This window comes from Micromonospora sp. NBS 11-29, assembly GCF_002140155.1.
In the GTDB taxonomy this organism is placed as follows: Bacteria; Actinomycetota; Actinomycetes; order Mycobacteriales; family Micromonosporaceae; genus Micromonospora.
Genome location: NZ_NAPR01000006.1, coordinates 367,071 through 414,541 on the forward strand (window position 1 = coordinate 367,071; position 47,471 = coordinate 414,541).

Annotated in this window: 51 protein-coding genes, 3 tRNA genes and 5 pseudogenes; 1 reads left to right on the forward strand and 58 read right to left on the reverse strand. The window is 70.0% G+C overall.

Annotated elements, in window-relative coordinates:
• Positions 1-61 precede the first annotated feature (61 nt).
• The 4 genes from B1205_RS09365 to B1205_RS09380 form a co-directional block, all read right to left on the reverse strand.
• Positions 62-1,024: an aldo/keto reductase gene (locus B1205_RS09365; protein ID WP_176308504.1), complete on the reverse strand. Its 963-nt coding sequence runs from the start codon at positions 1,022-1,024 to the stop codon at positions 62-64.
• 87 nt (positions 1,025-1,111) lie between these two features.
• The gene (locus B1205_RS09370) at positions 1,112-1,909 is read right to left on the reverse strand and encodes a nucleotidyltransferase domain-containing protein (protein WP_089155242.1); all 798 of its coding nucleotides are present in this window, start codon (positions 1,907-1,909) and stop codon (positions 1,112-1,114) included.
• Positions 1,906-3,585 carry an ABC-F family ATP-binding cassette domain-containing protein gene (locus B1205_RS09375; protein ID WP_089155243.1) on the reverse strand — a complete coding sequence of 560 codons (1,680 nt, stop codon included), beginning with the start codon at positions 3,583-3,585 and terminating at the stop codon, positions 1,906-1,908. Before B1205_RS09375 ends, B1205_RS09370 begins: the two co-directional genes overlap by 4 nt.
• A 41-nt stretch (positions 3,586-3,626) precedes the next feature.
• Entirely contained in the window at positions 3,627-4,232 is a 606-nt protein-coding gene (locus tag B1205_RS09380; protein ID WP_089155244.1) for a class I SAM-dependent methyltransferase, read from the reverse strand.
• A gap of 114 nt (positions 4,233-4,346) precedes the next feature.
• On the opposite strand from B1205_RS09380, the gene B1205_RS09385 reads away from it, so the two are divergent.
• Complete coding sequence (locus B1205_RS09385; RefSeq protein ID WP_254909811.1) at positions 4,347-5,516, forward strand: hypothetical protein; 1,170 nt, start codon at positions 4,347-4,349, stop codon at positions 5,514-5,516.
• A gap of 30 nt (positions 5,517-5,546) precedes the next feature.
• On the opposite strand, the gene truA is transcribed toward B1205_RS09385, so the two are convergent.
• From truA to B1205_RS31145, 54 genes and pseudogenes are all read right to left on the reverse strand, one after another.
• Positions 5,547-6,380, reverse strand: coding sequence for a tRNA pseudouridine(38-40) synthase TruA (truA, locus tag B1205_RS09390; RefSeq protein ID WP_089155245.1), 834 nt, complete (start codon positions 6,378-6,380; stop codon positions 5,547-5,549).
• A 70-nt stretch (positions 6,381-6,450) separates the two neighbouring features.
• Positions 6,451-7,014, reverse strand: a complete 564-nt coding sequence (gene rplQ / locus B1205_RS09395; protein ID WP_089155246.1) for a 50S ribosomal protein L17 — start codon at positions 7,012-7,014, stop codon at positions 6,451-6,453.
• A gap of 34 nt (positions 7,015-7,048) precedes the next feature.
• Positions 7,049-8,071: a DNA-directed RNA polymerase subunit alpha gene (locus B1205_RS09400; protein ID WP_007073009.1), complete on the reverse strand. Its 1,023-nt coding sequence runs from the start codon at positions 8,069-8,071 to the stop codon at positions 7,049-7,051.
• Positions 8,072-8,165: 94 nt separating this feature from the next.
• Positions 8,166-8,792 carry a 30S ribosomal protein S4 gene (gene rpsD / locus B1205_RS09405; RefSeq protein WP_089155247.1) on the reverse strand — a complete coding sequence of 209 codons (627 nt, stop codon included), beginning with the start codon at positions 8,790-8,792 and terminating at the stop codon, positions 8,166-8,168.
• A 14-nt stretch (positions 8,793-8,806) separates the two neighbouring features.
• Positions 8,807-9,214: a 30S ribosomal protein S11 gene (rpsK, locus tag B1205_RS09410; RefSeq protein WP_014440747.1), complete on the reverse strand. Its 408-nt coding sequence runs from the start codon at positions 9,212-9,214 to the stop codon at positions 8,807-8,809.
• 18 nt (positions 9,215-9,232) lie between these two features.
• A complete protein-coding gene (rpsM, locus tag B1205_RS09415; RefSeq protein ID WP_013288614.1) occupies positions 9,233-9,613 on the reverse strand; it encodes a 30S ribosomal protein S13 in 381 nt (126 codons plus the stop codon).
• 208 nt (positions 9,614-9,821) lie between these two features.
• Positions 9,822-9,935 carry a 50S ribosomal protein L36 gene (gene rpmJ, locus B1205_RS09420; RefSeq protein ID WP_012184307.1) on the reverse strand — a complete coding sequence of 38 codons (114 nt, stop codon included), beginning with the start codon at positions 9,933-9,935 and terminating at the stop codon, positions 9,822-9,824.
• 93 nt (positions 9,936-10,028) lie between these two features.
• Positions 10,029-10,250 carry a translation initiation factor IF-1 gene (infA, locus tag B1205_RS09425; protein WP_007073013.1) on the reverse strand — a complete coding sequence of 74 codons (222 nt, stop codon included), beginning with the start codon at positions 10,248-10,250 and terminating at the stop codon, positions 10,029-10,031.
• 473 nt (positions 10,251-10,723) lie between these two features.
• Complete coding sequence (gene map / locus B1205_RS09430; RefSeq protein ID WP_089155248.1) at positions 10,724-11,575, reverse strand: type I methionyl aminopeptidase; 852 nt, start codon at positions 11,573-11,575, stop codon at positions 10,724-10,726.
• Between the two features lie 85 nt (positions 11,576-11,660).
• Positions 11,661-12,314, reverse strand: coding sequence for an adenylate kinase (locus tag B1205_RS09435; RefSeq protein WP_089155249.1), 654 nt, complete (start codon positions 12,312-12,314; stop codon positions 11,661-11,663).
• Complete coding sequence (gene secY, locus B1205_RS09440) at positions 12,315-13,643, reverse strand: preprotein translocase subunit SecY (RefSeq protein WP_089155250.1); 1,329 nt, start codon at positions 13,641-13,643, stop codon at positions 12,315-12,317. It abuts the gene before it with no gap.
• Positions 13,644-13,834: 191 nt separating this feature from the next.
• Positions 13,835-14,263, reverse strand: a pseudogene (gene rplO, locus B1205_RS09445) (50S ribosomal protein L15); the annotation flags it as partial.
• Entirely contained in the window at positions 14,263-14,445 is a 183-nt protein-coding gene (gene rpmD / locus B1205_RS09450; RefSeq protein WP_013473693.1) for a 50S ribosomal protein L30, read from the reverse strand. The gene rpmD and the pseudogene rplO, both read right to left, overlap by 1 nt.
• The gene (rpsE, locus tag B1205_RS09455) at positions 14,445-15,059 is read right to left on the reverse strand and encodes a 30S ribosomal protein S5 (protein ID WP_018784559.1); all 615 of its coding nucleotides are present in this window, start codon (positions 15,057-15,059) and stop codon (positions 14,445-14,447) included. The genes rpmD and rpsE overlap by 1 nt, the downstream gene beginning before the upstream one ends.
• A 33-nt stretch (positions 15,060-15,092) precedes the next feature.
• Positions 15,093-15,482 carry a 50S ribosomal protein L18 gene (gene rplR, locus B1205_RS09460; RefSeq protein ID WP_089155251.1) on the reverse strand — a complete coding sequence of 130 codons (390 nt, stop codon included), beginning with the start codon at positions 15,480-15,482 and terminating at the stop codon, positions 15,093-15,095.
• A complete protein-coding gene (gene rplF / locus B1205_RS09465) occupies positions 15,479-16,021 on the reverse strand; it encodes a 50S ribosomal protein L6 (protein WP_089155252.1) in 543 nt (180 codons plus the stop codon). Before rplF ends, rplR begins: the two co-directional genes overlap by 4 nt.
• 73 nt (positions 16,022-16,094) lie before the next feature.
• Entirely contained in the window at positions 16,095-16,502 is a 408-nt protein-coding gene (rpsH, locus tag B1205_RS09470; protein WP_018784557.1) for a 30S ribosomal protein S8, read from the reverse strand.
• Between the two features lie 98 nt (positions 16,503-16,600).
• Positions 16,601-17,224, reverse strand: a complete 624-nt coding sequence (gene rplE / locus B1205_RS31140; protein ID WP_089155253.1) for a 50S ribosomal protein L5 — start codon at positions 17,222-17,224, stop codon at positions 16,601-16,603.
• Positions 17,208-17,516: pseudogene (rplX, locus tag B1205_RS09480) on the reverse strand (50S ribosomal protein L24); the annotation flags it as partial. The gene rplE and the pseudogene rplX, both read right to left, overlap by 17 nt.
• Entirely contained in the window at positions 17,513-17,881 is a 369-nt protein-coding gene (gene rplN / locus B1205_RS09485; protein WP_007465279.1) for a 50S ribosomal protein L14, read from the reverse strand. The pseudogene rplX and the gene rplN, both read right to left, overlap by 4 nt.
• Positions 17,882-17,978: 97 nt before the next feature.
• Entirely contained in the window at positions 17,979-18,260 is a 282-nt protein-coding gene (gene rpsQ, locus B1205_RS09490; RefSeq protein ID WP_089155254.1) for a 30S ribosomal protein S17, read from the reverse strand.
• Positions 18,257-18,493: a 50S ribosomal protein L29 gene (gene rpmC / locus B1205_RS09495; RefSeq protein ID WP_089155255.1), complete on the reverse strand. Its 237-nt coding sequence runs from the start codon at positions 18,491-18,493 to the stop codon at positions 18,257-18,259. Before rpmC ends, rpsQ begins: the two co-directional genes overlap by 4 nt.
• A complete protein-coding gene (gene rplP / locus B1205_RS09500; RefSeq protein WP_073834927.1) occupies positions 18,493-18,918 on the reverse strand; it encodes a 50S ribosomal protein L16 in 426 nt (141 codons plus the stop codon). The genes rpmC and rplP overlap by 1 nt, the downstream gene beginning before the upstream one ends.
• Positions 18,919-18,922: 4 nt before the next feature.
• Positions 18,923-19,795 (reverse strand): 30S ribosomal protein S3, encoded by an 873-nt coding sequence (rpsC, locus tag B1205_RS09505; RefSeq protein ID WP_088973240.1) that lies wholly within the window; start codon positions 19,793-19,795, stop codon positions 18,923-18,925.
• Positions 19,795-20,250 carry a 50S ribosomal protein L22 gene (gene rplV / locus B1205_RS09510; protein WP_089155256.1) on the reverse strand — a complete coding sequence of 152 codons (456 nt, stop codon included), beginning with the start codon at positions 20,248-20,250 and terminating at the stop codon, positions 19,795-19,797. The genes rpsC and rplV overlap by 1 nt, the downstream gene beginning before the upstream one ends.
• Positions 20,251-20,290: 40 nt before the next feature.
• Positions 20,291-20,572: a 30S ribosomal protein S19 gene (gene rpsS / locus B1205_RS09515; protein ID WP_007073032.1), complete on the reverse strand. Its 282-nt coding sequence runs from the start codon at positions 20,570-20,572 to the stop codon at positions 20,291-20,293.
• 12 nt (positions 20,573-20,584) lie between these two features.
• A pseudogene (gene rplB, locus B1205_RS09520) lies at positions 20,585-21,369 on the reverse strand (50S ribosomal protein L2).
• A gap of 12 nt (positions 21,370-21,381) precedes the next feature.
• Entirely contained in the window at positions 21,382-21,684 is a 303-nt protein-coding gene (gene rplW / locus B1205_RS09525) for a 50S ribosomal protein L23 (protein ID WP_013288632.1), read from the reverse strand.
• On the reverse strand, positions 21,681-22,346 hold the full coding sequence (rplD, locus tag B1205_RS09530) for a 50S ribosomal protein L4 (protein WP_089155257.1): 666 nt from the start codon (positions 22,344-22,346) through the stop codon (positions 21,681-21,683). The genes rplW and rplD overlap by 4 nt, the downstream gene beginning before the upstream one ends.
• Positions 22,343-23,008, reverse strand: a complete 666-nt coding sequence (gene rplC / locus B1205_RS09535) for a 50S ribosomal protein L3 (RefSeq protein ID WP_089155258.1) — start codon at positions 23,006-23,008, stop codon at positions 22,343-22,345. The genes rplD and rplC overlap by 4 nt, the downstream gene beginning before the upstream one ends.
• A gap of 11 nt (positions 23,009-23,019) precedes the next feature.
• On the reverse strand, positions 23,020-23,328 hold the full coding sequence (rpsJ, locus tag B1205_RS09540; RefSeq protein ID WP_007073037.1) for a 30S ribosomal protein S10: 309 nt from the start codon (positions 23,326-23,328) through the stop codon (positions 23,020-23,022).
• A gap of 353 nt (positions 23,329-23,681) precedes the next feature.
• The gene (gene tuf / locus B1205_RS09545) at positions 23,682-24,875 is read right to left on the reverse strand and encodes an elongation factor Tu (protein WP_089155259.1); all 1,194 of its coding nucleotides are present in this window, start codon (positions 24,873-24,875) and stop codon (positions 23,682-23,684) included.
• 224 nt (positions 24,876-25,099) lie between these two features.
• Positions 25,100-27,141: pseudogene (gene fusA / locus B1205_RS09550) on the reverse strand (elongation factor G).
• 76 nt (positions 27,142-27,217) lie between these two features.
• Entirely contained in the window at positions 27,218-27,688 is a 471-nt protein-coding gene (rpsG, locus tag B1205_RS09555) for a 30S ribosomal protein S7 (RefSeq protein WP_077938296.1), read from the reverse strand.
• A 1-nt stretch (position 27,689) separates the two neighbouring features.
• Positions 27,690-28,064 (reverse strand): 30S ribosomal protein S12, encoded by a 375-nt coding sequence (rpsL, locus tag B1205_RS09560; RefSeq protein WP_007465318.1) that lies wholly within the window; start codon positions 28,062-28,064, stop codon positions 27,690-27,692.
• Positions 28,065-28,577: 513 nt separating this feature from the next.
• On the reverse strand, positions 28,578-28,949 hold the full coding sequence (locus B1205_RS09565) for a hypothetical protein (protein ID WP_089155260.1): 372 nt from the start codon (positions 28,947-28,949) through the stop codon (positions 28,578-28,580).
• Positions 28,950-29,952: 1,003 nt separating this feature from the next.
• Entirely contained in the window at positions 29,953-30,318 is a 366-nt protein-coding gene (locus tag B1205_RS09575) for a hypothetical protein (protein WP_441338463.1), read from the reverse strand.
• A gap of 250 nt (positions 30,319-30,568) precedes the next feature.
• On the reverse strand, positions 30,569-34,456 hold the full coding sequence (locus tag B1205_RS09580) for a DNA-directed RNA polymerase subunit beta' (RefSeq protein WP_089155262.1): 3,888 nt from the start codon (positions 34,454-34,456) through the stop codon (positions 30,569-30,571).
• Between the two features lie 80 nt (positions 34,457-34,536).
• Positions 34,537-37,913, reverse strand: a pseudogene (gene rpoB, locus B1205_RS09585) (DNA-directed RNA polymerase subunit beta).
• Positions 37,914-38,452: 539 nt separating this feature from the next.
• Entirely contained in the window at positions 38,453-38,842 is a 390-nt protein-coding gene (gene rplL / locus B1205_RS09590) for a 50S ribosomal protein L7/L12 (protein ID WP_089155263.1), read from the reverse strand.
• A gap of 53 nt (positions 38,843-38,895) precedes the next feature.
• Complete coding sequence (gene rplJ / locus B1205_RS09595; protein ID WP_089155264.1) at positions 38,896-39,444, reverse strand: 50S ribosomal protein L10; 549 nt, start codon at positions 39,442-39,444, stop codon at positions 38,896-38,898.
• 318 nt (positions 39,445-39,762) lie between these two features.
• A complete protein-coding gene (locus B1205_RS09600) occupies positions 39,763-40,455 on the reverse strand; it encodes a hypothetical protein (RefSeq protein WP_089155265.1) in 693 nt (230 codons plus the stop codon).
• Entirely contained in the window at positions 40,452-41,456 is a 1,005-nt protein-coding gene (locus tag B1205_RS09605) for an ATP-binding cassette domain-containing protein (RefSeq protein WP_089155266.1), read from the reverse strand. Before B1205_RS09605 ends, B1205_RS09600 begins: the two co-directional genes overlap by 4 nt.
• 70 nt (positions 41,457-41,526) lie before the next feature.
• Positions 41,527-42,243 (reverse strand): 50S ribosomal protein L1, encoded by a 717-nt coding sequence (rplA, locus tag B1205_RS09610; RefSeq protein WP_089155267.1) that lies wholly within the window; start codon positions 42,241-42,243, stop codon positions 41,527-41,529.
• An 86-nt stretch (positions 42,244-42,329) separates the two neighbouring features.
• Positions 42,330-42,761, reverse strand: coding sequence for a 50S ribosomal protein L11 (gene rplK / locus B1205_RS09615; protein WP_089155268.1), 432 nt, complete (start codon positions 42,759-42,761; stop codon positions 42,330-42,332).
• A gap of 189 nt (positions 42,762-42,950) precedes the next feature.
• Positions 42,951-43,673 carry a transcription termination/antitermination protein NusG gene (gene nusG, locus B1205_RS09620; protein WP_089155269.1) on the reverse strand — a complete coding sequence of 241 codons (723 nt, stop codon included), beginning with the start codon at positions 43,671-43,673 and terminating at the stop codon, positions 42,951-42,953.
• 35 nt (positions 43,674-43,708) lie between these two features.
• Positions 43,709-44,113 carry a preprotein translocase subunit SecE gene (gene secE, locus B1205_RS09625; RefSeq protein ID WP_089155398.1) on the reverse strand — a complete coding sequence of 135 codons (405 nt, stop codon included), beginning with the start codon at positions 44,111-44,113 and terminating at the stop codon, positions 43,709-43,711.
• 214 nt (positions 44,114-44,327) lie between these two features.
• Positions 44,328-44,400 (reverse strand) — tRNA-Trp (locus tag B1205_RS09630).
• Between the two features lie 127 nt (positions 44,401-44,527).
• A complete protein-coding gene (locus B1205_RS09635; protein WP_089155270.1) occupies positions 44,528-44,920 on the reverse strand; it encodes a MaoC family dehydratase in 393 nt (130 codons plus the stop codon).
• A 2-nt stretch (positions 44,921-44,922) separates the two neighbouring features.
• Positions 44,923-45,369 (reverse strand): MaoC family dehydratase N-terminal domain-containing protein, encoded by a 447-nt coding sequence (locus tag B1205_RS09640; protein WP_089155271.1) that lies wholly within the window; start codon positions 45,367-45,369, stop codon positions 44,923-44,925.
• Between the two features lie 120 nt (positions 45,370-45,489).
• Complete coding sequence (gene rpmG / locus B1205_RS09645) at positions 45,490-45,657, reverse strand: 50S ribosomal protein L33 (RefSeq protein ID WP_013288652.1); 168 nt, start codon at positions 45,655-45,657, stop codon at positions 45,490-45,492.
• A gap of 131 nt (positions 45,658-45,788) precedes the next feature.
• A tRNA-Met gene (locus tag B1205_RS09650) sits at positions 45,789-45,861 on the reverse strand.
• 25 nt (positions 45,862-45,886) lie between these two features.
• Positions 45,887-45,959 (reverse strand) — tRNA-Thr (locus B1205_RS09655).
• A gap of 97 nt (positions 45,960-46,056) precedes the next feature.
• Positions 46,057-47,471: putative bifunctional diguanylate cyclase/phosphodiesterase (locus tag B1205_RS31145; protein ID WP_254909812.1), on the reverse strand; the 1,415-nt coding region annotated here is incomplete at its 5' end.

Consider the following 47,471-nt stretch of genomic DNA (forward strand, 5'->3'; position numbering starts at 1 on the left):
CGCCGGTCTACAGTCCAACGAGGACAGCCGCCCGGGGAAGCGCCGGCGCCGCGGTGGGCTGTCAGAGGAGGGCGTCGAGGGCGTCGAGGTCCTCCTCGGTGGGCTGCCAGGTACCCGCCTCGGCGTTGGCGCGTACCTGCTCGGGCGTGGTCGCGCCGGCGATCACCGAGGTCACCGCCGGCCGGGCGGCCAGCCCGCCGATGGCCACCTGGAGCATGCTCACTCCGCGCTCGGTCGCGTACGCCTCGATCGCCTCGATGGTGTCCCAGCGTGCCGCGGCGAGCCGCTCGGCGTACCGGCCGCCCCCGGCCAGCCGGCTGCCCGCCGGGGGCGCCTCGTCCCGCTTGTACTTTCCGGTGAGCAGCCCGTTGGCGAGCGGGAAGAACGGCAGCATGCCGAGGCCGAACCGCTCGCAGGCCGGGATCACCTCGTCCTCCACGCCCCGTTCCAGCAGCGAATAGTGGTTCTGCGCGGAGATGAACCGGGTGCGCCCCTGAGAGGAGGCGGTCCAATCGGCGTCGGCGATCTGCCAGCCGGCGAAGTTGGAGTTGCCCAGGTAGCGCACCTTGCCGGCGGTCACCAGGTCGTCCAGCGCGGCGAGCGTCTCGTCGATCGGCGTGCCGGGGTCGGGCTCGTGCATCTGGTAGAGGTCGATGTGGTCGGTGCCGAGCCGGCGCAGCGACGCCTCGACCGCGCGGGCGATGTAGCGGCGGGCACCCCGGGCGCCGTGGTCCGGCCCGTTCGCGCCGTGCATGTCCATGCCGAACTTCGTGGCGAGGACGACGTCGTCGCGGCGGCCCTTGAGCGCCTGCCCGAGCAGTTCCTCGGAGCCGCCCTGCGGTTCGCCGTAGATGTCGGCGGTGTCGAAGAAGTTGATCCCGGCGTCGAGTGCGGCGTCCACGACCGCCCGGGTGCCGTCGAGGTCGAGCTTGCGGCCGAAGTTGTTGCAGCCGATCCCGACCACGGACACCACGAGCCCGGAGTCGCCCAGCCGGCGATAGGTCATCTCACTCACGAGTTCCACCCTATGCCCGCCGCCAGGCCCCCACCCGGCGAGCGCCGTCGCGGGCCAGCGCCGCGAGGTGGGATCGCCAACCCCCGCGTCCGCCCGTCAGCCGAGCACGTCGCGCGCCAACGCGCGGGCGTCACCGACCGTCGCCGCCAGCTCCCCCGGGGTACGCCCCGCCGCGCCGAGCAACGCCTGCGCCCGGTCGGTGAACCCGGCCGGCGCGCCCGGCAGCCGCCCCGCCGACGCGATCATGCCCTTCTCGTTGACCAGCCACCGCCCGGCCCGCCCGTGCAGCGCCTGCGTCAGCACCCCGACCACCCGGAACAGGCAACCGGCGACGTACCCGGCGTCGCCTCCGGTCGCGCCCTTCGCCGCGGCGTCGAGCAGCAGGCCCGCTTCCCAGCCGCCGGCCACCAGCGCCGCGCCGAGCGCCGGTGGGTAGTCGACGGTCTCGGCCCGCAGCGCGGTCAGCTCGCCGGTCGGGTCGCCGAGCACCCAGCCCAGCGCGACCTCACCGGCGTAGGCGTGCGAGTAGAACCCGAGCGGGTGCCCGGCCTGCACCGCGACCGTGTAGCGGCCGGCCCGGCAGTCGGCCCAGACCCCGCGTACCCGGTCCAGGTCGCGGTAGATCCAGTCCACCGCGACCCCGCCGACGCGCAGCCAGCCACCGCCGTCGACCCACGGTCCCCAGCCACCCGGCGCGGTGAGGTCCACCGGACCGTCGGCGACCGACGCGGCCACCGCGCGCAGCCCGGCCACGTCCGGCGTACCCCGGTAGTAGAGGCCGACGTCCCAGTCGGAGTCGGGGCGGTGGTCGCCGCGGGCCCGGCTGCCGCCGAGCGCCACCGCGACCACGCCGTCGACCGCGCAGAGCCGGGCGGCGAGTTGCGCGTCGATCATCCGACGTCCCAGACCGGTTCCGGCGTCTCCACCACGTCGCCGTCGCCGCGGAACAGCACGAACCGGTCGAAGGTACGGGTGAACCACCGGTCGTGCGTCACCGCGACGACCGTGCCCTCGAACGCGGTCAACCCGGCTTCGAGCGCCTCGGCGGAGGCCAGGTCGAGGTTGTCGGTCGGCTCGTCGAGCAGCAGCAGCGTGGCCCCGGACAGCTCCAGCAGCAGCACCAGGAAGCGGGCCTGCTGGCCGCCGGAGAGCGTGCCGAACCGCTGGTCGCCCTGGGCGGCCAGCTCGTAGCGGGACAGCGCCGCCATGGCGCCGTGCCGGTCCATGCCGGCCCGGTGCTCGTCGCCCCGCCACAGGATCTCGACGAGCGTCCGTTCCATCAGCTCCGGCCGGTCGTGGGTCTGCGAGAAGTGCCCGGGTCGGACCCGCGCGCCGAGCCGGACCGTGCCGCCGTGCGCGACCGGCGCGAGCGCGCCGGCGCCGTCGACCGGCGTGTTGCCCGGCTCCGGGTCGGTGCCGCCGCGGGCCAGCAGCCGCAGGAAGTGCGACTTGCCGGTCCCGTTCGCGCCGAGCACCGCGACCCGGTCGCCGTACCAGAGTTCCAGGTCGAACGGGTAGGTCAGGCCGTCGAGCTCAAGCTGGTCGGCGATCACCGCGCGCTTGCCGGTCCGCCCGCCGGTCAGCCGCATCCGGATGTCCTGGTCCTTCGGGGGTACGGGCGGCGGCCCGGCCTCCTCGAACTTGCGCAGCCGGGTCTGCGCGGCCTGGTAGCGGGAGGCCAACCCGTCGTTGTACGCGGCCTTCTGCTTGTACATCAGCATCAGCTCGCGCAGCTTCTGGTGTTCCTCGTCCCAGCGGCGGCGCAGTTCGTCGAGGCGGGCGTGCCGGGCCACTCGCGCGGAGTGCCAGCTCGCGAAGCCACCGGGGTGCACCCAGGCGCTGCCGCCCTCCACGGCCACCACCCGGTCGGCGGTCTGCGCCAGCAGTTCCCGGTCGTGCGAGACGTAGAGCACCGACTTGCCGGACTCACGCAGTCGCGACTCCAGCCAGCGTTTGCCGGGCACGTCGAGGAAGTTGTCCGGCTCGTCGAGCAGCAGCACCTCGTCCGGGCCGCGCAGCAGCAGTTCCAACGCGAAGCGCTTCTGCTGGCCGCCGGAGAGCGTGCGCACCGGCCGTTCCCGGGCGGTGTCCCATGGCAGGTCCAGCACGATGGTCGCGACGGTGTCGAAGAGCACCTCGGCGTCGTACCCGCCGGTCTCGCCCCAGGCGGCCAGCGCGTCGGCGTACGCGAGCTGGGCCTTGCCGGCGGCGGAGCTGAACTTGCCGCGGACCTCGGCCGTCCGCATGGCCGCCTCGGTCTCGGCGAGCCGGTGCCCGGCGTCGCGCAGCGCCGGTGGGGCGAGCGACAGGGCCAGGTCGGCGAGCGTCGAGTCGTCGCCGATCATGCCGATGAACTGCCGCATCACGCCCAGTCCACCGGAGCGGGCGATCGCACCGGCGCGGACCGGGAGGTCACCGGCGACCATCCGGAGCAGGGTCGTCTTGCCGGCCCCGTTGGGGCCGACGAGCGCCACCTTGGCGCCCTCACCGACCCGGAACGACACCTCGCGGAAGAGTTCCCGCCCGTCCGGGAGGGTGTGCCCGACCGCTGCCACGTCCACGTATCCCACGCGGGCATCCTGCCCGAGACCGCCGCCCGGACGACACCGGATTACCGGGTGACCCGGAGCACCCGGTAGCCCTTCTGGCTGGCGTGCCGCTGCGCCTGCCAGCCCTGCCCGACCAGCCAGCGGTGCAGCGAGTCGCCGCCGAGGTGCCGGGCGACGACCAGCCAGGCCACGCCGTCCGGGGTGAGCCGGGGCAGCCAGCGCAGCAGCAGCTCGTGCAGTTCGTTCTTGCCGATGTGGATCGGCGGGTTGGACCAGATCTGGGCGAAGGTGACGTCCGCCGGCATCTCGTCCGGGGCGACCGCGCGGACCCGGTCGGCGGCGCCGATCCGGTCGGCGTTGGCGGTGGTGAGCGCGCGGGCCCGCTCGTTGACGTCGACCGCCCAGACGGTGGCGGCCGGGGCGACGGTGGCCAGCACGCAGGTGATCGGCCCGAACCCGCAACCGACGTCGAGCAGCGGACCGGTGACGTCGGCGGCCGGCAGTTCGGCCTTGCGCAGCAGCACGGCGGTGCCGGGGTCGAGCCGGTCGGCGGAGAAGACGCCGCCGGCCGAGGTGAGGGCGTAGTCGCGCCCGGCGACGGAGAACTCGACCTCACGGGTGCGGGCCGGGCTCGTGGGTTCTGCGGTGAAGTAGTGGTCGCCGGTCACGCCGGCATTCTCGCATCGGCGGGCGGGCGGTACGCCGTCCAGGGGTCGACGCCACCTCGCCAGAATTTCCCGATATTCCCCCTGAAAGGGATAATAGGCCCTACTCTATGCCACATGGTGTATCGGTACGAGTCCGATGAGGACGCCTTCCTGGAATACCCGCAGCCCGGGTCGGCCCCGACCGAGCTCGGAGCCCCGACGCCGCCACCGGCGGGTCCCTCGCCCTCCCGCTTCCCCACCCCGTCGCTGACGCCGGCCGAGTTCACCACCCCGGGCGTCGACGAGGCCCGGGCGCCGGCTCCGGCACCCCCGGCTCCGGCGCCTCCGGCACCGACACCCGGCGGACCCGTGCCGCCCCGCGAGCCCATCCCGGTGCCGCAGCCCGCGCCGCCGGCACCGGCGCCCGTACCGGCCGCGACGGCGCAGCCGACCGTGCCGATCCCGGCCCGGCCGGCCGCCCGGTCGGGCGACCGGCTCGAACCGGCCCGGAATCGCCGCGCCGACCGCCGCGGCGGCCGGGTCTGGCAGACGCTGATCGGCGGCGCCGCCGTGCTGCTCCTGCTCTCACTCACCGGGCTGGCCGTCGCGGCGCTGCTCGACGAGCGCGCCACCACCGGACCGACGAGCCAGCCGACACCACAGCCGACGGAGACGGAGACGAGCGACGACGGCCGGTCCGACCTCGACTCCCGCGACACCGACCAGGCGGCGCTCACCGTCAAGGAGGTCTTCCCCGGCAAGCAACTGGTGGTCGCCTCCGGCAAGCCGGCCTACCGGGTGCTCAAGACCCAGGCGAACGCGAACTGCGCGGTCGCAGCCACCGGCGAGATCGCCGACCTGCTGGTCCGGCTCGGCTGCAACCAGGTCGTCCGGGGCACGCTCCGCTCCCCCGACGGCGACCACCTGCTCACCGCCGGCCTGCTGAACCTGACCGACGTGGCCAGCGCCCAACGGGTACGCGACCGGATCCGGCCGCTGCTGGACGGCCGGCAGGGACGGTTCCGCGGCATGGCCGCGAACGAGGACTCCCAGGCGGTGGAGAAGGCCGCCGCCCGCGTCGGCTGGCAGGTACGCGGCCACTACGTCGCCTACTGCGTGGTCACCCGGGCGGACGGGGAGCGGATCCCCGCCGACGACGCCACCGCCCGCGAGATCATGTACGACCTGATCGAGCTGCACCTGAACCGGGGGGTGCTGGACCGCCGGGCTTCCGCCGGAACCGCCGGCCAACCCGTCGACACACCCACCGAGAACAGCGCCGGCCAGCGCGGTTCGGGCGACTGAACCGACCTCGCCCGCGCCGGTCGTGCGCGCTCAGCCCTCGACGACCGGCACCCGCAGCCGGCGGGTGAGGTCGGCGCGGCGGGCGTAGTCGGCGGGGTCGGCCGGGTAGCCGACCTCGACCAGGGCCAGGCCGTGCGCCGGCGCCACGGTCACCTCGCTGGCGCGTTCCCGGCGGCTCAGCAGACCGGCCGGCCACTGGACCGGCCGCCGGCCGTCCCCGGCGACCAGCATCGCGCCGACCAGGCTGCGCACCATGTTCTGGCAGAACGCGTCGGCCCGCACGGTGGCGACCAGGATCCCGTCCGGGTCACGCCGCCAGTCCAGCCGGGTCACCTCGCGCAGCGTGGTCGCGTTCTCCTTGCGCCGGCAGTACGCGGCGAAGTCGTGCTCGCCGACCAGGCCGGCCGCGGCGGCGTTCAGCGCCGCCAGGTCGAGCGGCTTCGGCCAGGCCAGCGTGTCCCGCCGACGTAGCGGCTCGGCGCCCCAGGGCGCGTCGGTGACCCGGTACTCGTAGCGACGGAAGGTGGCCGAGAAGCGGGCGTCGAAGTCGGCCGGCACCTCGGTCATGGCGCGTACCCGGGCGTCCGGCGGCAGGAGCCGGGCCAGCCGGCGCAGCAGCCGCCCCTCGTGCTCCCGCCACACCTCGGTCGGCAGGTCGAGATGGCAGACCTGCCCGGTGGCGTGCACCCCGGCGTCGGTGCGGCCGGCCACGGTCAGGCCGGTCACCGTGCCCGCGCCGAGGACCAGGTCCAGCGTCGCCGTCAGGACCCCGGCGACCGTGCGCCGGGTGGGCTGGGGGGCCCAGCCGGAGAAGTCCGTGCCGTCGTACGAGACGTCCAGCCGCAGCCGGGTCCGCTCGTCCACCTCGTACCTCCTGTCGACGGCGACGGGCCCGGCACCCCCGTGGGGATGCCGGGCCCGGTCGAGCCTGATCTCAGGCCTTGTCGTTCTCGGTGGTCTCGTCGCTGTCCTCGCGGGCGGCGGCGGTGTCACCGGAGGCGGAGACCGGAGCCTCGGCGTCCTGGTCGGCGACCTCGCTGGAGCGCGGGGTCTCCTCGGCCGGGGCCAGGGCCTCGACCTTGTCCTGCTGCGCGGCCTTGCGGGCGGCGGTCTTCTTGTTCGCCTTCGGCTCGGCGACCTGAAGCTCCTCCACCAGCTCGATGATCGCCATCGGAGCGGCGTCACCCTTGCGCGGACCGGTCTTCACGATCCGGGTGTAGCCACCGTTGCGGTTGGCGTACCGGGGCGCGATCTGGTCGAACAGGGAGTAGACCACGTCCTTGTCCTTGACGACGCCCGCCACCCGCCGACGCGAGGCGAGGTCGCCGCGCTTGGCCTTGGTGATGAGCTGCTCGGCCAGCGGGCGGAGCCGCCGGGCCTTCGTCTCGGTGGTCTGGATCTTGCCGTGCTGGAACAGCGCGGTGGCCAGGTTGGCCAGCATCAGCCGCTCGTGCGCGGGGCTGCCGCCGAGGCGGGGGCCCTTGGTGGGCGTGGGCATGCTTGGTGCTCCTCAGGTGTGGCGGCAGCGCGGACTAGAGCTGCTCGGTCTCGCGGTAGTCGTCGGTGTCGTAGTCGGCCTCGCCGAAGGCGTCCACGACGTGCGCCGGGTCGAAGTTCGGAGCCGAGTCCTTCAGCCCCAGGCCCATCCCGGCGAGCTTCATCTTGACCTCGTCGATCGACTTCTGACCGAAGTTGCGGATGTCGAGGAGGTCGGCCTCGGTACGCCCGATCAGCTCACCAACGGAGTTGATGCCCTCGCGCTTGAGGCAGTTGTAGGAGCGGACGGTCAGGTCCAGCTCCTCGATCGGCAGAGCCAGGTCCGCCGCGAGCTGGGCGTCCTGCGGGGACGGCCCGATGTCGATGCCCTCGGCGGTCTCGTCCAGCTCACGGGCGAGGCCGAACAGCTCCACCAGCGTCGAGCCGGCGGAGGCCAGCGCGGTACGCGGACCCATCGACGGCTTGGTCTCGACGTCGATGATCAGCCGGTCGAAGTCGGTCCGCTGCTCGACGCGGGTCGCCTCGACGCGGTACGTCACCTTGAGCACCGGCGAGTAGATCGAGTCGACCGGGATCCGGCCGATCTCGGCGCCCGCCTGCTTGTTCTGCGCCGCCGTGACGTAGCCCCGACCCCGCTCGACGGTCAGCTCCATGTCGAGCCGGCCCTTGCCGTTGAGGGTGGCGAGCTTCAGGTCCGGGTTGTGCACCGAGACACCGGCCGGGGGCTGGATGTCACCGGCGGTCACGTCGCCCGGGCCCTGCTTGCGCAGGTACATGCTGACCGGCTCGTCGTGCTCGGAGCTGACGCACAGCTCCTTGATGTTCATGACGAGCTCGACCACGTCCTCCTTGACCCCGGGGATCGTGGTGAACTCGTGCAGCACACCGTCGATCTTGATCGAGGTGACCGCCGCACCGGGGATGGACGACAGCAGGGTACGCCGCAGCGAGTTGCCGAGCGTGTAGCCGAAGCCGGGCTCCAGCGGCTCGATGGTGAACCGGGAGCGGGTCTCGTTGATCGACTCTTCGGAGAGAGACGGTCGCTGGCTGATGAGCATCTTTTCTCTTCTCTTCCGGGGCGCCCGCTATTTGACGCCCACGACACAACTGTTCCGGTGGCCCGCCCCGGGGGACGGGCCACCGCAACGGGCCCTACTTGGAGTAGAGCTCGACGATCAGCTGCTCCTGGACCTGGGTGTCGATCACCTGACGGGCCGGGAGCGAGTGCACGAGGACCTTCATCTGGCTGGGGATGGCCTCGAGCCACGCCGGGACGGTCTTGGAGCCGGCCTCGGCCTGCGCGACGATGAACGGGGTGAGCTCCTTGCTCTTGCCCCGGACCTCGATGATGTCGTGCTCCTTGACGCGGAACGACGGGATGTCGACCTTCTTGCCGTTCACCGTGAAGTGACCGTGCTTGACCAGCTGACGGGCCATGTCCCGGGACTTGGCGTAGCCGGCCCGGTAGACCACGTTGTCCAGCCGCGACTCGAGGATCTGGAGCAGAACCTCACCGGTCTTGGCCTTCTTGCCCACGGCCTCTTCGTAGTAGCCGCGGAACTGCTTCTCCAGCACGCCGTAGACACGACGGGCCTTCTGCTTCTCACGGAGCTGGAGCAGGTACTCCGTCTCCTTCGTGCGGCCGCGGCCGTGCTGCCCGGGCGGGAACGGCCGGGACTCGAACGGGCACTTCGGGCCATCGCACTTGCTGCCCTTGAGGAACAGCTTCATCTTCTCCCGCCGGCAACGGCGGCAGTCAGCACCGGTGTAACGAGCCATCTCTCTCTAACCTCTCAGACCCGGCGACGCTTCGGCGGACGGCACCCGTTGTGCGGCTGCGGCGTGACGTCGGAGATCTGCCCGACCTCGAGGCCGGCGGCCTGCAGCGAACGGATGGCGGTCTCCCGGCCGGAGCCGGGGCCCTTGACGAACACGTCGACCTTGCGCATGCCGTGTTCCATGGCCCGACGCGCGGCGGCCTCGGCGGCGAGCTGCGCGGCGAACGGGGTCGACTTGCGGGAGCCCTTGAAGCCCACCTGGCCGGAGGAGGCCCAGGAGATGACCGCACCGGTCGGGTCCGTGATGGACACGATGGTGTTGTTGAAGGTGCTCTTGATGTGCGCCTGCCCGTGGGCGACGTTCTTGCGTTCCTTGCGCCGGACCTTCTTGACGGCGGCTCCGGCACGAGCCTTCGGTGGCATAAGTCTTCTGCGCTCCTATTACTTCTTGCCGGGCTTCTTCTTGCCGGCCACGGTCCGCTTCGGGCCCTTCCGGGTCCGCGCGTTGGTCTTGGTGCGCTGACCACGCACGGGCAGACCGCGGCGGTGCCGGATACCGGCGTAGCAGCCGATCTCGACCTTGCGGCGGATGTCAGCGGCGACCTCGCGGCGCAGGTCGCCCTCAACCTTGTAGTTGCCCTCGATGTGGTTCCGGAGCTCGACCAGCTCCTCGTCCGTGAGGTCCCGAACGCGCTTGTCCGGCGAGATGCCGGTCGCGGCGAGCGTCTCCAGGGCGCGGGTGCGACCGACCCCGAAGATGTAGGTGAGCGCGATCTCCATCCGCTTCTCGCGGGGGAGATCCACGCCGACTAGACGTGCCATGTGCGGGCGTACTCCTCGTGATGTTGTGGCGGAGGTGTGGACCCGTCCCACCCCGCTGACCGACCGTCCCTGTCCTTCCGGCGTTCGCACGCCGGCGACCGGGATCGGTCGCTGCCCGAGCGGGCCCCGGCCTCCGACCGGGGGTCAACCACGAGGGGTACGCGCTGCGTACCGTCCGCGGCTGGGACGAGCTTGGTGATGTGGGGCGTCAGCCCTGGCGCTGCTTGTGGCGCGGGTCGGTGCAGATGACCATGACCCGGCCGTGCCGGCGGATCACCCGGCACTTGTTGCAGATCCTCTTGACGCTCGGCTTGACCTTCACGGTTGCCTTACTTCCCATCTGGCCCGGAGCCGCGACGCAGCGCGACCCGGACGTCGAAGACGGACACGGGAACGGTCCCGGCCGCCGTCAGGCTTACTTGTAGCGGTAGACGATGCGCCCGCGGGTCAGGTCGTACGGCGAGAGTTCGACGACGACCCGGTCTTCCGGCAGGATGCGGATGTAGTGCTGCCGCATCTTGCCACTGATGTGAGCCAACACCTTGTGGCCGTTCGCGAGCTCCACCCGGAACATGGCGTTCGGCAGGGGCTCGATGACCCGACCCTCGATCTCGATGGCTCCGTCTTTTTTCGGCATGTCCTCCGCTGTCCTGACGTCGGTTACTCCGGACGGCCCACAACGTCTTACACGGGCGACCCGACCAAGATCAGGAAACCCGCGCCAGCCGCGGCTCCGACTCCCACCGAAGCGCAGGGTGGGCATGGCGGAGTGGACGCTGTGCGCCGATCTGAAAGTGTACGCCGACACGAGCAGTGCCGCCAAACCGGCCGGCCGTCCGGCCCCCTGCGCGGTGAATTTCCGGCCCGACTGTGACCAGCGGCACGGCGAGGGGCGTACTCGCCGCGCCCCGACCGCCCTGCTCATGTGATCCACACCAGCCCGCCGAAGCGGCGGTATCAGCCGCACTCCGTCCCCACCACTTCGCCGAACCGGCGGCGATCCGGGGACGCCCCCGACCCCACCACCTCACCGACCTGAAATCGATCAAGCGGCGGCTGCGGGCGGAGCACCGCCGGCCGGGATCGCGCGGTGACGGCTCACCGGCGCGGTCAGATGGCTGGGGAATCCGCGGGCTGGCGGGACGTGACCAGGTCACCGAGCCGGGATCGACCGCCGTCCTCGGCGGTCAGCACCCAGACACCGTCGGCCAGGAGCGCCATCGAGTGCTCGACGTGCACCGCCATCGAGCCGTCCCGCGTCACCACGGTCCAGCCGTCGGCCAACTCGGTCGTACGCGGGGAGCCCATCGTGATCATCGGCTCGATGGCGAGCGCCAGGCCGGGCACCAGGCGCGGTCCCTTGCCGGGGCGCCCGTGGTTGAGCACATGCGGATCCTGGTGCATCTCGGTGCCGATGCCGTGGCCGCCGTAGCCCTCGACGATGCCGTACCGGCCCCCCTTGCGGACCGCGGTCTCCACCGCGTGCGAGATGTCGGTGAGCCGGCCCCTCCCGGAGGCCGCTCCCCGGGCCGCGGCGGCGATCCCGGCCCACATGGCGTCCTCGGCCACCTCGGCCATCCGCAGCAGGGCCGGGTCGACCTCCCCCACCGGCACCGTCACCGCCGCGTCGCCGTGCCAGCCGTTCAGCACCGCGCCGCAGTCGATCGAGATCAGGTCGCCCTCGCGCAGCGTCTGCGCCGGCGACGGGATCGCGTGCACCACCTGCTCGTTGACCGAGGAGCAGATCGACGCCGGGAAACCGTGGTAGCCCTTGAACGACGGAACGGCGCCGGCCTCCCGGATGGTGGCCTCGGCGATCGCGTCGAGGTCGGCCGTCGTCACACCGGGCGCGACCGCCTCCCGCATCCGGCGGAGCGCTCGGGCGACCACCAGACCGGCGGCCCGCATCAGCTCGATCTGCTCGGGGGTCTTCAGCTGGATGTCCAGCTGGGGACGGCGCATGACGGCGACACCTTTCGTTTACGCGGAACAGCGGGGCACGTCGCGCGTACCCCGCTGTTCGAACTCTATCCGCCTGGTGGCGACGTCAGCCGCCGTACGATCGCAGCGCGTCGATGGCGCGGACGGTGACGTCCTCCACCGGCCCGGTCGCGTCGATGCCGACCAGCTTGCCCTGGGCGCCGTAGTAGTCGACCAGCGGCGCGGTCTTCTCGGCGTACTCCCGCAGCCGGGCCGCGATGGTCTCCGGCTTGTCGTCGTCGCGCTGGAACAGCTCCGCGCCGCAGCGGTCGCAGATGCCGTCCCGGGTGGTCGCGTCGAACTCGACGTGCCAGATCTTGCCGCAGCCGCGGCAGGTGCGCCGGCCGGAGAGCCGCCGGATCACCTCGTCGTCGTCGACGACGAGCTCCAGCACCAGATCCAGCGCGCCGCCCAGGTCGGCGAGGAGCTTGTCCAGCTCGGCCGCCTGCGGCGTGGTCCGCGGGAAGCCGTCGAGCAGGAACCCCTCGCCGGCGTCCGGCTCGGCGAGCCGGTCCCGGACCATGTTGATGGTGACGTCGTCCGGGACCAGCTTGCCGGCATCCATGTACCGCTTGGCCTCGACTCCCAGCGGCGTGCCTTGGGTGACGTTGGCCCGGAAGATGTCACCGGTCGAGATCTTCGGCACCGCCAGGTGTGCGGCGATGAACTCCGCCTGTGTGCCCTTGCCCGCGCCCGGCGGGCCAACCAGAACGAGTCGCATCTACCGCAGGAACCCTTCGTAGTTCCGCTGCATGAGTTGGCTCTCGATCTGCTTCACGGTCTCCAGACCGACGCCGACCATGATGAGCACAGCGGTGCCGCCGAACGGGAAGTTCTGGAACTGCTGGTTGTCCAGCCAGATGAAGAAGAAGTTCGGCAGGATGGCGACGATGCCCAGGTACAGCGCGCCCGGCAGGGTGATCCGGCTGAGGATGAAGTCGAGGTACTCGGCGGTCGGCTTGCCCGGACGGATGCCCGGCACGAACCCGCCGTACTTCTTCATGTTGTCCGCGACCTCGGTCGGGTTGAACGTGATCGACACGTAGAAGTACGTGAAGAAGATGATCAGCAGGAAGTAGATCGCGATGTGCTCCGGCGCGCTCGCCTTCACGATGTGGTTCTGGATCCACGCCTGGACCTTGCCCGGGTCGTTCGGATCGAAGAACTGGAGCGCGAGCTGCGGCAGGTAGAGCAGCGACGAGGCGAAGATGACCGGGATGACGCCGGCCTGGTTCACCTTGAGCGGGATGTAGGTCGACGTGCCGCCGTACATCCGCCGGCCGATCATGCGCTTGGCGTACTGCACCGGGATCCGACGCTGGGCCTGCTCGATGAACGTGACCGCGGTGATGACCAGCAGCACCAGGACGATGACGAGGAGGAACCAGCCCCAGCCCTTCTGGGTCTTGATCTTCCAGCCCTCGCTGGGGAGCCGAGCCGCGATCGAGGTGAAGATCAGCACCGACATGCCGTTTCCGACGCCCCGGTCGGTGATCAGCTCACCGAGCCACATCACCACGCCGGTGCCGGCGGTCATCGTCATGACCAGGATCGTCAGCGTCATCCAGTCCGGGATGCCGGTGCCCTTGGGCACGATCGGGAACTGGTCGCACTGGTTGTTGAACAGCTGCCCGGAGCGGGCCAGCGCCACGAACGCCGAGGACTGGAGGATGCCCAGGCCCAGCGTCAGGTAGCGGGTGTACTGGGTGATCTTCGCCTGGCCGGCCTGGCCCTCCTTGCGGAGCTGCTCCAGGCGCGGGATCACCACCGTCAGCAGCTGCAGGATGATCGACGCGGTGATGTAGGGCATGATGCCCAGCGCGAAGACCGAGAGCTGGAGCAGCGCCCCGCCGGAGAAGAGATCCAGCAGGTTGAGCACCCCGGTGCTGTTGCCCTGGATGGTGTCGAGGCACTTCTGGACGTTGCCGTACGAGACGCCCGGGCTGGGCAGCGTGGCGCCCAGACGGTAGACCGCGATGATGCCTACTGTGAACAGCAGCTTCTTGCGCAGGTCAGGCGTACGGAACGCACTGAGAAAGGCGGACAGCAACTTCTTCCTCCTGCGCGACGCGGGCCGCCGGTGATCCTGGCGGGGCGGGGTGGGTGCCGGACGGAGTGCCCGGTATCCATGGCTGGGATCGGACTCTAACAGCCCGAACCCCGTCCGGGCAGATGTGCCCGGCTACATAAAACGAATCCGATGTTACCCGCCGCACACGCGACCGGTACACCATGACGNACCGAGCCGCCGGCCGCGGTGATCTTCTCCTTGGCCGACGCGCTGAACGCGTGCGCCGACACCTGGAGAGACACGCCACCGAGGTCGCCGGTGCCGAGCACCTTGACCGGGTGGCCCTTGCGGACCGCGCCGGCCTCGACCAGCTCGACGGGGCCGACCTGGCCGCCGTTCGGGAACAGCTCGGCGAGCCGGTCCAGGTTCACCACCTGGAACACGACCTTGAACTTGTTCTTGAAGCCCTTCATCTTCGGCAGGCGCATGTGGATGGGCATCTGCCCACCCTCGAACGCCGCCGAGATGTTCTTCCGGGCCTTCGAACCCTTGGTACCGCGACCGGCGGTCTTGCCCTTCGACCCCTCACCGCGACCCACCCGGGTCTTCGCGGTCTTGGCGCCGGGCGCCGGGCGCAGGTGGTGCACCTTGATCGTCATTACTCGACCTCCTCGACCTTCACGAGGTGGTTGACCGTGAAGATCATGCCGCGGATCTCCGGCCGGTCCTCCTTGACCACCACGTCGTTGATCCGCTTGAGACCGAGCGAACGCAGCGAGTCACGCTGGTTCTTCTTGGTCCCGATCTCGGACCGGACCTGGGTGACCTTCAGACGTGCCATCAGGACGCCACCCCCGCACGCGACGCCAGCATGGCGGCCGGCGCGACGTCCTCCACCGGCAGGCCACGACGCGCCGCGACCTGCTCGGGGGACTCCAGCCCCTTCAGGGCCGCCACGGTGGCGTGCACGATGTTGATCGGGTTGGACGAGCCGAGGCTCTTGGAGAGCACGTCGTGGATGCCCGCGCACTCCAGCACGGCACGCACCGGACCACCGGCGATGACACCCGTACCGGCGGAGGCCGGCTTGAGCAGCACCACACCGGCGGCGTCCTCGCCCGTGACCGGGTGCGGGATCGAGGCACCGATCCGCGGCACCTTGAAGAAGTGCTTCTTGGCCTCCTCGACACCCTTGGCGATCGCCGCGGGCACCTCCTTGGCCTTTCCGTAGCCCACACCGACGGTGCCGTCGCCGTCGCCCACGATCACCAGGGCGGTGAAGCTGAAGCGACGACCACCCTTCACGACCTTGGCGACGCGGTTGATCGCGACGACCCGCTCGAGGTGCGGGGTCTTCTCGACGGGCGCGTTTCCGCGGCCGCCCTCACGGCGGTTGTCGCGGCGACCACCCTCGTTGCCACCGGACCCGCCGCCACGGCGCTGTTGACCTGGCATCAGCAGCCTTCCTTCTCTCTCGTGACGGGGTTTCTAGAACTCGAGCCCGGCTTCGCGGGCGGCGTCGGCAAGCGCGGCGACCCGCCCCGCGTACCGGTTACCGCCGCGGTCGAAGACGACCTTCGAGACGCCGGCGGCCTTGGCACGCTCGGCGAGCAGGGCGCCGACCTTGCCGGCCAGGGCGCTCTTGTCGCCCTCGGCGCCACGCAGCGAGGCGTCCATGGTCGAGGCCGACGCCAGGGTGTGACCCTTGGCGTCGTCCACGACCTGGGCGACCATGTGCCGCAGGGAGCGGGTGACGACCAGGCGGGGACGCTCGGCGGTGCCGTTGACGTTCTTGCGGACCCGGAAGTGCCGACGCGCACGCCCGACGGCACGCTTGGCGGCGACGCCGCGGCGGCGCTTGAGCAGCGTGGCGCTCACTTCTTACCTGCCTTTCCAGCCTTACGGCGGATGACCTCGCCCTGGTACTTCACGCCCTTGCCCTTGTAGGGCTCCGGCGGGCGGATCTTCCGGATGTTGGCGGCGACCTCGCCGACCTGCTGCTTGTCGATGCCGGCGACGTGGAACAGCGTCGGCCGCTCGACCGTGAAGGTGATGCCGTCCGGCGCCTGCACCAGGACCGGGTGCGAGAACCCGAGCGCGAACTCCAGGTCCTTGCCCTTGGCGGTCACCCGGTAACCGGTGCCGGCGATCTCCAGGCTCTTGCGGTAGCCCTCGGTCACCCCGACGATCATGTTGGCCACCAGCGTACGGCTCAGGCCGTGCAGCTCCTTGGCCTTACGCTCGTCGTTGGGCCGGTTGACGTGCAGCTCGCCGTCCTCGCTGCGCTCCGCCGTGATCGGCTCGGCCAGCACATGGCTCAGCTCGCCCTTGGGGCCCTTGACCTTGACGGTCTGGCCGTCGATCGTGATGTCGACGCCGGCTGGCACCGGGATCGACTTGCGTCCAATACGCGACATTATCGATCAATTCCTTCGTTCGCGACTGCGGGGCTCCGCTGCGCTTCGCTCCTCGCGCTCACGCCGGCTCCCGTTACCAGACGAAGGCGAGGACTTCCCCGCCAACGCTCCGCTTGCGGGCCTGCCGGTCGGTGAGCAGCCCCTGGGACGTCGAAATGATCGCCACGCCCAGCCCGCCGAGCACCCGCGGGAGCCCGTCCGACTTGGCGTACACCCGGAGACCGGGCTTGGACACGCGCTTGATGCCGGCCAGGCTCCGCTCGCGGTTCTGGCCGTACTTCAGCTCGACGACCAGTCGCTTGCCGACGGCGCCCTCCTCGGGCTCCTCGACCGACCAGGTGGCGATGTAGCCCTCGGACTTGAGGACCTCGGCGATGTTCGCCTTGATCTTCGAGTACGGCATCGTCACCCGGTCGTGGTACGCCTGGTTGGCGTTACGCAGACGCGTGAGCATGTCTGCGATCGGGTCGGTCATCGTCATGAAAACTCGTCAACCTTTCTCGCCGGGGTTCCCCGGGCCAGGCCCGGGGCCTACGGCGAAGAGACAGTTCAGCTGACGCGCCGGAGCGCGCCGGGCTATTACCAGGAAGCCTTGGACACGCCGGGCAGCTCACCGCGGTGGGCCATCTCCCGGATGCACACCCGGCAGAGACCGAACTTGCGGTAGACCGCCTTCGGACGCCCGCACCGCTGGCAGCGGGTGTACGCGCGAACCGAGAACTTCGGCTTCGCGGCCGCCTTGAGGATCAGCGCCTTCTTGNGATCGATCTTGTCCTGGTCGATCTCGTGGAACACCGACTGCTCGGTCAGACCGAACGTGTAGTTGCCGTGCCCGTCGAGCTTGCGCCCGTCCAGACCGCGGAAGTCACGGATACGCGGCAGCGCGATGGACAGCAGCCGGTCCAGGAACTCCCACATGCGGTCGCCCCGCAGGGTGACCTTCGCGCCGATCGGCATGCCCTCACGGAGCTTGAACTGCGCGATGGACTTGGTCGCGCGCCGCACCAGCGGCTTCTGGCCGGTGATGGTGGCCAGGTCGCGGACCGCGCCGTCGATCAGCTTGGCGTCGCGAGCGGCCTCGCCGACACCCATGTTGACGACGATCTTGACCAGCCCCGGCACCTGCATGGGGTTGCCGTAGGTGTACTGCTTCTGCAGCTCGGCCACGATCTCGTTGCGGTACCGCTCCTTGAGGCGCGGCAGGGNGGACCTTCTGGCCGTTGTCGTCGATCCGGTAGCCGACGCGGGTCGGCTTGCCGTCGGAGTCCAGGACCATCACGTTCGAAACGTGGATCGGGGCCTCCTGGGTGACGATGCCACCGGTCTTGGCGCCACGCTGGGTGGTGCTGATACGGGTGTGCTTCTTGACCCGGTTCACGCCCTCGACCAGGACCTTGTCCTGCCGCGGGTAGGCCGCGATGACCTTGCCCTTGGCACCCTTGTCCTTGCCGGCGATGACGACGACCGTGTCGCCCTTCTTGACCTTCACGGTCACAACACCTCCGGCGCGAGAGAGATGATCTTCATGAACCGCTTGTCCCGCAGCTCACGGCCGACCGGGCCGAAGATACGGGTGCCGCGCGGGTCCCCACCGTCCTTGATGATGACGGCGGCGTTCTCGTCGAAGCGGATGTACGACCCGTCCGGCCGCCGCCTCTCCTTGGCGGTCCGAACGACGACGGCCTTGACGACGTCGCCCTTCTTCACACCGGCACCGGGGATCGCGTCCTTGACCGTGGCCACGATGACGTCGCCGATGCTCGCGTAGCGCCGACCGGAGCCACCGAGAACCCGGATGCACAGGATCTCCCGGGCACCCGTGTTGTCGGCGACACGCAGTCGCGACTCCTGCTGAATCACGTCTATCTCCTATGTCTGCCGGTTCTCCGGCCGCCGGGGGCGGCCGGAGCCTGGCGGAACCTGCGCCCGACCGATACCGGCCGAGCTCGAGCCTTCGCTACTTGGCCTTCTCGAGGATCTCCACGAGCCGCCACCGCTTGGTGGCGGAGAGCGGCCGGGTCTCCATGATCAGGACCCGGTCGCCGATGCCGGCCGAGTTCTGCTCGTCGTGCACCTTGAGCTTGCGGGTACGGCGCATGATCTTGCCGTACAGCGCGTGCTTGACCCGGTCCTCGACCTCGACCACGACGGTCTTGTCCATCTTGTCGCTCACCACGAGGCCCTCACGGACCTTACGGCGGGCCCGCACGTCGGCGGTGGTGGTGGTGTTCTCACTCATGATGCAGTCACCTCAGTCGGCGCGGCCGAGAGACCCAGCTCACGCTCACGCATGATCGTGTAGATCCGGGCGATCTCCCGACGGATGACCTGCAACCGCCGGTTGTTGTCCAGCTGCCCGGTCGCGCCCTGCACGCGGAGGTTGAACAGCTCCGCCTTCGCCTCACGCAGCTTCGTGACCAGCTCCTCGTCGGAGGCTTCACGCAGCTCGGAGGCCTTGACGCCCGCTGCCATCAGGATTCACCCACTTCGCGCGTAACAATGCGGCACTTCATCGGGAGCTTGTGGATCGCGCGACGCATCGCCTCTCGCGCGATCTGCTCGTTGGGGAAGGACATCTCGAAGAGGACCCGCCCCGGCTTGACGTTGGCGACCCACCACTCGGGCGAACCCTTACCGGAACCCATCCGGGTCTCGGCCGGCTTCTTGGTGAGGGCCTGGTCCGGGAAGATCGTGATCCAGACCTTGCCGCCACGCTTGATGTGGCGGGTCATCGCGATACGCGCCGACTCGATCTGGCGGTTGGTCACGTACGCCGGCTCCAGAGCCTGGATCCCGAACTCGCCGAACACCACCCGGTTACCGCCCTTGGACGCGCCGTGGCGGTCCGGGTGGTGCGGCTTGCGGAAGCCCTTCGGGGGCTTGCGCGGCATCAGCATCTTCTCAGCCCTCCTGCTGCGTTTCTGCCGGCTGAGTCGCGGCCGCAGCCACGGCTCCAGCGTCGACCGGGTCACCGGCCGGCGTCTCCGCCTGCTGCGCGATGGTGGTCGCGGCAGCCCGGCCGGCCTCGGTGCCACCGGCGGTCGTACCCGACGAGCCCGACCGGCCACGGCGCGGCCGCTCCGGCCGGTCGCCACGGTCACGGCGCGGGCCGCGCGACGGGGCGGCCTCGGCCGGGGCCTCGCGGCCCGGGACGGCGTCGCCCTTGTAGATCCAGACCTTCACGCCGATCCGGCCGAAGGTGGTACGGGCCTCGAAGAAGCCGTACTCGATGTTGGCCCGCAGCGTGTGCAGCGGAACCCGACCCTCGCGGTAGAACTCGGTCCGGCTCATCTCGGCGCCGCCGAGACGGCCCGAAACCTGCACCCGGATGCCCTTGCAGGCCGGGTTCTTCATCGCGGACTGCATCGACTTGCGCATGGCCCGACGGAAGCTGACCCGGCTGGACAGCTGCTCGGCGACGCCCTGGGCGACCAGCTGCGCGTCCGACTCGGGGTTCTTCACCTCGATGATGTTCAGCTGGACCTGCTTGCCGGTGAGCTTCTCCAGCTCACCGCGGATCCGGTCGGCCTCCGCACCCTTACGGCCGATGACGATGCCCGGCCGGGCGGTGTGGATGTCCACGCGGACCCGGTCCCGGGTGCGCTCGATGTCGACCTTGGAGATGCCGGCACGCTCGAGGCCCTTGGACATCATCCGGCGGATCTTGACATCCTCGCCGATGTAGTCCTTGTAGAGCTTGTCCGCGAACCAGCGGGACTTCCAGTCGGTCGAGATGCCGAGCCGGAACCCAGTGGGGTGAACCTTCTGACCCATTACTCGGCACCCTCCGTCGTGCTCTCCGCCTGCGCCGGCTCGGCCTGCTTGGCCGGAGCGGCCTTCTTGGCCGACTTCTTCGGCGCGGCCGGCGCCACCGCCTCGACCGCCACGGTGATGTGGCACGTGCGCTTGCGGATCCGGTACGCCCGGCCCTGCGCCCGCGGCCGGAACCGCTTCATCGTCGGGCCCTCGTCGACGAACGCCTCGCTGACGAGCAGCGCGTCGGGGTCCAGCCGCTCGTTGTTCTCCGCGTTGGCGATCGCGCTCGCGAGCACCTTGTACACCTGCTCGCTCGCAGCCTGCGGCGCGAACTGCAGCACCGTGAGCGCCTCCTTCGCGGGCAGGCCGCGGACGAGGTTGACCACCCGGCGCGCCTTCATCGGCGAGATGCGCACGTGCCGCGCAACCGCCCGCGCGCCCGGAAGCACCGGAGCGTCGCCCTTTCCTGGCATCGCTGTAACCCCTTGTTCCTCTATCCGTATGCCCGCGGCGTCAGCGCCGGCGGCTCTTCCGGTCGTCCTTCTCGTGACCCTTGAACGTACGGGTCAGCGCGAACTCGCCGAGCTTGTGCCCGACCATGGCCTCGGTCACGAAGACCGGGACGTGCTTGCGTCCGTCGTGCACGGCGATCGTGTGACCCAGCATCTCCGGGATGATCGTCGAGCGCCGCGACCAGGTCTTGATCACGTTCTTCGAGCCCTTGTCGTTCTGCGTCTCCACCTTCTTGAGCAGGTGGTCGTCGACGAACGGGCCCTTCTTCAGGCTGCGAGGCATGTCTTATCTCCCTCAGCCGCGCTTACGCGTGGCGTAGCGGCGGCGGACGATCAGCCGGTCGCTCGGCTGGCCCTTACGACGGGTGCGGCCCTCGGGCTTACCCTGCGGGTTGACCGGGTGGCGACCACCGGAGGTCTTACCCTCACCACCACCGTGCGGGTGGTCGACCGGGTTCATCGCGACACCACGGACGGTCGGGCGCTTGCCCTTCCACCGCATCCGGCCGGCCTTGCCCCAGTTGATGTTCGACTGGTCGGCGTTGCCGATCTCACCGATGCTGGCGCGGCAACGGACGTCCACCCGCCGGATCTCGCCGGACGGCATACGCAGGGTCGCGTACGCGCCCTCGCGGCCGAGCAGCTGGATGCCGACGCCGGCCGAACGGGCCAGCTTGGCGCCGCCGCCCGGACGCAGCTCCACGTTGTGGATGGTGGTACCGACCGGGATGTTGCGCAGCGGCAGGTTGTTGCCGGGCTTGATGTCGGCGCCCGGACCGGACTCGACGCGGTCGCCCTGCTTCAGGTCCTTCGGCGCGAGGATGTAGCGCTTCTCGCCGTCGGCGTAGTGCAGCAGNCGCCGTCCTTGTCGACCCGCTTGAAGTCGATCAGACGGTACTGGCGCTTGTGGCCGCCACCGTGATGCCGCGTGGTGATCCGGCCGTGGGCGTTGCGTCCGCCCTTCTTCGGCAGCGGAGCCAGCAGCGACTTCTCCGGCGTGGACCGGGTGATCTCGGCGAAGTCGGCAACGCTCGAGCCACGCCGGCCCGGCGTCGTCGGCTTGTACTTACGGATAGCCATTGTCTACACCCCTCAGCTGACCGGGCCGCCGAAGGCCTCGATACGGTCACCGTCAGCCAGCTTCACCATCGCGCGCTTGGTGTCCTTGCGCTTGCCGAACCCGGTCCGGGTCCGCTTGCGCTTGCCCTCGCGGTTGAGCGTGTTGACCGTCAGGACGCGGACGTTGAAGATCTGCTGGATAGCGATCTTGATCTCGGTCTTGTTCGCGTCCGGGTGCACCAGGAAGGTGTACCAGTTCCGGTTCAGCTCGCTGTAGCTCTTCTCCGAGACGACCGGTGCGACGATGACGTCGCGCGGATCGGCGATCGTGCTCACTTGCCACCCTCCTCGGTGGTCTCGGCCGGAACGCCCAGGAACTCGTCCAGGGCCTCCTTGGTGAAGACCACGTCGTCGGCCACCAGCACGTCGTACGTGTTGAGCTGGCCGGCCTCGATCAGGTGCACCCGGCTGTCCCGCGCGTTGCGCAGGTTCCGCAGCGACACCCAGTTCAGCTCGTCGGTGCTGCTCAGCACGACCAGCACCCGCCGGGCCTCGGTCAGCTGCGTCAACGTGGCCAGCGCGGCCTTGGTCGACGGCTTCTCGCCCGAGACGAACGCCTCGACGACGTGCACCTGGCCGGCGCGGGCCCGGTCGGAGAGGGCGCCACGCAGGGCGGCGGCCTTCATCTTCTTCGGGGTGCGCTGGCTGTAGTCGCGCGGCACCGGGCCGTGGACCACGCCACCGCCGGCGAACTGCGGCGCGCGGGTCGAGCCCTGGCGGGCACGACCGGTGCCCTTCTGCTTGTACGGCTTCTTGCCTCCACCGGAGACCTCGCCGCGGGTCTTGGTCTTGTGCGTGCCCTGCCGGGCCGCCGCGAGCTGAGCCACCACGACCTGGTGCATCAGCGCGATGTTCGCCTGCGCGTCGAAGATGTCGGCCGGCAGCTCGACGGAGCCGCTCGTGCCGCCTTCGACGTTGCGGACGTCAACGGTGGTCACTTGGCCGCACCGCCCTTCTTCACCTTCGTCTTGGCCGCGGTACGGACCAGGACCAGCGCGCCCTTCGGGCCGGGGATGGCGCCGCGGACGAGCAGGAGGTTGTTCTCGGTGTCGACCGCCTGGACGGTCAGGTTCTGGACGGTGTAGCGCACGCCACCCATCCGGCCCGCCATCCGGGTGCCCTTGAAGACGCGACCCGGGGTCGCGCAGGCGCCGATCGAGCCGGGCGAGCGGTGCTTGCGCTCGACACCGTGGCTGGCGCGCAGACCGTGGAAGCCGTGCCGCTTCATCGGGCCGGCGTAGCCCTTGCCCTTGGTCTTGCCGGTCACGTCGATCACGATGCCGGCCGGGAACTCGTCGACCGTGACCTCCTGGCCCGGCGAGTAGTCCGCGGCGTCGGCGGTACGCAGCTCGACGATGTGCCGGCGCGGCGCGACGTCGGCCTTGGCGTAGTGCCCGGCGACCGGCTTCTTGACCTTGCGCGGGTCGATGGCGCCGTACGCCAGCTGGACCGCGGAGTAGCCGTCCTTGTCGGCGCTACGAACCTGGCTCACGACGCACGGGCCGGCCTCGACCACGGTCACGGGAACAACCTTGTTGTTGTCCCAGACCTGGGTCATGCCGAGCTTGGCGCCCAGGATCCCCTTGACTTGCCTGTCCATTTGATCGATCCCTACAGCTTGATCTCGATGTCGACGCCAGCCGGCAGGTCGAGGCGCATGAGCGAGTCGACCGTCTTCGGGGTCGGGTCGATGATGTCGATCAGACGCTTGTGCGTACGCATCTCGAAGTGCTCGCGCGAGTCCTTGTACTTGTGCGGCGAGCGGATAACGCAGAAACGGTTGATCTCCGTGGGCAGCGGCACCGGGCCAGCGACCTGCGCCCCGGTACGCGTCACCGTCTCGACGATCTTCCGCGCCGAGGAGTCGACGACCTCGTGGTCATAGGCCTTGAGCCGGATGCGGATCTTCTGTCCCGCCATGGTGGCTTCTGTTCCTTCTCTCGATGCCGCTGTGTTGCGGGCGCCTGTACCGGCTGGCACAGGCCCACTTCGCCGACCCCCGCGGTCGGGCGTGTCGCGCCCGTGGACCAGGCTCCGCCCCGAGGCTCGGAGCGGTTCTCTGACCACGCGGTGGGTCATGGCGCCGATCGCGGTGAGCGCGACCTGGACGCCGCGCGAGGGTGGTTGACCGCCGATGGCGATCAACCACCCCACGCGAGACGATCTGACTCCCGGAGGTCCAGCCTCAACCGGACGCGTGTGACCGACCGTCGTTACGCAACCTGACTAGTATGCCGCACGACCGGCGGCGACGCTAATCGGGGTTACCCAGCTCACTTGACGATCTTGGTGACGCGACCCGCGCCGACCGTACGACCGCCCTCGCGGATCGCGAACTTCAGGTTGTCCTCCATGGCGATGGGCTGGATCAGCTTCACCGACATGGTGGTGTTGTCGCCCGGCATGACCATCTCGGTGCCCTCGGGCAGCGTGACGACGCCGGTGACATCCGTGGTCCGGAAGTAGAACTGCGGGCGGTAGTTCTGGAAGAACGGGGTGTGGCGGCCACCCTCCTCCTTGGAGAGGATGTAGACCGTCGCCTCGAACTCCGTGTGCGGGGTGTTGCTGCCCGGCTTGATGACGACCATGCCGCGCTCGACGTCCTCGCGCTTGGTGCCACGCAGCAGCAGACCGACGTTCTCGCCTGCGCGCGCGTCGTCCAGGGTCTTCCGGAACATCTCGATCGCGGTGACCTTGGTCTTGAAGCCCTTCTCGCGGATGCCGACGACCTCGACGTCCTCGTTCGGGAGCAGCACGCCACGCTCGACACGACCGGTGACGACGGTGCCACGACCGGTGATCGTGAACACGTCCTCGACGGGCATGAGGAACGGCTTCTCGGTCTCGCGCTCCGGCTGCGGGATCGCGGTGTCGACCGCGCTCATCAGCTCGAGCAGCTTCTCGGTCCAGACCGGGTCGCCCTCGAGCGCCTTCAGCGCGGAGACCTGGACGACCGGCAGGTCGTCACCCGGGTACTCCTGCGCCGACAGCAGCTCGCGGACCTCGAGCTCGACGAGCTCCAGGAGCTCCTCGTCGTCGACCATGTCGCTCTTGTTGAGCGCCACGACGATGTACGGCACACCGACCTGACGGGCCAGCAGCACGTGCTCGCGGGTCTGCGGCATCGGGCCGTCGGTCGCCGCCACCACCAGGATCGCGCCGTCCATCTGCGCGGCACCGGTGATCATGTTCTTGATGTAGTCGGCGTGACCGGGGCAGTCGACGTGCGCGTAGTGACGCGCCTCGGTCTGGTACTCGACGTGCGCGATGGAGATCGTGATGCCGCGGGCCTTCTCCTCCGGCGCCTTGTCGATCTCGTCGAACGGCGTGTACGGGTTCAGGTCCGGGTACTGGTCGTGCAGGACCTTCGTGATGGCCGCCGTCAGCGTCGTCTTACCGTGGTCGATGTGACCAATGGTGCCGATGTTGACGTGCGGCTTAGTCCGCTCGAACTTCGCCTTCGCCACTGGTGTCCTCCTGGTGGACTTTCTTGGTTCGTTCGCCCCGGTGCGCCGGTCGGCGCGTAGGACTCTGTCGACAGCCTTTCCGGCCTGGCGGCCGGATAGCCTTTGTGGGTTCTGCGGCGATGAAGCCTACAGGCCCGGATTCACACAACCCGACCGAGGTGGCCGCGGGCGGGAGAACCCTCCCGCGACCGACCCCGGATCACCGGGTCAGCTCGAGGTGAGCGTCACTCACCCGTCGCCTTGGCGATGATCTCCTTCGCCACGCTCTGCGGAACTTCGGCGTAGGAGTCGAACTGCATGCTGTAGCTAGCCCGGCCCTGGGTCTTCGACCGCAGGTCGCCGACGTAGCCGAACATCTCCGACAGCGGCACCAGGGCCCGGACGACGCGAGCGCCGCTGCGCTCCTCCATCGCCTGGATGATGCCACGCCGGGAGTTGAGGTCGCCGATGACGTCACCCATGTTCTCCTCCGGAGTGGTGACCTCAACGGCCATCATCGGCTCGAGCAGTGCGGGGTCGGCCTTGCGGGCCGCCTCCTTCATCACCATCGAACCGGCGATCTTGAACGCCATCTCGGACGAGTCGACCTCGTGGTACTGGCCGTCCAGCAGCGTCAGCTTGAGACCCACCAGCGGGAAGCCGGCGAGGATGCCGTACTGCATGGCGTCCTGGGCGCCCGCGTCCACCGACGGGATGAACTCCCGGGGGATGCGGCCACCGGTGACGGCGTTCGCGAACTCGTAGGTCGGCGCGTCGTTGCCCAGGGGCAGCGGCTCGAGACTCACGATCACGCGGGCGTACTGGCCGGAGCCACCGGTCTGCTTCTTGTGGGTGTACTCGATCTTGTCCACCTTGCGGCGGATCGTCTCGCGGTACGCCACCTGCGGCTTACCGATGTTCGCCTCGACGTTGAACTCGCGGCGCATCCGGTCGACCAGGATGTCCAGGTGCAGCTCGCCCATGCCGGAGATGACCGTCTGACCGGTCTGGTCGTCCAGCTTGACGCGGAAGGTCGGGTCCTCCTCGGCCAGCCGCTGGATGGCGGTGCTGAGCTTCTCCTGGTCGGCCTTGGTCTTCGGCTCGATGGCCACCTCGATGACCGGCTCCGGGAAGGTCATCGACTCCAGGATGACCGGGTTCGCCGGGTCACACAGGGTGTCACCGGTGGTGGTCTGCTTCAGACCCTGGACCGCGATGATGTCGCCGGCGCGGGCGGTGCTGCGCTCTTCCCGCTTGTTGGCGTGCATCTGGTAGACCTTGCCGATGCGCTCCTTGCGGTCCTTGGTGGAGTTGACCACCTGGGACCCGGACTCGACCACGCCGGAGTAGACCCGGACGTAGGTGAGCTTGCCGAGGTGCTTGTCGGTCTGGATCTTGAACGCCAGCGCGGAGAACGGCTCCGAGGTGGACGGCTTGCGCTGCAGCGGCGTCTCGCCGTCGGTCGCCGTACCCTCGATCGCCGGAACGTCCAGCGGCGACGGCAGGAAGTCGATGACGGCGTCGAGCATGGGCTGCACGCCCTTGTTCTTGAACGCCGAACCGCACAGCACCGGGTTGGCCTTGTTGGCGATGGTGGCCCGACGGATGGCGGCCTTGATCTCCTCGACGGAGATCTCCTCGCCCTCCAGGTACTTCTCCATCACCGCGTCGTCGACGTCGGCCAGGGTCTCCATCAGCTTCTCGCGCCACTCGGCNGGGTCTCCCCGCGCCAGGTGAGGGCGCGCATGCCGAGCAGGTCCACGACGCCGATGTGGTCGCCCTCGAGGCCGATCGGGATCTGGAGCACCAGCGGGGTGGCGTTGAGCCGGTCGATCATCATCTGCACGCAGCGGAAGAAGTCGGCGCCGGTCCGGTCGAGCTTGTTGACGAAGCACATCCGGGGGACGTTGTACTTGTCCGCCTGCCGCCACACGTTCTCGGTCTGCGGCTCCACACCGGCCACGCCGTCGTACACCGCGACCGCACCGTCCAGGACACGCAGCGACCGCTCGACCTCGACCGTGAAGTCGACGTGTCCGGGCGTGTCGATGATCTGAATCGTGTGGCCCTTCCACTCGCAGTTCGTAGCGGCGGAAGTGATGGTGATACCGCGCTCCTGCTCCTGCTCCATCCAGTCCATGACGGCAGCGCCCTCGTGGACCTCACCGATCTTGTACGTGATGCCGGTGTAGAACAGGATTCGCTCGGTGGTAGTGGTCTTACCGGCATCGATGTGCGCCATGATGCCGATGTTGCGTACGTTGGCGAGCGCGTCTGCGGCGGCCACTTCAATCCCTACTTATCGTCGTCTCGACACAACTGGTGGTGGTTCCGGCGCCTCGTGGGCGCCGGAACCTGCGGTGTTACCAGCGGTAGTGCGCGAAGGCCTTGTTGGACTCGGCCATCTTGTGCGTGTCCTCGCGCCGCTTGACGGCGGCACCGAGGCCGTTGCTCGCGTCGAGCAGCTCGTTCATCAGCCGCTCGATCATGGTCTTCTCGCGCCGGGCCCGGGAGTAGGTCACCAGCCAGCGCAGACCGAGGGTGGTCGCGCGGGCCGGCCGGACCTCGACCGGAACCTGGTAGGTGGCGCCACCGACACGGCGGCTGCGCACCTCGAGGGTCGGCTTCACGTTGTCCATCGCGCGTTTCAGCGTGACGACGGGGTCGGTGCCGGACTTCTCGCGGCAGCCCTCCAGGGCGGCGTACACGATGCGCTCGGCGAGCTGACGCTTGCCGCGCAGCAGGATCTTGTTCACCAGCTGGGTGACCAGCGGCGAGTTGTACACCGGGTCAGCGACCAGCGGCTTCCGCGGAGCGGGTCCCTTACGCGGCATGTCAGCTCTTCTCCTTCTTCGCGCCGTAACGGCTGCGAGCCTGCTTGCGGTTGCGGACACCCTGGGTGTCCAGCGAGCCGCGAACGATCTTGTACCGCACGCCGGGGAGGTCCTTCACACGGCCGCCGCGCACGAGCACGATCGAGTGCTCCTGAAGGTTGTGGCCGACGCCCGGGATGTAGGCGGTCACCTCGATCTGGCTGCTGAGCTTGACACGAGCGACCTTGCGCAGCGCCGAGTTCGGCTTCTTGGGGGTGGTGGTGTACACGCGGGTGCACACGCCGCGCCGCTGGGGAGACCCCTTGAGCGCCGGGGTCTTGGTCTTGGTCGTCTTGGCCTGTCGGCCCTTTCGGACCAGCTGCTGAATGGTGGGCACCGGGTTTCTCCGCTCCCTTCGGCCGCTGCGAGGCGACCGCGCCGTCTGCTCTAGCCGACCTGCTGGGCGGCTCTCCTACATTCCAGCCAGGGCCACCTCTCGGCGATCCCAGCACCCGCGGTCGGGCGTGTCGCCCGAATCACGGTCTCTACCCCGGCGCAGAAAACTCCCCACGCCGGATCTTGGGTCTTGGTGGTGCTCGGTGGTGCGACCACGGGATCACCGGCTGACCGGCTCCAGCGCACGCACGCATTGCCCGGGCTGGCCCGGGCACAAGGGGAAAGAGTACCTACCACAACCGCGCCGGTCAAAACGGATCGGCTCGGGAGGACTGCTGCGCAGCCCCGCCGGCCGGCTTCCGGATCACCGACACGCCCCTGATGGGCACCTACGGTGACAAGTGTACCGGCTCGCCCGCCGCACGACCCGGCGGCCCCGTCAGCGCCCGTCGACCGGACACCCGGACAAACCGGCCGCAGCAGGTCACCGAACCCGGACGACGCGCCGGCGCGGTCATGTGATCTGCACCACCAGGGCCAGACCGAGCCCGACCAGACTCAGCACCAGCCCGACCGCGCCGCAACTGAGCCCCGCCACGGCCAGCCCGCCCCCGGTGAACCGGACCGCCGGCGGCGCCGCCGGACGCCGGATCTGCCGCCGGGCGAGCAGCCAGGCCACGATCGCGCCCACGCCGGCCAGCGCCCCGAGCACGGTGAAGGCCCCGGCCGCCCAGGCGCCGCCGTAGTCCGGACCCGCGACGCCGAAGCAGAAGACCAGCAGCGACACCAGGATCGAGGCGATCCCGGTGACCAGCGAGCCGATGGCCAGCCCCGAGGTGACCGGCGGCACGTCGAGGTGGACCACCCCGAACGGCGTACCCGCCACGGCGTCGACCCGCTTCGGAGGCCGAGGCGCGTCGCGCGGAGGCGGCGGCAACGCCGGCCCGCCACCCGGACCCCAGCCGCCGCCGGGCGCGCTCCCCGGCGCCGCCCACCCACCGCCGTGGCCGGGCGGACTCCCCGGGTACGCCCGGAAGGCCGGCCCGGGACCGCCGTGCCCCGGCTGCCCCGGGGGGTACGCCGGCCCGCCGAACCCCGGCGCGGACACCGGTCCCGGCGCACCCGGCCCGTAACCACTCGGCCCGGACCCGGGGCCCGGCCCACCCGATCCCTGCCCACCCGGCCCGAACCCCGGTGCCTGCACACCCGGCCCGAACCCCGGTCCCTGCACACCTGGCCCGAACCCCGGTCCGTGACCACCGGGCCCGGGCCCGCTGCCGTGCCCACCCGGCCCGGACGACCGGGCCTCTTCACCCGACGCTGACATCGGGGCGTGTGCACCCGGCGCTGACATCGAGCCCTGCCCACCCGGCGCGGACGCCAAGCCCTCTCCACGCGGGGTTGGCGTCGGCCCCGGACCGCCCGGGGTTGGCGTCGGCCCCGGCGCATCCGACCGGAACGTGATCGGCCCAGAGGGCGGGTAGGGCCCGGCAGGCGGCCAAGCACCAGGCTGACCGGGCGAATCAGCCGGGCCAGGCGAACCGGGCATGTCGGGCGGGCCGGTCGGCTTGTGCGACTCGGACTGGCCAGCCGGGTCGGACTGGCCGGCCGCGTCGGACGGGTCGGTTGGGCTGGGCGAGTCGGACTGGCCGGGCCGGGGCGAGACCGGTGGGCTGGACCAGTCGGACTGGTCCGGCCGGGGCGGGGCCGGTGGGGTGGCGGGATCCGGGCCGGCACCAGGGCGGGTCGGGTCGCCTCCCGGCGGCACAGCCGGATCCGTCACAGCGGCCTCCTGTCCACGTACTCGCCCACCCCGCGGCGGACACCGGCCAGGCTACCGCCGCCGGCCACCGCCGGGTGGGCCGGCGCAGGGCCGCGCACCTACCGGGTCAGTCGAAGTTCGGCGCGTAGTCGTGCCCGAACGAGGCGTCGGCGTGCCGGAGCACCCCGATCACCACCGCGGCCACCACCACGAGGGCCGTCAGCACCAGGCCCACCTGGGCCAGCCGTTCACCGCGGCGCAGCCAGTCGGCGCCGGTGAGGTAACCCCCCGATGTGTACGCCTCCCGGCGGGCCTGCCGGGCCAGGGCGAGCGCGATGGTCGACGGCACCACCCCACCGACGAAGAGGCCGGTCAGCGCGCCGATCAGACCGAGGGCGAACACGGCGCGGGCCTTGGTGGCACGCACCGGCTCCGGGTCATGCGGATGGCGCTGCCCCTGAAACGCGACGGACACGAACGACATACCCCCCATCATCCCCCGGCCAGCGCGACGGGTTCGCGGTGATCCACACCGATTCAGCGAACTGGCGAGGTCCGGGACACCTCGAACCGACCGTTTCGGCGTACTGGCGTAGGCCCATCCCCTGGCCGGAGCCCGGTCCGGCGAAAGGGCGGGGTCGGGGACGAGCCGATCCGACCGCTTCGGCGTACCGGTGTGTGGATCAAGGCCGGGACGCGACGAGGCCCCCGGCGGGTGCCGGGGGCCTCGTCGTGCGTGCGGTTTAGCGGTACGACCCGAAGTCGAAGTCGTCCAGCGGCACCGCCTGGCCGCTGGCCGGCCCGAAGCCGTAGTCGGTCTCCGGGTAGCCGGTCATCGAGTAGACCTTGGCCTTCGCCTCCTCGGTCGGCTCGACCCGGACGTTGCGGTACTTGCTGATGCCCGTACCGGCCGGGATGAGCTTACCGATGATCACGTTCTCCTTGAGGCCGATCAGCGAGTCGCTGCGGGCGTGGATCGCCGCGTCCGTCAGCACCCGGGTGGTCTCCTGGAAGGAGGCCGCCGACAGCCAGGAATCCGTGGCCAGCGAGGCCTTGGTGATACCCATCAGCACCGGACGACCGGCGGCGGGCTCGCCACCCTCACCGACGAGCCGGCGGTTCTCCGACTCGAACAGCGCCCGGTCGACCAGCACGCCCGGCAGGAACTCGGTCGAGCCGGAGTCGATGACCGTCACCCGCTTGAGCATCTGGCGGATGATGATCTCGATGTGCTTGTCGTGGATGAGCACACCCTGCGAGCGGTAGACCTCCTGGACCTCCTGGGTCAGGTGGACCTGGACCGCGCGCGGGCCGAGGATGCGCAGCAGCTCGTGCGGGTCGATGGTGCCCTCGGTGAGCTTCTCGCCGACCTCGACGTGGTCGCCGTCGTGCGCCCGGAGCCGGACCCGCTTCGAGATCTTGTCGTAGACGATCTCGTCGCTGCCGTCGTCCGGAATGACCACGATCTTGCGGGACCGCTCGCCGTCCTCGATCCGGATGCGACCCGGGGTGTCGGCGATGGGCGCCTTGCCCTTCGGCACCCGGGCCTCGAAGATCTCCTGGACACGGGGCAGACCCTGGGTGATGTCCTCACCCGCGACACCACCGGTGTGGAAGGTACGCATCGTCAGCTGCGTACCCGGCTCACCGATCGACTGGGCGGCGATGATGCCGACCGCCTCGCCGACGTCCACGGTCTTGCCGGTCGGCAGCGAGCGGCCGTAGCACGCACCGCAGACGCCCAGCTTCGACTCGCAGGTGAGCACGCTGCGCACCCGTACCGTCTCCACGCCGGCGGCGACGATCGCGTCGACGCCGATGGAGTTGATGTCCTGGCCGCGGTGGGCCACCACGGTGCCGTCCGGCCCCTTGATGTCGTCGGCCAGAGTCCGGGCGTGCACGCTGGTCTCGGCGTGCTCGTGCACGACCAGCTTGCCGTCCAGCTGCTCACCGATCTGCATCGGAATGGCCCGGTCGGTGCCGCAGTCCTCCTCGCGGATGATGACGTCCTGCGAGACGTCCACCAGACGCCGGGTCAGGTAACCCGAGTCGGCGGTACGCAGGGCGGTGTCCGCGAGACCCTTACGGGCGCCGTGGGTGGAGATGAAGTACTCCAGCACGGACAGACCTTCCCGGTACGAGGCCTTGATCGGCCGCGGGATGATCTCGCCCTTCGGGTTGGCCACCAGACCACGGATCGCCGCGATCTGCCGGAGCTGGAGCAGGTTACCGCGAGCACCCGAGTTGATCATCTTCCACAGCGGGTTCTCCTGCGGCAGCGCGGTGTCCATCTCCTTGGCGACCTCGTTGGTTGCCTTGGTCCAGATCTCGATCAGCTCGCCGCGACGCTCCTCGGCGGTCATCAGACCACGCTGGTACTGCTTGTCGATCCGGTCGGCTTCCTTCTCGTACCGCTCCAGGATCTCCCGCTTGCGCGGCGGAGCGATGACGTCCTCCATGCCGATGGTGACGCCGGACCAGGTGGCCCAGTGGAAACCGGCCTCCTTGAGCCCGTCCAGGGTGGCCGCCAGGGCAACCTTCGGGAAGCGCTCGGCGAGGTCGTTGACGATCGCGGAGAGCTGGCCCTTGCGGATCTCGTAGTTCACGAAGCGGTAGCCCGGGGGCAGCGTCTCGTTGAACAGGACCCGACCCAGCGTGGTCTCCACCGTCACCGGCTCGCCCTCGACCCAGCCCTCGGGCGCCGTCCACGGCTCGGCGCCGGCGCCGTTGTCGACACCGACCACGTCCCGCAGCCGGATCTTGACCGGGGTCTGGAGGTGCAGCTCGCCGTTGTCGAACGCCATCCGCGCCTCGGCGTCCGAACTGAACGCCCGGCCCTCGCCCGCGCCACCCGGGGTGAGGTGGGTGAGGTGGTAGAGACCGATGACCATGTCCTGGGTGGGCATGGTGACCGGCTTGCCGTCGGCCGGCTTGAGGATGTTGTTCGACGACAGCATCAGGATCCGCGCCTCGGCCTGGGCCTCGGCGGACAGCGGCACGTGGACCGCCATCTGGTCACCGTCGAAGTCGGCGTTGAACGCGGTGCAGACCAGCGGGTGGATCTGGATGGCCTTGCCCTCGACCAGCTGCGGCTCGAAGGCCTGGATGCCCAGCCGGTGCAGGGTCGGCGCGCGGTTCAGCAGCACCGGGTGCTCGCCGATGACCTCTTCCAGCACGTCCCACACGACCGGCCGCTGCCGCTCGACCATCCGCTTGGCGGACTTGATGTTCTGCGCGTGGTTCAGGTCGACCAGCCGCTTCATCACGAACGGCTTGAACAGCTCCAGCGCCATCTGCTTGGGCAGGCCGCACTGGTGCAGCTTGAGCTTCGGGCCGACCACGATGACCGAACGGCCGGAGTAGTCGACGCGCTTGCCCAGCAGGTTCTGGCGGAACCGGCCCTGCTTGCCCTTGAGCATGTCGGAGAGCGACTTCAGCGGCCGGTTGCCCGGACCGGTGACCGGACGACCGCGACGGCCGTTGTCGAACAACGCGTCGACGGCCTCCTGGAGCATCCGCTTCTCGTTGTTGACGATGATCTCGGGCGCGCCGAGGTCGATCAGCCGCTTGAGCCGGTTGTTCCGGTTGATCACCCGGCGGTACAGGTCGTTCAGGTCGGAGGTCGCGAAGCGGCCACCGTCGAGCTGCACCATCGGGCGCAGGTCCGGCGGGATGACCGGGACGCAGTCCAGCACCATGCCGAGCGGCGAGTTCCGGGTGTTCTGGAACGCCGCGACGACCTTCAGCCGCTTGAGCGCGCGGATCTTCCGCTGCCCCTTGCCGGAGCGGATGGTCTCGCGGAGGTTCTCCGCCTCGGCCTCCAGGTCCATGTTCTGGACCAGGGCCTTGATGGCCTCGGCGCCCATGCTGCCGGTGAAGTACTCACCGAAGCGGTCGCGCAGCTCGCGGTAGAGCAGCTCGTCGGTGACCAGCTGCTTCGGCTCCAGCTTGCGGAACGTGTCGAGGACCTCGTCGAGGCGGTCGATCTCGCGCTGGGCCCGGTCGCGGATTTGGCGCATCTCGCGCTCTCCGCCCTCCTTGACCTTGCGCCGGACGTCCGCCTTCGCGCCCTCGGCCTCCAGCTCGGCCAGGTCGGCCTCCAGCTTGGCGGCCCGCTTCTCAATCTCCGAGTCGCGGCTGTTCTCGGACTGCCGCTTCTCGGCCAGGATCTCGTTCTCGATCGTCGAGAGGTCGCGGTGACGCGCCTCGGCGTCCACGCTCGTCACGACGTACGAGGCGAAGTAGATGATCTTTTCGAGGTCCTTCGGGGCGAGGTCCAGCAGGTAGCCCAGCCGGCTCGGCACGCCCTTGAAGTACCAGATGTGGGTCACCGGAGCCGCCAGCTCGATGTGGCCCATCCGCTCCCGGCGAACCTTGGAGCGGGTCACCTCGACGCCGCAGCGCTCGCAGATGATGCCCTTGAAGCGGACCCGCTTGTACTTACCGCAGTAGCACTCCCAGTCCCGCTGCGGACCGAAGATCTTCTCGCAGAAGAGCCCGTCCTTCTCCGGCTTGAGGGTGCGGTAGTTGATGGTCTCGGGCTTCTTGACCTCGCCGTGGGACCACTGACGGATGTCGTCGGCGGTGGCGAGACCGATGCGCAGCTCGTCGAAGAAGTTGACGTCGAGCACTGTGTCCCCTATGTCGTCGTCTGTACTGCTAGCTAACGGGCGGGATCGGGGGCCGGTGACCCGGCCCCCGAATCACCGCCTCAGACCTCTTCGACCGAGCTCGGCTCGCGCCGGGACAGGTCGATGCCCAGCTCCTCCGCGGCCCGGAACACCTCGTCGTCGGTCTCGCGCATCTCCAGGGCCACACCGTCGCTGGAGAGCACCTCGACGTTGAGGCACAGCGACTGCAGCTCCTTGAGCAACACCTTGAACGACTCCGGGATGCCCGGCTCCGGGATGTTCTCGCCCTTGACGATCGCCTCGTAGACCTTGACCCGGCCGAGGACGTCGTCGGACTTGATGGTCAGCAGCTCCTGCAGGGCGTAGGCGGCGCCGTACGCCTGCATGGCCCAGCACTCCATCTCACCGAAGCGCTGGCCACCGAACTGCGCCTTACCACCCAGCGGCTGCTGCGTGATCATCGAGTACGGGCCGGTCGACCGGGCGTGGATCTTGTCGTCGACCAGGTGGTTGAGCTTCAGGATGTAGACGTAGCCGACCGCGATCGGGTCGGGCAGCGGCTCGCCGGAACGACCGTCGAACAGCTGCGCCTTGCCGGTGCGCCCGATCAGCTGGTTGCCGTCCCGGTTGGGCAGGGTCGACGCCAGCAGGCCGGAGATCTCCTCCTCGCGGGCACCGTCGAAGACCGGGGTGGCCACGTTGGTGTCCGGCTCGGACTCGTGCGCGTTGATCGACTTGAGCTGGCGCTTCCACTCCTCGTCGTCGCCGTCGACGCTCCAGCCGGTCTTGGCCACCCACCCGAGGTGGGTCTCCAGGACCTGGCCGATGTTCATCCGGGACGGCACACCGAGCGGGTTCAGCACGATGTCGACCGGGGTGCCGTCCTCCAGGAACGGCATGTCCTCGATCGGCAGGATCTTGGAGATGACGCCCTTGTTGCCGTGGCGGCCCGCGAGCTTGTCACCGTCCTGGATCTTGCGCTTCTGGGCCACGTAGACCCGCACCAGCTCGTTCACGCCCGGGGGCAGCTCGTCGCCGTCCTCGCGGGAGAACGTGCGTACGCCGATGACCGTGCCGGTCTCGCCGTGCGGCACCTTCAGCGAGGTGTCGCGGACCTCGCGCGCCTTCTCGCCGAAGATCGCGCGGAGCAGCCGCTCCTCGGGGGTCAGCTCGGTCTCGCCCTTCGGCGTGACCTTGCCGACCAGGATGTCGCCGGGGACGACCTCGGCGCCGATCCGGATGATGCCGCGCTCGTCGAGGTCGGCGAGCATCTCCTCGCTGACGTTCGGGATGTCGCGGGTGATCTCCTCCGGGCCGAGCTTGGTGTCCCGGGCGTCGACCTCGTGCTCCTCGATGTGGATCGAGGTGAGCACGTCCTGCTGCACGAGACGCTGCGACAGGATGATCGCGTCCTCGTAGTTGTGGCCCTCCCAGCACATGAACGCCACGAGCAGGTTGCGCCCGAGCGCCATCTCGCCCTCGTCGGTGCACGGACCGTCGGCGATGACCTGGCCGGCCTCGACGCGGTCGCCCTCGAAGACGACCGGCTTCTGGTTGACGCAGGAGCCGGCGTTGGAGCGGCGGAACTTGTGCAGCAGGTACGTCCGGCGGTGGCCGTCGTCCTGGTGGACCGTGATGTAGTCCGCGCACAGGTCCTCGACCACACCGCCGACCTCGGCGACGACCACGTCGCCGGCGTCCACGGCCGCACGGTATTCCATGCCGGTGCCGACCAGCGGCGACTCGGCCTTGACCAGCGGCACCGCCTGACGCTGCATGTTCGCGCCCATGAGCGCGCGGTTGGCGTCGTCGTGCTCCAGGAACGGGATCATCGCGGTGGCGACCGAGGTCATCTGTCGCGGCGACACGTCCATGTAGTCGACGGCGCTGGGAACCACGTCCTCGGTCTCGCCACCCTTACGACGGCAGAGCACCCGGTCCTCGGCGAAGGTGCCGTCCGACTTCAGCGGGGCGTTGGCCTGCGCCTTGACGAACCGGTCCTCCTCGTCCGCGGTCAGGTAGTCGATCTGGTCGGTGACCCGACCGTCGATGACCTTCCGGTACGGCGTCTCGATGAAGCCGAACGGGTTGACCCGGGCGAAGGTGGAGAGCGCGCCGATCAGGCCGATGTTCGGGCCTTCCGGCGTCTCGATCGGGCACATCCGGCCGTAGTGGGACGGGTGCACGTCGCGGACCTCGAAGCCGGCCCGCTCACGCGACAGACCACCCGGGCCGAGCGCGCTCAGCCGGCGCCGGTGGGTCAGACCCGCCAGCGGGTTGGTCTGGTCCATGAACTGGGACAGCTGCGACGTGCCGAAGAACTCCTTGATCGCCGCCACCACCGGGCGGATGTTGATCAGGGTCTGCGGCGTGATCGCCTCGACGTCCTGGGTGGTCATCCGCTCGCGGACGACCCGCTCCATCCGGGAGAGACCCACCCGGACCTGGTTCTGGATCAGCTCGCCCACGGTACGCAGGCGACGGTTGCCGAAGTGGTCGATGTCGTCGGCCTCGTAGCCCTCCTCACCGGCGTGCAGCCGGCAGAGGTATTCCACGGTGGCGACGATGTCGTCCTCGGTCAGCGTGCCGNGGCGACGTCGTACCGCTTCGGGTTGAAGAAGAGGTTGTCGAGCAGGGTCTGGGCGTTCTCGCGGGTCGGCGGCTCGCCAGGGCGGAGCTTCCGGTAGATGTCGAGCAGCGCCTCGTCCTGCCCGGCGATGTGGTCCTTCTCCAGGGTGGTCATCATCAGCTCGGACCAGCCGAACTTCTCGCGGATGCGCTCCGCGGACCACCCGATGGCCTTGAGCAGGACGGTGACGGCCTGCCGGCGCTTGCGGTCGATGCGAACGCCGACCGTGTCGCGCTTGTCGATGTCGAACTCCAGCCAGGCACCCCGGCTCGGGATCACCTTGACGCTGGAGAGGTCGCGGTCGGAGGTCTTGTCCGGCTGCTTGTCGAAGTAGACGCCCGGCGAGCGGACGAGCTGGCTGACCACGACGCGCTCGGTGCCGTTGATGATGAAGGTGCCCTTCGGCGTCATCATCGGGAAGTCACCCATGAACACCGTCTGGCTCTTGATCTCGCCGGTGGTGTTGTTGGTGAACTCCGCGGTCACGAACAGTGGCGCGCAGTAGGTCAGGTCCTTCTCCTTGCACTCCTCGATCGAGGCCTTGACCTCGTCGAAGCGCGGAGCGGAGAAGGACAGCGACATGGTGCCGGAGAAGTCCTCAATGGGACTGATCTCGTCGAGGATCTCCGCGAGACCCGAGCGTGCGTGCGGGTCGTCCGCCGACCGGCCCTGCCAAGCCTCGTTGCCGACGAGCCAGTCGAAGGACTCGTTCTGAATGGCGAGGAGGTTGGGGACCTCGAGGTGTTCGGTGATCCGACCGAAAGAAACTCGGCGGGGCGCGAAAGCGCTCGACGTACGACTGGTCTTCGCAGGGCGGGAAGCTGCCAAGATGCGTCCTTCCGAGGACCGGTGCTGCAGAACGGCTGGTACGCGTGCACTCCAATGACCCCACCAGAAATATCCGCAATCGGACATTTCCGAGCAGGGGTCAAGTCGGAAGGCAGCGCAAACTAGCAGTGTAGCCGAGAGGCTAACCGCTGTCCAGCCCACCCCGCAGGTCGTTGCGGAACAAGCCCTGGACCTCGGGAAAACCGGGTCCACCGGGCCGCTCGGAACGCAACGCTCCTGCCGGTCCGCTCGGTTGGCGCGGCGGTGGTGCTGCCGATGCCTTACCCGAGAGGCGGCCGTTGCAAGCGCGGAAGGTCTTGCTGATGCCAGCGTGCCTGGCGGGCCGTGTCGCGTCAAGGGCCGGTTACCCCTCGGGGTGTGTTTCCCACCGACGGAACACCGACGCGGAACGCTGGGAAACCGGTGCGAGAAACCTGTACGCCCTGCTCACCTCGCTGCTTTCGGTGACACCAACACGACGGGCGGTGATCTGTTCCCAGATCACCGCCNACGTGAGCCGGACGGACATCAGGTCAAGGTCACTTGAGGGTGACCTTGGCGCCCTCGCCCTCGAGCTTGGCCTTGGCCTTCTCGGCGGTCTCCTTGTTGGCCTTCTCCAGGACGGCCTTCGGCGCGGCCTCGACCAGGTCCTTGGCCTCCTTGAGGCCCAGGCCGGTCAGCTCACGCACGACCTTGATGACCTGGATCTTCTTGCCACCGTCGGCGTCGAGGATGACGTCGAACTCGTCCTTCTCCTCCTCGGCCGGGGCCGCAGCGGCGCCACCGGCACCGCCGGCCGCGGCGACCGCGACCGGAGCGGCGGCGGTGACCTCGAAGGTCTCCTCGAACTGCTTCACGAACTCGGAGAGCTCGATCAGCGTCATCTCCTTGAACGCGTCGAGCAGCTCGTCGGTGCTGAGCTTCGCCATGTCTGGCGTCCTTTCTGCAAGTGGAAACTAAGAATGTGGTGCGCCGTGCGGCCTCAGGCCGCCTCGGCGCCCTCCTGCTCGCGCTTCTTGTCCGCCAGGGCGGCCGCCGCACGGGCGGCCTTGGAGAGCGGAGCCTGGAACAGGGCCGCGGCCTTGCTCAGGTTGCCCTTCATGGCGCCGGCCAGCTTGGCCAGCAGCACCTCGCGGGACTCCAGGTCGGCGAGCTTCGTGACCTCGGCCGCGGAAATGGCCTTGCCCTCGAAGACACCGCCCTTGATGACGAGCTTCGGGTTGGCCTTCGCGAAGTCGCGAAGCCCCTTCGCCGCCTCGACGACGTCGCCCGAAACGAAAGTCAGCGCGGTAGGACCGGTGAACAGCTCGTCGAGGCCGGAGATGCCCGCGTCGGCCGCGGCACGCTTGGCCAGCGTGTTCTTCGCAACCGTGTAGCTGGTCTCCTTGCCGAGCGAGCGCCGCAGCTGGGTGAGCTGCGAAACCGTGAGCCCGCGGTACTCGGTGAGCACGGTGGCTCCCGACGAGCGGAAGCTCTCGGTCAGCTCGGCGACGGCCGTGGCCTTGTCGGCCCGGATCGGCTTGTCCGCCATGTCCCTCCTCTCTCGTTGCTCGGAGCTGGTACGCCGGCGACGAGCGGGGCTCGCGACGGCGGCGGAGGCATCACGACAACGAAAAAGCCCCGGCGCGGGGCGCACGGGGCGAGGGCCGGCATCGTGGGCACAGTCGGCGGACCGTGCGTGACACCGAGTTTCGCTTGCCGCCCTGCGCGGGTCGCCCGTCGTCGCGGAACCTTCGACCGTGCCCGGGGCACGGTGACCAGCGGTCTTTGGGTGGAACTACCGCACCAGGTTACGCGACGTGCGGCGGAGCGCCAAATCGCCCCCGGGTGCTCCCGGTCACCCCGCCGATCAGGCGCGGTTGCGGCGACCCCGGGCGTAGCCCGCTAGCGCCAGCGCCACCCAGAGCACCGCCCAACCGGTGAACAGCAGGCCGGTGCCAGGATCGACCGGCCGGGTGACCGCCCGCGCGGTCGCCATCACGGGTGGGACCAGCCATGGCGCCACCGAGTCGGAGAGACCGAACACCACGACCCCGACCACGCCGACCGCCAGCACCGCCGCCCCGTAGCCGGCGCTGCGGGTGACCGCCCGGCTGGCCAGCGCGCCGACGGCCACCGCCGCCGACAACGCGAGCAGGTGCGCCCAGAGCCCGAGCGCCACCCCCACGAGCGCCGGCCGCCCCTCCGGCCCGCTCGCCAGCGAGACCGCACCGAGCGGCCACGGCATCACCAGCGCGACCAGCACCACGGCGAGCCCGGCCACGAACGCCGCGAGGAGACCGGCCGCCTGTTCCCGGGCCGGCCCGACCACGACCCGGGCCAGCCGGCGCTGCACGTCGGGTTCGACGTCCAACAGGATCTTGGTCTGCCAGGCCAGCACCGGGAAGATCACCACTGCGGAGACGCCGTAGACGTCCGCGGGGCGGGCCCCGCCACCGCCGCCGTAGAGGATGCCCAGGGCGAGCAGGCCGGCCAGCACCGGCGCCAACGCCCGCCCGGTCTGCACGAAGCCGGTCAGCCGCAGCCGCACCAGGGCGATCACCGGCCCACCTCCGACGTAGCCGCCCCGGGACGGCCCGCCCCGGCCGCGGGGAGCTCACCGGCCAGGTCCTCGCCCAGCACGCCGTCGGCGGCCGGCCCCACGTCGGACGGGACACCCGACGACGCCCCGGACGACGAAACGCCCGGCGAAGCCCCGGAAGACGACACGCCCGGCGAGGCCCCGGTCGACGGGAGGCCCGGCGGAGTCTCGGACGGGAGGTCCGGCGGCTCGGCGGGCGCCGGCACCGGGGAGCCGGCGGCGGGTGGGGCGGCGTGGTCGCGTACCCGGAGGATCTGGTGGCCGTCGGCGCGCAGGCGGGCGACGGCGGCCGCCAGGCCCGCGGCCGGCACCGCCAGCTCGACCACCGCGACGGCCGCGCCACCCGACGGCGTCGCCTCGGTGACGGCGCCGTCGGCGACCGACCACTGGCGGGCGCCGGGCAGGCGGACCGTCTCGCCGCGGTGGTCGCTGACCAGCACCGCGCCGCCGGCGGCCAGCACCTCGCCGATCATCTCGGGGACCAGCTCCCGGGCCGCCGCGTCCAGCCCCTCCCAGGGCTCGTCGAGCACCAGCAGGCCGGGCGGGCGCAGCAGCGCCTGCGCCAGGCCGACCTTCTGGGCGGTGCCCTTGGAGAGCTGCGGCAGGCGCACGTCGTGGAACCGGGTCAGGCCCAGCCGCTCGACCCAGTGGCCCACCGCCCGGTCGGCGGCGGGGCCGGGCAGACCGGCGACGCGGCCCATCGCGGACAGGTAGGCCCCGACGGTGAACGGCTGGTCGGCGGGGAACCGCTCCGGCACCCAGCCGACGGTCGCCGGCCGGTCGACCACCCGGCCCCGGGACGGTCGCAGCACGCCCGCGGCGAGCTGGAGCAGCGTGGACTTGCCCGCACCGTTGCGGCCGAGCACGACCGTGACCTCGCCCGGACCGATCGCCGCGTCGACCTGCCGGAGCACCCACGGGCCGTGCCGGTGGTAACGGAGCCAGACGCCGTCGAGCCGCATGCGCCGAGCCTGCCACAACGGACAGACGGACGGGGCCCCGCCACGGCGTGGNTCCGGGCGCTGCGGGTGCTCAGGACTCGGTCGAGCCCTCCTGCAGGTTCTTGATCACCTTGGGGTCGACCGGGACGCCCGGGCCCATGGTGGTGGTCAGGGTGACCTTCTTGAGGTACGTGCCCTTGGCCGCGGACGGCTTGGCGCGGAGCACCTCGTCCAGCACGGCGGCGTAGTTGTCGACCAGCTGGGTCTCGGAGAAGGAGGCCTTGCCGATGATCAGGTGCAGGTTGGAGTGCTTGTCCACCCGGAAGGTGATCTTACCGCCCTTGATGTCCGAGACGGCCTTGGTGACGTCCATGGTCACGGTGCCGGTCTTCGGGTTCGGCATCAGGCCGCGCGGGCCCAGGATCCGCGCGATCCGGCCGATCTTGGCCATCTGGTCCGGCGTGGCGATCGCCGCGTCGAAGTCCAGCCAGCCACCCTGGATGCGGGCGACCAGCTCGTCGGTGCCCACCTCGTCGGCGCCCGCGGCGGCGGCCTCTTCGGCCTTCGCGCCGGCGGCGAAGACGATCACGCGGGCGGTCTTACCGGTGCCGTGCGGCAGGTTGACCGTGCCGCGGACCATCTGGTCCGCCTTGCGGGGGTCGACGCCGAGGCGCATGGCGACCTCGACCGTGGCGTCGAACTTGACGTTGGTGGTGTCCTTGGCCAGCTTGACGGCCTCGGCGGGGGCGTAGAGCTTCGACCGGTCGATGACCTCGGCGGCCTTGCGGTAGCTCTTGCTGCGCTGCATTTCTGGTGACTCCTGTGGTCTCTGGCGGGCACGCGACGCTCGCGGCCCTCCCACGAACAGATCGGGTGGAGCGGTAAGGCGGAAGGTCAGTCGGCGACGGTCAGGCCCATCGACCGGGCGGTGCCGGCGATGATCTTCTCGGCCTGCTCGACGTCGTTGGCGTTGAGGTCCGCCATCTTCTTCTCGGCGATCTCGCGAAGCTGGGCGCGGGTCACCGAACCGACCTTCTCCTTGTGCGGGACGCCCGAGCCCTTCTGCACGCCGGCGGCCTTGATCAGCAGCCGGGCGGCGGGCGGGGTCTTCAGCACGAAGGTGAACGTGCGGTCCTCGTAGACGCTGATCTCGGCGGGGACGACGTCGCCCCGCTGGGACTCGGTCTGCGCGTTGTAGGACTTGCAGAACTCCATGATGTTCACGCCGTGCTGGCCGAGCGCGGGGCCGACCGGCGGCGCCGGGGTGGCCTGGCCCGCCGGCAGCTGAAGCGTGAACGTCTTGACGAGCTTCTTCTTCGGAGGCATGTCTCTTCCTGGGGCTTGGATCCGGGAATTTTCGCCGGCCCGCGGGCGCGCACGGTCAGCGCGGTGCGGACGGCCGACGTTCTAGGGTAGCGCAGCCTTCCGCCACCCTCCCCGCCGAGGTCGGCAAGGCGGGAAGACAGCGCACCGGCGGCCGGCCCGCGAACGGGCGACCGCCGGTGCCGACGTACGTCAGATCTTGGCGACCTGGTTGAAGTTCAGCTCGACCGGCGTCTCCCGGCCGAAGATCGACACCAGCACCTTGAGCTTCTGCTGGTCGGCGTTGATCTCACTGATCGTCGCCGGCAGCGAGGCGAACGCGCCGTCGGTGACCGTGACCGAGTCGCCGACCTCGAAGTCGAGGACCTTGATCTCGGGCTTGGCCTTCTTCTGCTCGGTCTCGACCGCCGGCGCCAGCCACTTGAGCACCTCGTCGAGGCTCAGCGGGGCCGGCCGGTCGGCCCGGTCGGTGGCACCGACGAAGCCGGTCACGCCCGGGGTGTTCCGGACGCAGGAGTAGGACTCGGCGGTCAGCTCCATCCGGACCAGGATGTAACCCGGGAAGACCTTCGCCTGGATCTGCGACCGCTTGCCGTTCTTGACCTCGACCTCTTCCCGGGTCGGCACCTCGACCTGGTAGATGTAGTCCTCCATGTCGAGGGACGTGATCCGGGTCTCGAGGTTGGTCTTGACCTTGTTCTCGTAGCCGGCGTACGAGTGCACCACGTACCAGTCGCCGGGCGCGTAGCGCAGCTTCTGGCGCAGCTCGGCGACCGGGTCGAAATCCTCGTCCGGAGCCGGCTCGGTGGTCGGGAACTCCGGCTCGCTGGCGGCCTCGACCGACTCGTTGTTCGCCGCCGTCGCCACCGCGGACTGCTCGTCCGGGGTCTCCGCGGTCTCGTCGTACTCAGGCACGCTCGCTCACTTCCGTCAGTATCGCTGTCCGCAGGTCAGCTGGGGTTGCCGAAGACCCACAGCACGGCCTTGGCGAAGCCGTAGTCCAGGCCGGCCACGATGGCCAGCATCACCGCGACGAAGGTGACCACCACCGCGGTGTAGGTCAGCAGCTCCTTGCGGGTCGGCCAGATGACCTTACGCAGCTCCGCCACGACCTCGCGGAAGAACCGCGCGATGCGGGCGAAGAGCCCGATCCGCTCGGTGTCCTTGCGGGTCTTCCGGCCCTCGGTCGGCTCGGCGTGCGCCCGCTTGCGGGTCGCGGTGCCGCCCCGGGAGACCGGCTCGTCCGCGTCCGCGTCCGCGTCGGTGGCGTCGTCGTCGGCCACGCCGTCGACGGTCGCGTCGTCGTTCAGACGCTCGTCGCCGTCGTCCTCGCCGCGCCGCTTCTTCTCGGCCACTTCGCCCTCCGTGCGGGTTGGGGTCGCACGCCGGGCGGCGTGCGCGGCGTGTTGGTCACGCCGGCCGGACCAACCGTCCCGCGACGGGCCGCGGCCGGCGGACCGGTCAGGAGGGCCCCGATCGCCTCGGAACCACCCCACCGGTGCCACCACCACGGGCCGGACGCCGCCGTTGCCGGCGACGCGACCCACGGGAACGGTCAGGCCTGAGGCGCAGGGGTGACAGGACTTGAACCTGCAGCCTGCGGTTTTGGAGACCGCTGCTCTGCCAATTGAGCTACACCCCTGTGCGGCAACTCACCTCCACCCGGGCAGGTTCTGCCGAGCGGGGGTCACTTGCCCCACGGCGGACCAGTGTACGGGTAGTCGTGCGACTTTCCCAACCGGTCTGGACCGCGCGCGTCGGGCGGATTGTCAGCCCGCCGTCCGGATCAGCGCCCGGGCCTGCGACAGGACCTTCTCGCCGCGGCACGTCGCGGTGATGTCGAGCCTGGTCAGACCCTCCTCGGTGGTCTCCTTGACCACGGCGGAGACCTCGACCTCGGTGCCCTCGTCGGTGTCCGGCACGACCACCGGGCGGGTGAACCGGACCCCGAAGTCGACCACCGCGTCCGGCGCGCCGGCCCAACCGGCGACCGCGCGACCGACCAGGGCCATGGTGAACATCCCGTGGGCGATCACCCCGGGCAGGCCCACCCCGGTGGCGGTCCGCTCGTTCCAGTGGATCGGGTTGAAGTCCCCCGACGCGCCCGCGTAGCGGACCAGGTCCGCCCGGGTCACCCGGTACGTCTGGGCGGGCAGTTCCATCCTCACGCCTCCTTGCGTACGACGAGCTTGGACCAGACGGCGACGACCGGCTCGCCGGCCACGGTGCGCACGTCGGTGCGGGTGGTCAGGAAGCCGTGCCCACCGCGGCTCGTGATGTCCTCGATGGTGTTCACGCACACCAGCTCGTCCCCGGCCACCACCGGCCGGGTGTACGCGAACCGCTGGTCGCCGTGGACCACCCGGCTGTAGTCGACGCCCAGGGCCGGGTCCTCGACGATCTGCTGGGTGGCCGCCATGGTGATGACCACCGGGAAGGTCGGCGGCGCCACCACGTCGGGGTGGCCGAGTGCCCGGGCCGCCTCCGGGTCGTGGTGGGCCGGGTCGGTCGCGCCGACGGCGGTGGCGAACTCGCGGATCTTTTCTCGGCCCACCTGGTAGGGGGCGGTCGGCGGATAGGTCCGGCCGACGAAGGACGGGTCCAGGGACATGCCCGCGAACCTACACGGGAGCACGAACGCCGACCCGGGCGGTCGGGCGGCCACGCAGGCCGTCGACCGGGCGGATCGGCGTTCGGGGAAGCTGGTGCGAGCCGGCGGCGCCGGCGCGGATCAGCGGGTCTCGCGGTGGACGGTGTGCTTGCCGTCCCGGGGGCAGAACTTCTTCAGCTCGATGCGGTCCGGGTCGTTACGGCGGTTCTTGCGCGTGATGTAGTTGCGCTCCTTGCACTCCACACACGCCAAAGTGATCTTCGGCCGGACATCGGTCGCCTTCGCCACGGCGGAGTGCCTTCCTCGCTCACGGATAAACAACTACAGCGCGTCAGCCTACGTGCTGACAACGCAGACATGCAAAGTGGGCGCCTGTGGCGCCCGTCCCACCGACCACCGGGTCGAGCCCGGAGGACGAGTAGCGGTGGCCGGACTTGAACCGGCGACACAGCGATTATGAGCCGCTTGCTCTGCCATCTGAGCTACACCGCCGTGGCGGGTCCAGCCGGACCCTCTGAGCCCCCTTACGGAATCGAACCGTAGACCTTCTCCTTACCATGGAGACGCTCTGCCGACTGAGCTAAGGGGGCCTACCCGATCACCCCCGGGGGGTGTCGCGCAGAGGAAACAGTACACGACCGCGTGGCCGAGGTGAAATCGGATCCCCCCGACACGCGTCGCACCTGATCAGGGCACCACACGCAGGCGCGGCAGCTCCCCGGCCACGATCGTCTCGGGGTCGACCTGGGCGCCGAACCACGCCTCCAGGCGCTCGTACGGCAGCGGCCGACTGAACAGGAAACCCTGGCCGATCTCGCAGCCGATGTCCTGGAGCAGCTCCAACGTCAGCTCGCTCTCCACCCCCTCGGCCACCACCGTCAGGCCGAACTGCTGGGAGAGCGTCACCACCGCGTTGACGATGGCCAGGTCGCCCGGGTCGGTCGCCATGCCCTGCACGAACGACCGGTCCACCTTCACCTCGTGCACCGGCAGCCGGCGCAGTTGGGCCAGGGACGAGTTGCCGGTGCCGAAGTCGTCCACCGAGAGCCGGACCCCGAGGTCACGCAGGCTGCGCAACGTCGGGATGGGGCGTTCGGTGCCGTCCAGCACCCCCGCCTCGGTGATCTCCAGGGTGAGGCGCTGCGGCGGCACACCGTACTCCGCCAGCAGGTCCTGCACCAGCGTCGGGAAGTGCTTGTCGGTGAGCGTACGGGCGGCGAGGTTGACCGAGACGGAGAGCGCCTGCTCGCCGTGGCTCCAGTCGCGGCTGCGCCGCAGGCTCTCCCGCAGCACGAACTCGGTGAGCCGGCCGAGCTGGCCGGTGTGCTCGGCCACCGCCACGAAGTCGTCCGGGACGACCGTGCCGTGCGCCGGGTGCTCCCACCGCGCCAGGCACTCCACGCCCACCAGCCGGCGGTCCCGCAGCGTGACCTTGGGTTGGAAGTAGACCTCCAACTCGCCCTCGTTCAAAGCGCGGTGCAGGTCGCCGGCGAGGCCGAGCCGGCGCAGCGAGCGGGACTCCAGCGCCGGGCTGTAGAGCTGCACGCTGCCGGGCACCGACTTGGCCGCGGTGGCGGCCAAATCGACCCGCTGGAGCAGGGCCACCGCGTCGCCGCCGTGGTCGGGGTGGACGGCCACCCCGACGGCGGTGTCCACGTCCAGGGTGAGCGCGTCGAAGACCATCTCGTCGCGGATCTGCTCGCGGAGCTGCGCCGCCAGCTCCAGGGCCGCGTCGGCGCTCTCCAGCCGCAGGGTCACCAGGAACTCGTCACCGCCGGCGCGGCCCACCAGCGCGGACGAGGGCGCGCACTTCCGCAGCCGCTCGGCCACCTCGACCAGCACCTTGTCGCCGGCCGCGTGGCCCAGCGACTCGTTGACCTGACGCAGCCGGTCGACGTCGAAGAGCAGCAGCGCCACCACCTCGTCCGGCGCACCGATCTTGATCGACTCGGCCACCGCCGAGGTGAGCCGCCGCCGGTTGGGCAGCTTGGTGAGCGCGTCGTGGTCGGCGTCGTGCCGTAGCCGGCCGACCAGGCGGGAATTCTCCAGGGCGACCGCGGCATGCGCGGCGACCGTCTCGAAGACGGGCACGTCGCGGGGGG

Excerpts from the sequence above, each read along its gene's own strand:
- rplP (WP_073834927.1), bottom strand. The coding sequence starts at position 18,918 with ATGCTGATGCCGCGCAAGCCCCCGAAGGGCTTCCGCAAGCCGCACCAC.
- rplK (WP_089155268.1), bottom strand. The coding sequence starts at position 42,761 with ATGCCTCCGAAGAAGAAGCTCGTCAAGACGTTCACGCTTCAGCTGCCG.
- rpsQ (WP_089155254.1), bottom strand. The coding sequence starts at position 18,260 with ATGAGTGAGAACACCACCACCACCGCCGACGTGCGGGCCCGCCGTAAG.
- rpsK (WP_014440747.1), bottom strand. The coding sequence starts at position 9,214 with ATGCCACCGAAGGCTCGTGCCGGAGCCGCCGTCAAGAAGGTCCGGCGC.
- B1205_RS09400 (WP_007073009.1), bottom strand. The coding sequence starts at position 8,071 with ATGCTCATCAGCCAGCGACCGTCTCTCTCCGAAGAGTCGATCAACGAG.
- rpsS (WP_007073032.1), bottom strand. The coding sequence starts at position 20,572 with ATGCCTCGCAGCCTGAAGAAGGGCCCGTTCGTCGACGACCACCTGCTC.
- rplA (WP_089155267.1), bottom strand. The coding sequence starts at position 42,243 with ATGCAGCGCAGCAAGAGCTACCGCAAGGCCGCCGAGGTCATCGACCGG.
- rplL (WP_089155263.1), bottom strand. The coding sequence starts at position 38,842 with ATGGCGAAGCTCAGCACCGACGAGCTGCTCGACGCGTTCAAGGAGATG.
- rpmD (WP_013473693.1), bottom strand. The coding sequence starts at position 14,445 with ATGGCACGTCTGAAGGTCACCCAGGTCCGGTCCGAGATCGGGACCAAG.
- rpsG (WP_077938296.1), bottom strand. The coding sequence starts at position 27,688 with ATGCCGCGTAAGGGACCCGCTCCGCGGAAGCCGCTGGTCGCTGACCCG.
- rpsM (WP_013288614.1), bottom strand. The coding sequence starts at position 9,613 with ATGGCACGTCTAGTCGGCGTGGATCTCCCCCGCGAGAAGCGGATGGAG.
- B1205_RS09635 (WP_089155270.1), bottom strand. The coding sequence starts at position 44,920 with ATGGAACTGCCCGCCCAGACGTACCGGGTGACCCGGGCGGACCTGGTC.
- B1205_RS09385 (WP_254909811.1), top strand. The coding sequence starts at position 4,347 with ATGGTGTATCGGTACGAGTCCGATGAGGACGCCTTCCTGGAATACCCG.
- rpsJ (WP_007073037.1), bottom strand. The coding sequence starts at position 23,328 with ATGGCGGGACAGAAGATCCGCATCCGGCTCAAGGCCTATGACCACGAG.
- B1205_RS09605 (WP_089155266.1), bottom strand. The coding sequence starts at position 41,456 with ATGCGGCTCGACGGCGTCTGGCTCCGTTACCACCGGCACGGCCCGTGG.
- rpsE (WP_018784559.1), bottom strand. The coding sequence starts at position 15,059 with ATGCCAGGTCAACAGCGCCGTGGCGGCGGGTCCGGTGGCAACGAGGGT.
- infA (WP_007073013.1), bottom strand. The coding sequence starts at position 10,250 with ATGCCGAAAAAAGACGGAGCCATCGAGATCGAGGGTCGGGTCATCGAG.
- B1205_RS09435 (WP_089155249.1), bottom strand. The coding sequence starts at position 12,314 with ATGCGACTCGTTCTGGTTGGCCCGCCGGGCGCGGGCAAGGGCACACAG.
- rpmC (WP_089155255.1), bottom strand. The coding sequence starts at position 18,493 with ATGGCAGCGGGCGTCAAGGCCTCCGAGCTGCGTGAAGCCTCCGACGAG.
- rplV (WP_089155256.1), bottom strand. The coding sequence starts at position 20,250 with ATGCCAGGAAAGGGCGACGCTCCGGTGCTTCCGGGCGCGCGGGCGGTT.
- rplF (WP_089155252.1), bottom strand. The coding sequence starts at position 16,021 with ATGTCGCGTATTGGACGCAAGTCGATCCCGGTGCCAGCCGGCGTCGAC.
- B1205_RS09575 (WP_441338463.1), bottom strand. The coding sequence starts at position 30,318 with ATGGGGGGTATGTCGTTCGTGTCCGTCGCGTTTCAGGGGCAGCGCCAT.
- rpsC (WP_088973240.1), bottom strand. The coding sequence starts at position 19,795 with ATGGGTCAGAAGGTTCACCCCACTGGGTTCCGGCTCGGCATCTCGACC.
- B1205_RS09640 (WP_089155271.1), bottom strand. The coding sequence starts at position 45,369 with ATGTCCCTGGACCCGTCCTTCGTCGGCCGGACCTATCCGCCGACCGCC.
- B1205_RS09370 (WP_089155242.1), bottom strand. The coding sequence starts at position 1,909 with ATGATCGACGCGCAACTCGCCGCCCGGCTCTGCGCGGTCGACGGCGTG.
- rpsH (WP_018784557.1), bottom strand. The coding sequence starts at position 16,502 with ATGACGATGACCGACCCGATCGCAGACATGCTCACGCGTCTGCGTAAC.
- rplJ (WP_089155264.1), bottom strand. The coding sequence starts at position 39,444 with ATGGCGGACAAGCCGATCCGGGCCGACAAGGCCACGGCCGTCGCCGAG.
- rplC (WP_089155258.1), bottom strand. The coding sequence starts at position 23,008 with ATGGACAGGCAAGTCAAGGGGATCCTGGGCGCCAAGCTCGGCATGACC.
- rpsD (WP_089155247.1), bottom strand. The coding sequence starts at position 8,792 with ATGGCTCGTTACACCGGTGCTGACTGCCGCCGTTGCCGGCGGGAGAAG.
- map (WP_089155248.1), bottom strand. The coding sequence starts at position 11,575 with ATGCGCCGTCCCCAGCTGGACATCCAGCTGAAGACCCCCGAGCAGATC.
- rplQ (WP_089155246.1), bottom strand. The coding sequence starts at position 7,014 with ATGCCCACGCCCACCAAGGGCCCCCGCCTCGGCGGCAGCCCCGCGCAC.